Raw genomic sequence first — 45,150 nt, forward strand, 5'->3', positions numbered from 1 at the left:
GGGTCGAACCGGTAGAGATCCTGCCAGTCGATGTAGAGCGAGCGCTGTTCGTTCGGGTACCGCTGGGCAAGCTGTTTAACGTCGTTGTCGTAGTAGTTCCGGAAGAACTGCTCGAATGCGTCGACGAGTTCGGAGTTTCCCGCTTGCGCCATTGCACTGGCCTAGGGTCGCCATTGGGTATAAATTGTCGTATAGCGCGGTGAAACTGGTCGGCGCCCTCGACAGCATATTCTTATGGAGCTATTAGATCGTTTGTACCACAGTTCAGTCGAATTTTCGCTTTTTCGAACCCCCAAACGGTCCTACAGTATAACTTCGAGTTGCCGTGTAGTCGGGCGCTGTCAGGCGTCCTCAACGCCAGATACACCATGAGTGCACTCACCGAATTCACCATCCCGGCGGACGCGGTCGCACTCGAACAGACGTTTCACAGAGCCCCAGCGCTCCGCATCGAACTCGCACGCACCGTCGCGTGCGACGACGACCTGTCGTTTCTCTGGAGCTCGGGCGTCCCCGCGTCGGTGGCGACGGAAGCGCTCGAGGCCGACACCGCCGTTGACTCCGTGACCCAGGAGGACGAGTCCGGGACGACCGGGCGTGCGCTCTACACGGTCGAGTGGGGCGACGGTCCCGAGCCCGTCCTCGAGTCGCTGGCGACGAACGGTGGGGTTCTCGAGGCTGTCGCCAGACAGGGGCGCTGGCACATCACGACGGTTCACCCCGACCACGAGTCGCTGACGGCCGCCTACCGGTCGTGCGAAGTCCCGATCGAGGTCCGGTCGGTTCGGACGGTGTCCGACGGCCTGGCACGAGGAAACGGGACGCTCACCGACAGCCAGTACGAGGCGCTGTCGTCGGCACTCGCGCACAACTTTTACGACATCCCCCGCGACGTGACGCTCGCGGATCTGGCAAGCGACCTCGGTGTGTCACACCAGGCGGTGTCCGAGCGACTCCGACGCAGTCATCGGAAACTGGCGCAGGACGCGATCGAAGAGACGAACAGTAACGAGCGAACGGGATAGGGCGATTCAGGCCCCGAACAGGCCCTCGTCGTACGTTATTCCTTCAGCGAGAGAACGGACGACCACTGACCCTTGAAGTACCCCTTGATTGCGCAGGCTCAGTGCGTTCGTGTGGCAGTAGTGTATCCCTGTTTCCACGGGACACAACGGCCCCGAGCCGTGCTGGCGCGGGTCGGTGTCGGGACATCCATACATGAAAACCAGCCTCGAGGTGGAGTACTGGGTCGTCGACGAAGACGGCGCCCTCACTCCACCCACAACGCTGCTCGACGTCTCCGAGCAGGTCGAACCGGAGTTCGTCGAGCCGATGATCGAGATCAAGACGACGCCGTGTGAGTCGGCGACCGAACTCCGCGAGGAGTTTGTCGGCCGGATTCGTCGGGTCGTCGACGCGGCACGCGAGCAGGGAAAGCGGCTCGTCCCGCTCGGAACGCCGCTGCACGCGGCCCCCGGGGAGATCCCGTATCGGGAAAAGGAGAGCACCGGGCTACAGCGTCGGATTCTCGGACCCTCGTTCGACGACGCCCGGTTCTGTGCGGGAACCCACGTCCACCTCGAGCAGTCAAGCGTCGTCGACCAGCTCAACACACTTACCGCGCTGGACCCCGCGTTCGCGCTGCTCAACAGCGCCTCACACCACCGCGGGGAGCCGCTCACGGCCTGTGCGCGCCCCTATCTCTACCGCAAATGCTGTTACGACGCGTTCCCCGACCAGGGACAGCTCTGGCCGTACGTCGACAGCGTCGACGAGTGGGAGCAGCGTCTCGAGCGATCGTACGATGCGTTCCGGGAGGTTGCCCGCGAGCGCGGGATCGCAGCGGCCGCGTTCGACGAGCAGTTCGACCCCTACGATGCGGTCTGGACGCCGATTCGCCTCCGGGAGTCGTTCCCGACGGTCGAGTGGCGCTCGCCCGACGCCGCACTCCCCAGCCAGGTGCTGTCGCTGGCGACGGAGATCCGTGCGATCGTCTCGCGCGCCGACGCCCGCGGCACCGTCGTCTCGCCGAACGAACGGGCCGGCGGCCGCGTCCGTCTCCCCGACTTCGGAACCGTCGAGGAGACGGTGACGACCGCGATGAAAAGCGGTCTCGAAGCGTCGAGCGTGACGAACTACCTTCGGGGCCTCGGACTCAACCCCGAACGATACGATCCGCTGGCCGGCAGATTTCCGAAGCGTCGGGTTTCCCGTAACGAAGCGAAGCAACTGCGACTCAGAGCGGCCGACTGGCTCGAGGCGGATCTCGAACACGCCGTCGTTCGGCCCTGAATCGGTTAGCCGTCGCGCGTTCCTGCGCGGAGTTACTCGCCTCTCGAGACGAGATTCCCGGAGACGCCGCTGCGCTCGAGCCACCGCCGTCCGGAGCGAAGCGGCTCGGAAATCTCTTCGCCGAATACACAGTAGACCGGTTCCGTCTCACAGGGCGTGTTGAGCGCGAGCTCGAGCGCCGGCGTTCCGCCCTCGAACAGCGCGGCACTCGCCGTGGTGAGCTGTTCGAACGCGTACGGCCCCTCGGTGTCGTCGGCGATGTGCCGACAGATCGAGTCGTCGCCGGGACCGTTCTCGTGGTCGCGAGCGAGCGCCCACAGCCGGTCGCGACCGATCCGTTCGTCGCCCTCGAGCAACTCGAGCGCCCGCTCTCGTCGCCGAAGCGAGCTTTCCTCCTCGGGCGAGCGTGACTGGACGAAGTGGTTCGTCCGGACGACGACCCGATCGGCGTCGGCCGTAATCTCCTCGCGAACGGGGTCGATTTCGAGTAAGACGGCGTCGGTTTCGTCTGCGAGAAACAGCGTCTGGGCGGCGAGTCGCCGCAGCGGGTAGGACTCGAGGAGCGTCCGGGCCTCGGCGACGGTCGCACACTCCTCGAGCAGGATTCGGATGACAGTGCCGTTGCGGACCTGTGCTCGCGGATCGATGTCATCGCGTTCGACGTCGATATTGGTGTTTGCGGCGACCAGTCCCCGATCGTTGACGCCCTTGAACAGCATCACCGTCCCGCAGGTGTCGACGGTGAGAAAACCGTGGTAGTCGCCGATCGCCGGCTGCTGGTAGACCGCCTTGGGTCGGACCCCTCGGCCCGCGATGTCACGGTTTTTCAGCACCAGCGGCCCGTCGGCGTCCGCCTGCGGCGGGGTGACGAGAACGTTGGTGCAGCCGTTTGCCGCCGTCTCGCCGAGTTCGTCACAGAGTTCACTGAAGGCAAAGACGTACACCTCGTACAGGTCAGCGTCGACGTCGAGGGCGTCCTTCATTCCCTCGTAAGCGGCCAGATGGCGGTCGGGCAGACTCTGATGGCTCTGGCGGGAGTACTCGAGCAACGGCTTGAGGTCGACGTCTCGCTTCGCACACAGCTCCCCGAGCGTCGAAATCGCCCACTCGAGGACTTCGCGTTCGTCCCGGCCGCGTCGTCGCCCCTGCTCGTAGAACTCTTCGTTCATGGGTGGGATACAGTAGCGACGGGTTTGTACGCACGGGGCGCTACTGCCGGGTCGGCCCGCGCAGGGCCGAGGTTCGAGCCGAGAATACGCAGGTTCGTCTGTGCTCAGTCGTCGGCCGACGCACCTCGTCCGCGCCCGTTCTCGTTACCCTGATCGTTCCCGCGACCCCGACCCTGACCGCGACCCGGTCCGTCGGTACCCAGTTCGGCGTCGGCATCGTAGGCGTCGAACAGCGGGAACGACTCAGTGAACGCGTCCGTCTCGAGCACCGTCTCCTCTTCGAGATGGCGCGCCTCGTCGACGAGGCTGTCGTCGTTCAGCCGGAGGTCGGTGTTCAACCGCCAGGCGAGGTGGTTCAGGTTCGCGGTGTGTTCGTCCGAAGCGTCGGCGCTGCCGAGCAGGATCACCGCGCCGCCGTCGTTGCGGAACTGTCGGAGGGCGATGATCTCCTCCAGTTCGAGTTCGCGAGCGGGCGCGGAGACGAGCACCGCCCGCGGCGTCTCCTCCTCGGCGGCCAGCGTCGTGGTGAGGTCGTTGACCTGCCGGAGTCGCGTACCGACCCCCTCAAGGTAGCGCATGAAGAACTGACAGCGCTCGAGCGAGAGCGAGCCGGCGGCGTTGAACTGCCCCTGACCGCCGGCGATGAAGACGTCGCCGTCGGCCGCCGAGAGATAGTTGATCAGGTTCGCCAGGAACGGGAAGTTGCCGTGATCGCTCGTGTCGGCGAACCCGTCGCTCTCCTCGTACTGTTCGTGAATCGTGAGGCCGCCGACGGCCGCGACCCGGCGCTGTTCGTCGACGCCCACGAGCGGGATGTCGTCGTAGGCGACGCTCTCCGCGCCGAGTTGCTGTTCGGCCGATTCGGCGGCGTAGACGGGCACGCGAGTATCGCTGAGGCGGCCGCCGTTTCGGCCGCGGGCGCTGTAGACGCTGCGGGCGTTCGGGACGAAGAGTTCCTCGACGGGCTCGTTTCTGATCTCCTCGAGGGCGTCGAAGTCCGCGGCCGACCAGACGCCGGTGCCGTCGGCGAGGGCGGCTTCCTCGTCTCTGGCCCACTCGTCGTGTTTCGAGAAGCCTGAGGAGTAGATCCGGGCGTACCCCTCCTCGACGGCCTGGCGGTTGTAGTTCACCGAGTAGTCGCCGTCGGAACCGGCGTCGAAGTCGTCGGGGTCGTAGTGCATGTACATCAACAGCCGGCCGTAGTTCCCGCGTTTGGGTTCGACGGGGTCGAACGTCATCTTGACCCGCCGGCCCTCGACGGTCGACTCGCCGGCATCGGCGTCGGGGGCCATCACGTCGAGCGAGAACTCGGTCGCCTTGCCGCCCCAGGTGTCGAGGTGATCCAGGTCCTCGATGCCGAACCACTCTTCGGAGTCGTTGGTCGCGGTGCCGGTTTCGGCGGTGTCGATCCCGATGTGGCGGATCACGTCGCGGTAGCCGTACTCGCTGTCGAACTCGACTTCGAAGGTGTCGCCGTCGAACACCCGCACCACGCGACCGTAGTACTCCTCGCCGGCCTCGAAATCGATACCGATGCCGGGCCGGTCCGCGTCGTAGTCGAACTCCGTCGAAACGGGGACGTGTGCCGGCCCGTCGTTCTGGACCTCGTCTTCGACCTGGCCGCCGTTGAACCGAAAGGCCAGGTCGAGGCGTTCGGCCAGCGTGTTCAGGTTTTCCGTGCGATCGTGGCCGCCGAAGTCGGACTGGTCGAACAGGAACAACGCGCCCCCGTCGGCGACGAACGCCTCGAGTGCCTCGAGTTCGGACTCCCAGAAATCGTACTGCGGCGTCGTGATGACGAGGGCGTCGGCGTCCTCGAGGCCGACGGCTCCGGCCCCGTCACCGATGTACGCCTCGTCGACGGCGGTCGTCGTGAACACGAAGTCGGCCCAGCCGGTGGCGTCGTCTTCGACCTGATCGGCGTTGAAGCGGAACGCGAGATCGAGTTCCGCGGCGATTTCGTTCAGGTTGTCGGTCTCGTCGTGTCCGTTGTGTTCGGACTGATCGTGGAGGAAGACGGCGCCGCCGTCGTCGACGAACGCCTCGAGGGCCGCGAGTTCCGCCTCGGAGAACGCCGCCGCCGGCGACGTGATGACCACCGCGTCGGTCTCCCCGTCGGTGAGGCTCTCGAGGAGGTCGTCGGTTCCGGAGACGTCGTAGCCCGCCGCCTCGGCCTCGTCGGTGAACGCCTCGAAGCGAGAGGAGTCGTAGTACTGGCCGTGACTCTCGTCCCAGGCGACCGTATTGCCGTCGATCAGGTCGTCCCAGAGCGCGAGGACGAACGCGTCGTTTTCGTCGTGGTCGTTACCGTCGTTGACGAACGGCGCTCCCAGTCCGACGACGGTTCCGTCGCGCGAGACCAGCGGAATCCGTTCGTCCTCGTCGTACAGGTACGCGCCGTCGTCGTTTCCGTCGACGTTGGTCGCCGTCTCCTCGGCCCAGACCAGGACGTGCTCGTCGTCGGTGAGCGCCCCGCCGTCGGCGGCGGTCTGGGAGGCCGTCGAGTAGAACTCGAGGCCGTCGTAGCTGTCGTCAAACGATTCGAGGGCGGCGAGTTCGTAGCCGTTGGCCTCCGCATACTGCTGGAAGGTGCCGTGTCGCGAGAGATCCCAGTGCTGGTTCTGCGCCTCGCTCCAGAGAACGGTGTCGCCCTCGATCACGTCGTCCCAGACGTTGAGCAGGAACTGCTCGTTGCCCCGGGAGAAGCCGCCGTTACCGTCGCTGACGAACTCCGCGGCGCCGATGCCGAACACGTTTCCGTCCCGACTGATGAGCGGAATCCGGGCGCCGTCGTCGTACTCCGTGACGGTCTCGGGATCGGTGCTCCAGTCGGCAGCGATCATCACGGAGGCGTCCTCGGACGACCACGCGACGACGTGGTCGTCGTCGGTCAGCGGCTCGTGGTTCTCGTCGACCTGCCCCGCCGTCGAGTAAAACGAGAGTGACTCGAGTTCGTCGTCTCCCGCGGTTTCTCCCGCCGAAACCCCCGGAATGCCGGTTGCCAGTCCTCCCGCAGCGACGCCGAGTGCCGACAGCACCGATCGCCGTCGGATCGGGAAATGGCCTGTGGTACTATCGTCGACCATGCCCACCAGTTCGAGGTATTAAATAAAAGTCTTGGTAATAGTGCTTGGCCGAACTATATATTACACCGTTAGTTTGATACATGATTGTGTACACGGGCGGTTCGTAGTCGAGCTAGCTGGACGATTGACTCGAGAGGTGACACCACCGCTCGGGTTGCATCGAGTCAGTCACCCTGCATTCGTCGGGCCAAGAGCTAATCGTGTGGCTAGCTAACACTGATCTAGCCCACTTCGGCTGAGAGTACGACCGACGAGGTGGGCTCGAGCGGAGGGGCCGACGTCGAGCGACTGGAGACTGACGGTCACCGACGGCGGCCCTATTACTCGTTTCTTGGGGCTCTGGTGTCTGGTGTTTTTGAGGGCGGGCTCGAGAGTCACGTCCGCTCCCTGAGATAGCTCTTCTGTCGACACCTCGCAGTAGCGGACCTTACGACCCAGTGAGAAGTACGGAACTGGCGGTAGGGTACGATGACGGTCGCCCAAAGATGCGAGCGACACGCAGTATGGGCACGATGGGATTCGAACTACGCCGTCGGCTCGCGACGCTCGCCGCCGTCTAATTCGAATCCAACGTGGTCCCCGATTCGTTGCTCGCGTCCGCTCGCAACAGAATCAGCGGGCACGATGGGATTCGAACCCACGACCGTCGGATTAGAAGTCCGACGCTCTATCCGGACTGAGCTACGTGCCCTCGAGTACTCACTCAACGACCAACTGGCATAAGCGATTGGGATTCCCCCGCCGCGAGACACAGCCCTTATGGCCGACTCGCGTGTACCCGATGACAATGCACGTCATCGGAACCGTGGGGCTGCCCGGCAGCGGGAAGGGCGAGGCCGCGACGGTCGCACGCGAGGAAGGGATTCCGGTGGTGACGATGGGTGACGTCGTCCGCCAGGAAACCGCCGACCGCGGCCTCGATCCGTCGAAGGACCATGGCACCGTCGCCCAGGCGCTGCGCGCGGAGAACGGCCCGGCGGCGATCGCCGAACGCTCGCTACCGATGATCGAAGACCGCCTCGAGGACCACGACACCGTCCTCGTCGACGGCATCCGATCTGACACCGAGGTCGACGTCTTCGAGGAGCGCTTCGGCGAGGCGTTCACCCTCGTGAGCATCGAAGCGCCGTTCGAGTTGCGCGCCGAGCGGATCGACGACCGCGGCCGGGACGCGGGCAGCGACGACGGGGGCGAAGGACTCGAGGCCCGCGACGAGCGCGAGCGCGGCTTCGGAATGGACGACGCGATGGCCCGCGCCGACGCCGTCGTCGAGAACGTCCACAGCCTCGAGGCGTTCCACGACCGAATGCGACCGCTACTCAGGAGCCACAGCCAGCCACACAACCAATGACAGCAATCTATCGCATCACGGCCGAGATTACGGCCCCCGTCTACGACACCGAGGTCACCACCCGCGTCGCCGACGCCGTCGAAAACATCTTTCCGGCCGCCGACGTCGAGGAGAGCCACGGCGAGATCAGGGGAACAGCTCACTCCCTCGAGCACTTCTCCGAACTGCTCCACCGCCAGGAGATCCTCGACACCGCCCGCGGCGAGTTCTTCGGGGGCCGCGAGGGCGACACGTTCACGTTCGCGCTGAAGAAACAGGCCGCCTTCGAGGGGCGGGTGAACTTCGCGGTGGGCGAAACCGACGAACTCGGCGAAATCGCGGTGCGAGTGCGCGTCGACGACCCCGACGTACCGACGTACATCGACGCCCTCGCCCCCGAAACCGAGGACGGCAGACCGATCGGTTCCTGACGTTACGAACAGGCCTCGGCGTCCGCGAGTGCCTCCTGACCGTCCTCCTCGCGCTGTCGAGCGGTCGCCGGATCCACCTCGTCGGCCGCACGCGCCGAGTCAGCGAACGCCTCGGCAGCCGTCTCGAGGTGCGTCGCCTGGCAGTGCGCCGTTTCGGCGTGTCCCCGAACCACCGCCGGGGCGTCCATCGCAGTCGCCGACCGCGCCGCCGCCGTCTCGTAGCTCTCCGCCGCGTCGTCGAACGCCGCGATGGCGTCGTCGTACCGCTCGTCCTCGGCGTACCTCTCCCCGCGCTCGAGGTGCTGGTGGCCGGTCACGATCCGCTCCAGCGCCGCGCCGAGGTCCGAGAGTCCGGCGACGACCGAATCGAGAAGCTCCGCACCCGCCTCGATCGGCTCGAGGTCGACGACCGCGAGGTCGGCGATACGTTCGTGGTCGATCGACTCGAGGGCCGCGAGCGCCGGATCGAGCGTCTCCCGTGCGAACGCGAAGCGGTCGCGAACCCCCTCGACGGTCGTTTCTGCCTCTGCGAGTCGGCGAGCGTCGATCTCCTCGTAGAGGGCGTCTATCTCGTCCGGAAGCCTGTCGTCGGTTACGGTGTCGGTCGTCTCGACGATGCCGGCGAGAACGTCGGCGAACGACTGCAGCGCCGCGACGTCGTCGGTCGTTTTCTCGTCGGTCGCCACTGCGGACTGGAGGAAGCCGCGAGCCTCGTCGATCCGCTCGAGCAGCGTCTCGGCGTCGAGGGAGACGTCTTCGGCGTCCTCGAGGTCCGCCGCGACGGGCTCCAGCGAGATGGCAACCCTGTTCAACGCCCCGACGGCGCGTCTGCGGTCGCGGTCGGCCTCGCGGTAGCTCCGGGTCATCTCGACGGTCGGTTCGCGCTGTGAGCCGGTTCCGGAGCTGTCTCGAAGTCCGGAAACCTCGTCGAGACAGCCCGCGAGCGCGCCCGTCCCGAGGGCGCAAAGAGAGGCGAGATACTGCCGGCGGTTCATAGCGTGTGATACGTCTAGACTCCCATTATTGTATTGGAAAATATACTATCTGATAACCAGCGGTGGCCGACGAGAGGGGGGAGGCGACGGGAAAATCAGCCGAACGGGCCGCCCATCCCGCCTCCGCCGCCACCGCCCTGTTGCATCTGCTGCATCATGCGCTGCATCTCCTTCTCCGAGCCCATGCCCTGGAACTGTTTGATGGTGCGTTCCATCATCTTGAACTGCTGGAGGAGTTCCCGGACCGACTCCTCCTCGGTACCCGAACCGCGGGCGATGCGCTCGATCTGGCTGGCGCCGATGGCACGGGGGTACTCCTTTTCGGCGTCGGTCATCGAGTCCATGATGACCTCGAAGGTGCGCATCCGGTCCTGGGTGACGTCCATCGCGTCGTCGGGGAGCTGATCCTTGATCCCGCCGCCGAAGCCGGGGATCATGTCGAGCACCTGGTCCAGCGGCCCCATGTTGTTCATCGCCTCCATCTGCTTTTGCATGTCGTTCAGGGTGAAGTTGCCCTGGAGCATGTCCTCGGGGTCCCAGTCCTCCTCTTCGATCTGGGTCTGCTCCATCGCGCGCTCGACGCGCTCGGCCAACTGACCCAGGTCGCCCATCCCCAGCAGCCTTGAGATGAAGCCGTTCGGCTCGAAGCGCTCGACGTCCTCGACCTCCTCGCCGGTCCCCAGAAACGCGATCGAGGAGTCGGTCTGGTCGACCGCGGTCAGCGCGCCGCCACCCTTCGCCGTCCCGTCGAGTTTGGTGATGACGACGCCGTCGATCCCGACGGACTCGTCGAACTGCTGGGCCTGTTCCTTCGCGCCCTGGCCGATCGCCGCGTCGAGCACCAAAAGCGAGGTGTCGGGATCGACGACGCGCTCGATCTCCTCGATCTCGTCGATTAGATCGTCCTCCAGGGCGTGGCGACCCGCGGTGTCGACGATGTGAACTTCGGCCTCGCTCGTCGCCTCGAGACCCTCGCGGGCGATCTGCACCGGGTCCTCCCCGTCGGGGTCGCCGTAGAAGTCGACCTCCGCGCGCTCGCACATCTGCTTGGCCTGGTCGTAGGCGCCGGGCCGGAAAGTGTCCGTCTGGATCACCGCCGGACGCAGCCCCTTCGTCGAGAACCACCACGCCATCTTCGCCGCGGAGGTGGTCTTCCCCGACCCCTGGAGGCCGGCGAGCATGATCGTCTGGCCCTCGAGCGGGAGTTCGGTCGACTCGCCGATGAGATCGACCAGTTCCTCGTAGACGATGCGGAGGACGAAGTCCCGGGCCGGCGTGCCGGCTGGGGGCTCCTCCTCGAGGGCTCTCGTCTTGATGTTGTCCGAGAGCTCCATGACGAGGGAGACGTCGACGTCGGCGGAGAGCAGCGAGCGCTGGATCTCCTTGACGACCTCCTCGACGTCTTCCTCAGAGATTCGTGACTTCCCTCGAAGCTTGTCGAGGGTTCCGCGTAGAGAACTGCCGAGATCGTCGAGTACCATTTGCACGATGTAGGGGCCGGCGGTGTTAAAGGCTTTTTCTCGGGCGGTCGCCGACTCCCGGTGGACGAACTCCGAGGGAGTCGATTCCGCGAGCCCCGGGCAAAGAGCACCTCGAACCGAAGGGAAAAGGCGGCGAGACCACTGGAGCGGATATGGAGGTACTGCTCCGGCTCCTGGCGCTGCTCTGTCTCCTGCTCGTCGGGACCGGACTCCGACGGCTGGGCGTCCTCGATGCGAGGCGGACGACTCGGCTGAACGCCGCCGCTTATTACGGGGCGCTACCCGCGCTGGTGTTCGTCGGCGTCTACGACCAGCCAATCGGCCGCCTGCTCTCAGCCGGGCTGTTCGCCGGCCTCTTTGCCGTGCTCTTCGTAACCGTCGGCCTCGCCTGGATCGTTCACCGCAACCGGTCTACGGACGCCCGCCGAAGCGTCGCCGTCGTCCAGTCGTACCACTCGAACCTGGGCTATCTCGGGTTGCCGTTCGTCGCCGCGACGTTCGACGCCGAGGTGACCGCCATCGCGGCCGTCATCCTGGGCGTTTTCACGCTGCTACAGCTTCCGCTCACGGTGCTGATCCTCACAACCGTCAACAGCGCCGACGCCAGCCTGACTCGAGAGTTCGCCCGTCTCGGAACCAACCCCGTGCTGCTCGCGCTCCTCGCGGGGATCGCCGTCGGCTCGAGCGGTTTCGTCCCACCCGCGGCGGCCGTCGGCGGCCTCGACGTTCTCGCCGCGCTGGCGCTGCCGCTCGCCTTGCTCTGTGTGGGTGCCTCCCTCCAGGTCGACCTGCCGTCGATCGACCTCGGCGCGACCGCCTCCGTGGTCGCGCTCAAAGTCTGTCTGATGCCGGCGCTCACCTGGACTACCTTCTCCGCGCTCGCCGTCGACGCCGCGACGTTCACCGCCGGCGTCGTTATGCTCGGAACGCCGACGGCCGTCTCGACGTACGTCTTCGCGAGCGAACTCGGCGGAGACCGGCGCTTCGCCTCGCTCAACGTCTTCGTGACGACCGTCGCCTCGATCGGAACGCTGTTCGTCCTCGTGGCGATTCTGGGCTGAGGCGGTTCCGGCGGCGGTCGGGTCGCTCGAGCCGGAGAAAACGCTCAACGGCTATCAGGGACGAGCCGTAATCAGCACGCGATGAACAACGAACCCGCGGGCGAGACCGCGTTCGCGATCCAGATGGTGTGTCTGGTGCTGGTTCCGCCGCTCCTCATGGGACTCGCGATCGCGGTGCTCAGCGGCACGGAAGACGGAATCTGGGGGATGGTCATCGGTCTCGTCGTCGGCGTCAGTGCGGCGAAGCTCCGCAACGAGGTGCGGGCGATGCGTCTCGCCGACTGAGACGGTCTGCTGTAACTGTGTACCGCTGTAACCGCAGGACGGGCCGGGGTTGCACCGGTGGACTCGCGTCACTCCTCCACCGAGACTCGTCTCACCCGGTTCGACTCACCACCGGAAATGACTTACAGCAGACCGTATGAGAGCGCGCCACCGAACACGTCGGTCGTGGACGGACTCGAGGTGACAGTACTTATGGCCGTCATCCTCCCAGTGGCGAGTATGGCAGACAAACTCGAGACCTACGAGCGGATCGTCGACGCCGGCGTCGTCGCCGTCATGCGCGGGATCGACCCCGACGACGCGGTTCCCGTCGCGGAGGCGCTGTACGAGGGCGGGGTGGAGGCCCTCGAGATCACCGCGGACGCGACCCGTGCCACCGAGATGATCGCGGACGTCGACCGCGCGCTCGCCGACACCGACGCGGTCGTCGGCGCTGGAACCGTGCTCGACGAGGCGATGGCGGTGAACGTCATCGAGGCCGGCGCGGACTACCTGCTCGCGCCCCACTTCGACCGAGGGATGGTCGAGGCCTGCAACCGCTACGGGAAGGTCGCCATACCGGGCGTCGCGACGCCCACCGAGGCCGTCCGGGCCGCGGAGGCGGGCGCGGACATGCTGAAGGTGTTTCCCGCCTCGGATCTCGGGCCGGGCTACATCAGCGCGATCCAGGGGCCCCTGGGTCAGCTCCCCATCGTCGCCACCGGCGGCGTCAGCCCCGACAACGTCGCCGACTTCTTCGAGGCCGGCGCAACCGCCGTCGGCGCGGGCTCCGCGATGATCGACTACGACGCCATCGACCGCGGCGATATGGACGGCGTCCGCGAGCACGCCGCGACGTTCGCCGAGGCCGTCGACGAAGCGCGGTCCTGACTCGAGTCGCCGTCGCACTCCGCCGGCGCTCGGATCCGGACCGCGTCACGTCGTCTCGCGACCTCCTGTAGGTTCGGGTGTCGCTCGGTTCCGGACCTCGTCGCGGCGAGCGTTCCGATCCACCCGATTTATGCCGCCGCTCGTGGTTCGTTCCCCGTTCTATGACAGACTTCGACATCGTCGTCCTCGGCGGCGGTTCGGGCTCGCAGGTCGCCACCGCGGCCGCCGAACGGGGCCTCGAGGCCGCCGTCGTCGAACCCGGCCCGCTCGGCGGTGCCTGCGTCACCAGGGGCTGTGTCCCCTCGAAGGCGCTGATCCACCGCGCCGACGTGCTCGAGGAGATCCGCGGGGCCGACCGGTTCGGGATCGACGCCGCCGTCGAGGGGCTCGAGTACGACGCGATCACCGAGTCGATCCACGACACCGTCTACGAGAAGGCCGACGCGCAAGCCGAGAGCCTGCGTGAGAGCGACCACGTCACGCTCTACCGGGGAACGGGACGGTTTCTCGACGACGAGACGATCCTCGTCGAGCGCGAGGACGACGAAGACCTCGAGATCCGGGGCGAGACGGTCGTCATCGCCGTCGGCTCCCGCCCCGTCGAACCGCCGATCGACGGCCTCGAGGACGTGGATTATCACACGAGCGACGACGTCCTCTACCTCGAGGAGCCCCCCGAGAGCCTGCTGATCGTCGGCGGCGGCTACATCGGCGCGGAGCTAGGGTACTTCTTCGACGCGGTCGGCACCGCGGTGTCGATGGTCGGCCGCAGCGACCGCGTGCTCCCGCGCGAGGACGAGGCCGCGAGCGAGGCCGTGACCGACGCGCTCTCGGCGCGGTTCGACGTCTACACCGGCCACGAGGTCACGGAAGTTTCGCAGCGAGGCGACGGGATCACCGCCGTCGTGGAGTCCGACGACGAGACGAGCGAGCTAACAGCCGCGGCGCTGCTGCTCGCGACCGGGCGGCGGCCGAACGCGGACACGCTCGACCTCGAGAACGCCGGGATCGACACCGACGACGACGGCTCCGTCGACGTCGACGAGTTCTGTAAGACCAGCGCCGACGGCGTCTGGGCGCTCGGCGACGTCATCGGTGCCCAGCCGTACAAACACGCCGCCGACTACGAGGCCCGCTGCGTGACGGTGAACGTTCTCGAGGACACCCAGCAGGCCGTCGACTACGACGCGATGCCCCACGCGGTGTTCACGAAGCCCCGCGTCGCGAGCGTCGGCCGCACCGAGGCCGAACTGGACGAGGAGGGCCTCGAGTACGAGGCCGCGACGGTGGGCTACGACGCGGCGCCGCTGGGGCTGCTCCTCGAGACCGACGGTTTCGTGAAGCTGCTCGTGGAACCTGACGGCGGCGAGATTCTGGGCTGTCACGTCGTCGGGCCGGACGCGCCGACGCTGATCCAGGAGGCCGTGATCGCGATGGATCGAGGGGGCGGCCGAGTCGACGACGTCGCCGCGGCGGTCCACGTCCACCCGGCGCTCTCCGAGGTGATGCTGGCGGCGTTCGACGAGCTCTCCACGCGGCCGTACTCGACGGCGCCGGACTGGCGGGGCGTCGGCGAGTGACCGACGGCCGAGAATCGCTTGCGAGCGATGGGCGGACGTTTTTCGCGTTAATTGTGGACGATGGGCAGGACGGACTTCGATCCGAGCTACGAAACAATGCCCGAAGACGAGCCTTCCACCGACGACGGAGCACAGCCAGAGAACCGGCCGGAAACCGACGGGGGGTCGGAACCCGGAACGAACGGCGACGAGGTCGACGAGAACAGCAAACGGGACCAGCTCGAGGAGGTCACGGAGAACCCCGAGGGCGAGGAGCTGACGACCGACCACGGGGTCAAGGTCACCGACACCGACAACTCCCTGAAGGCCGGCGAGCGGGGGCCGACCATCATGGAGGACTTCCACTTCCGGGAGAAGATGACCCAGTTCGACCACGAGTCGATTCCCGAACGGGTCGTCCACGCCCGCGGCACCGGTGCCCACGGCTACTTCCAGCCCTACGAGGACCCTGATCTCGGCGAGTACGACGACATCTCCGAGCTGACGAAGGCCTCTCTCTTCCAGGACCCCGATCAGAAGACGCCACTGTTCACCCGGTTCTCGACGGTCGTCGGCTCGCGCGGCTCCGCGGACACCGTGCGGGACGTGCGCGGCTTCGCCACCAAGTTCTACACCGAGGAGGGGAACTGGGACCTCGTCGGGAACAACATCCCCGTCTTTTTCATCCAGGACGCGATGGAGTTCCCGGACCTGGTTCACGCGATCAAACCCGAACCCGACGACGGGACGCCCCAGGCGTCGGCGGCCCACGACACGTTCTGGGACTTCGCCTCGCTCAAACCCGAGATTACGCACATGATCATGTGGGTGCTGTCGGGGCGGGCGCTCCCGCGAGCCTACCGGATGATGCAGGGCTTCGGCGTTCACACCTTCCGACTGGTCAACGACGAGGGCGAGTCCCGGTTCGTCAAGTTCCACTGGACCCCGAAGTACGGCACCAACCAGCTGGTGTGGGACGAGACCCAGAAAATCGCGGGGAAGAACCCCGACTTCAACCGACAGGGGCTGTACGACGTCATCGAGGAAGGGCACGAGCCCGAGTGGGAACTCGGCGTCCAGATCGTCGAGGAAGAGGAGACCGATCAGTTCGACTTCGACCTGCTCGACCCGACGAAGATCATCCCCGAGACCGAGGTGCCGGTGCGACCGATCGGAAAGATGGTGCTCAACGAGACGCCCGATAACTTCTTCGCGGAGGTCGAACAGGTCGCGTTCCACCCCGGCAACGTCGTCCCCGGCATCGACTTCTCGAACGACCCGCTGCTCCAGGGGCGGCTGTTCTCCTACCAGGACACCCAGCTCAACCGCTTCGGCAGCGCCAACTGGGACGAGATCCCGATCAATCGGCCGATCGCGGAGCGCCACAACAACCAGCGCGCCGGCTTCATGCGCCAGGAGATCAACTCGGGAGAGGTCTCCTACAAGCCGAACTCGATCGGCGACGACGACCCCCAGGAGGTCCCCGAAGAAGAGGGCGGCTACGAACACCACGCCGAGAGGGTAGACGGGAAGAAGATCCGCAACCGGTCGGAGAGCTTCAAGACTCACTTCGACCAGGCGCGGCTGTTCTGGAACAGCATGGACGAACACGAGAAACAGAACATCGTCGACGCCGCCCACTTCGAACTCGGCAAGGTCGACCGCGTCGAGATCCGCGAGCGCATGGTGTACGACATGTTCAACAACGTCGACCACGAGTTCGCGAAACGCGTCGCCGAGGGGATCGGGATCGAACCGCCCGAAGAACCGGGCGACGAGATGCCCGACCACGACGCCGAAGATCCCTCGCTCAGCATGTCGAACCGGACCCCCGACACGATCGAGACGCGCAAGATCGCCGTCCTGGTCGACGACGGCTTCGACGGCGAGGCCCTCGAGGCGCTCCAGTCGAGACTCGACGACGAGGGCGCCCGCGTCAAGATCGTCTCGAAGGTTCTCGGCGAGAAGGAGGCCGAAAGTGGGGACAGCGCTGAGGCCGACAAGAGCCACGCCACGACCGGCTCCATCCTCTTCGACGCGCTCGTCGTCCCCGGCGGCGAAGAGAGCGTCGACGCCCTGCTCGAGCAGGGCGACGCGAAACACTTCGTCGCCGAGATGTTCAAGCACAAGAAGCCGATCGGCGCGCTCGACGACGGCGTCGACCTGTTCGAGGCGGTCGAGCTACCGGGCATCGACGTCTCGCGAAACGACCTCGCAGTCGAGCACGGCGTCGTGACGAGCGGCGGCGACGACCTCGAGTCGTTCCTCGACGCGTTCGTCGACGCGGTGGCCGCCCACCGCCACTGGGAACGAGAACCGAAGGAAGTGCCCGCTTGACGGGACCACAGCTCCCCCGTACCTCCGCCCGGAACGCTCCGGACCGGACCTTTTCGAGCGACCCGAACCGCCTCAGCGAGCGGTGAGGCCGACGCCTTCGGCCAGCAGTTCGTGCGAACGCAGCGCGGTCTCGTGGTCCGGAGTGACGTGCTGAATCATCACCTCGTCGACGCCGACGCGGTCGGCCAGTTGCTCGAGCAACCCGGCGAGGGTCTCCGGACTACCGGAGATCGCCCGCGGCCACTCGTCGTCGTCGAGCCTCGCGGGCGTCGGCTCGGGGACCCCGCCGAGTTCGTCGATCGCCTCCTCGACGGAGGGCGTGGTGCCGACCTCCCCCCGCTGGAGCCGTTGGAACGACGCCTCGGCGACCGCGCGCAGCCGCGCCGCCTCTTCGTCGGTCTCGGCGCAGACGGCGTTCACCGCGACGATTCCGCGGGGGTCGGCAGCACCACCCGTAGACTCCGAGGGGGAAAACGCCTCGCGGTAGGTCTCGACGGAGTGGGCCGCGAACTGCGGCCGAATGAACGCCGCGAAGCAGTACGGGAGCCCGAGATCGGCCGCGATCTCCGCGCTCGAGGGACTCGAGCCGAGCAGCCAGGGAACCGGCGGGGAGTTGCTCGAGCGCGGGATCTCGAGATCGGCGTAGGCGTGGTCTGCGGGAAACTCGTCGTAGAGGTGGCTGACGACGGCCTCGATTTTCTCGGCGTGATCCTCGTCGGGGTTCTCGACGTACCGGTCGGTGCCGAGAGCGCTGTCGGAGGCGGGCGAGCCGTTCGCCCGTCCGAGCCCCGCGTCGATCCGGCCGGGGGCGAGCCCGTCGAGCGCGCCGAAAATCTCGGCGACCTTGAACGGGCTGTAGTGATTGAGCAGGACGGCACCCGAGCCGAGGCGGATCGAGTCAGTTTCGGCGGCGAGGTGGCCGAGCAGCACCTCGGGGGTCGTTCCGGCGAGTCGGCTCGCCATCCCGTGGTGTTCGGCCACCCAGAAGCGGGTGTAGCCGAGTCGCTCGGCCTGCCGTGCGGCCTCGACGGTGTTGGCGTACGCCTCTGTCGCGCTGTTGCCGTCGGGAACCGGCGAGAGGTCGACGACTGAGAGCTCCATGCCTCGAGTTCGGCGGCTGCGAGGGATAACGGTTAGGCCCCCGGCGATTCGTCCGGGAGCGGGGTCGTACCCGATACGCGATGGGTTACCACTCCCGCGCCAGGTACTCCTCGAGTCGGCTGAACACCACGTGGTGATCGGCCTGCAGGTCGTCGATCGGCGACTGGTAGCCGTGCTCGTTGAACCACGCGAACATATCGGCGTACTCCTCGCCCTGGCTCTCTGCGACCTCGTCGAGCGAGAGGTGCTGGGCTCGCACCTCGCCCCCGAGAACGTCGGCGAAGCGCACCGCCATCGACCGCAGCGTGAGTTCGTCGCTCGCGAGTTCGTACGCCTCGCCCAGGTACCGATCGGGGTCGGCGAAGGCCTCCGCGACGAACGCGCCCAGATTCCCGATGTCGAGCACCTGCAGCGGCTCGCGGGGCTCGAGGCCCATCGCGAGCGTCCCGTCCTCGATCGACTCCCGGAAGCCCTCGAAGTTCTGCATGAAGAACACGGGGCGGACGACCGTTGCGGGGAGCCCCAGGTCGTCGATTCGCTCCTCGAGTTCCCGCTTGGAGTCGAAGTGTGAGATGCCGGTGTCGCGCTCGGCTCCCCCCACAGAGGAGAAGACGAGGTGATCGATTCCGACCTCGTCGGCGAGTTCGATGACGTTCGTCCCCTGGGAAACTTCGCCGTCGTAGCCGTGCTCCCAGAAGTTGGTGACCAGGAAGACGCCGTCGGCCTGCTCGAGCAGCGGTTCGAGACTGTTCTTCTCGGTGAGGTCCGCCTCGACGATCTCCGCGCCTTTCTCGGCGAGTTCGTGGGCTTCGCCTTTGTTGTGATCGCGGGTGAGCGCGAGCACGTCGACGTCGCGCTCGAGGAGCGCGTGAGCGACTGCACCCCCCTGGGTTCCGGTCGAGCCGATAACGAATACGGTGTCTGCTGCCATAGCGAGACACCTACCAGAAGGAGCCACAAGAAGGTGACACGGGAGAATTCGTGGCGATGCCGAAATCGGGTTCTCGTCTCGACATCGTTCCGTCGTATCGGCGGGAGAGGAATAGTTACTGTGTGGTAATTTACATAATTAATATGTAGGCTGATCGGAAATTCTGTGTCAATGTGGCGACCAGTCGTGGCGAAAAACCTCCGGGGGTTCGCCCACTCGAGAGCGGCGTGGGCGTCCTGGCTCGTCGTTACTGCGCTTCTCGTCGTGACTGTGTTCACCGCATCTCCATCGCAGAGCATCCATCCCGTGGGTGTTCACGATCTGTTGTACGTGCTGTTCGAGAACGTCCCGTTCGTGTATGAAGCCGTTATTCAGACGTACTTCAACGTACTATTGCTGGTGCCACTGGTCGCGTTCGCCCACAGCTACGGCGCGATCGTGGAGGATCGAGAAACAGGCCGGCTTCGCGTGACCCTCTCGATGCCGTGCTCGAGACGGGGACTGTACACGTCGGCTCTCGCTAGCTCCTTGGTGACGTTTCTCGTCCCGTTGCTGGCTGCACTGCTCGTCGCCGGTCTCGCGCTCGCGTCCATCGTCGGCGCGAGTACGGCCCGTGGATACGGCTACGTCGTTCTCGCGGCATGCTTGCTCGGACTCGCGTGTGTGAGCATCGGCGTTTCGATGTCGGCGGCGCTGTCGACCAGCAACCGGGTCGTCGGCGCGTTGTTTGCCGTCTACATCGTGATGCTGATCCTCTATCCGATCGGCGTACTCCGGTCGGCCCTGCCGTACGGGTTCCTCTTTCTCGACCCGCTGTTCGCCGCAACCGCACTGATGACGAGCAGTAGCCCACACATCGGCATGCCGGGTGCGGTCAGGGGCTCGGAGATGGGGATGGTCGAGCAAGAGACGATTCCGTTCTATCTCACGGAGCCGTTCCTCGTCCTCGTCTTGCTCGGCTGGATCCTCCTTCCGGCGCTGCTCGGCCGATGGTGGATCACTCGACTCGACCTCCAGTAACATGTCACTCATAACACTCGCCAGAACGGAAGCCAGAATCGCTCGCCGCTCGAGATCGTTCCTCGCGGTGCTCGGTGCCCTCGTCGCCGGGCAACTCGTGATCGTCTCGTTGATGTCCATGGAAGTGTCCTCGAACGCTTACATCCACCACTACCGCGAAATGAACGAAACGACGATCGTCGTGTCGAACCTCGCCAGTCCCTCCTGGTTCGTCACCTCACTGACGTGGCTCGTCCCACTGCTCGGCCTCCTCGTCGGCTCGGGCGCAATCGTCGACGACCGGCGAACCGGGCGGGTTCGAACGACCCTATCGATGCCCTGCTCTCGCAGGGAGTTACTGGCCGGAAAGCTTCTCGGACGACTGCTGGCGTTTTCGTTGGCAATCGCCGTCGCACTCTGTATCAGCGCCATCGCAGTGTACGCCCGTTTCGGACTGATCCTGGACGCGTCGTACCTTCGGTTCGTCCTCGTAACGATGCTCTACGGCTGGCTATTCACCGCACTCGGCGTCTGTCTCTCGACGCTGTTCGCCACGAAGCGCCGAACCGTCGTGGCCACCATCGCGACGTACATCGTGTTGAACCCACTCGGATGGGGGCTGTTCCTCTCGAACGTCCCGTACCTCCCCCGGGCGCTCGAGCCGACGACGGCCTACGCGGTTCTCGTCGCCAACGTCTTTCCGGACCTCGAGGCGACAGCCCGCGTTGTTATTGCCCGCGGTGCCAGTGCGTCGTCAGCGTCGTTCAGATCCTGGTCGTCCATCTCCGAAGACGTGCCGTTCGTCCTGACCGCGTGGGGCTCGAGCCTGGTCGTTGTGGGCTGGATGCTCGTCGCCGTAACGCTCGCGAACTACGTGTTCAACAGAACCGACCTGAACGCATGACTACACTCACCACCACCGACCTGACGAAACGATACGGCTCGACCACCGCCGTCGACGCGCTGTCACTCACCGTCGACACCGGCAGCGTCTTCGGGCTCCTGGGGCCAAACGGCTCCGGGAAATCGACGCTGATCAGCCTGCTCCTCGACTACGTCCGACCCGATTCGGGATCTGCGGCCGTCCTCGGCTACGGCTCACAGACCGACCCGGTCGAAATCCGACGACGCACCGGCGTCCTCCCCGAAGGGTTCGAAGTGTATCCCCACCTCACCGGCGCAGAACACCTCGAGTTCTCGGTCGCCATGCACGAGGCAGACGACGATCCGACCGCACTCTTAGAACGCGTCGGACTCGCCGACGCCGCCGACAAACGCGCCGATCGGTACTCGACCGGCATGACCCAGCGACTCGGGCTAGCGATGGCGCTGGTCGGTGACCCCGACCTCCTGATTCTCGACGAGCCGTCCTCCGGGCTCGATCCCAACGGGGTGCGCCTCCTCCGGGAAATCGTCCGCGCGGAGAACGACCGCGGCGCGACGGTCTTTTTCTCGAGTCACATCCTCTCGCAGGTCGAGGCGGTCTGTGACGAGGTCGCGATAATAAACGAGGGACGGCTCGTCGCCAACGGCCCGATCGAGGAGCTGCGAAACGAACAGGACGGCGGCGTCAGATTAACCGTCGAAACCGAATCAGAGCCCGACGCGGATGCGATCGCAGCCGTCAGCGAACTCGAGGCCGTCGAATCGGTGTCGAGTTCGGGAACGGAACTGCACGCCCGACTCACCGACTCGAGTGGCCGAACCGCGGTGTTGACGACCCTGGATGGCGCAGGCGTCGCCGTCGTCGACTTCGAGAGCGAGTCGCCGACGCTCGAGGACGTGTTTACCGAGTACGCAAAGCCAGCCGACACCCGATAGCGAGAGCGCATCGATCTCGAGAGACGGGGCAGAACGCGGGGTCAGCGTGAACTGGCTGGTCGAAGGGGGGACAGACCGACGACAGACGCCGCGAGTTCCGGGCTTACTCGTCTGCGAGCAGCCGGTCGATCATCTCGTCGGGGTCGAAGCGCTCGATGTCGTCGTAGCCCTGGCCGACGCCGAGGAACAGAATGGGTTTGCCGGTGACGTGGGCCACGGAGATGGCGGCCCCGCCGTTCGAGTCCGCGTCGGCTTTCGTCAAGATTGCGCCGTCGATCGCCGCCGCCTCGTTGAACTCGCGGGCGCGGTTGACGGCGTCCTGGCCGGCCACCGCCTCGTCGACGAACAGCGTCATGTCGGGACCGACGACGCGGTCGATCTTCTCGAGTTGGTCCATCAGCCCCTCGTTGGTGTGCAGGCGGCCGGCGGTGTCGCCGAGGACGACGTCGACGTCGTTCGCCTCGGCGTACTCGACGGCGTCGTACAGCACCGCGGCGGGGTCGCCGCCCTGCTGGTGGGTGATGAGCTTCGTGTCGAGCGCCTCGGCGTGCTCGGCGATCTGTTCGTTTGCACCCGCGCGGTAGGTGTCGCCGTTGGCCATCACGGTCGAGTAGCCGCGCTCCTCGAAGTAGCGGCTCAGTTTGGCGATGCTCGTCGTCTTCCCGACGCCGTTGACGCCGGTGAAGATGATCGTCACCGGCTTGTCCTCGATCGCGATGCGTTCGTCGAAGTCGAACTGGCCAACGCTGATCACGTCGTAGATCGCATCGCGCAGCGCCTCCTCGACGACCGCGCCCGTCGAGGTGGTGAACGTCCGCGTCTCGCCGACGAGTTCGTCGCGGATGTTGTCGAGGATCTCCTCTGCGACGCCCATCTCGACGTCGCTCGTGAGCAGGGCCATCTCGAGTTCGTGCAGCGGCCCCTCGAGGTCTTCCTCCTCGATGACGAACTTCCCGCGAACCATCGACTTGGCCTTGCGACCGAAGCCGATTCCGTTGCCGCCGTCATCGGCGTCTTCGGTGGACTCCTCGTCGAGATCGGCCTCGGGTTCGTCCTCGTCGAGGTCCGCACCGGGTTCCGTGTCGGCAGGCTCGAGGTCGGATTCGGTGTCGACGACGGCCTCCGCGTCGGCCGTTGCACCCGATTCCTCGGGCGTCGTCGCGACCTCGTCGGGCTCGGTCGTCGAGGGTCGTTCGGCGGGGGTGGGTCGCTTCGGGTCGGCGTGCTCCTCGCTCGCCGGCTCGGAATCGAGTGCCGAGTCGGACGAATCGCGATCGTCCTCGAGCGTCTCCTCGGTCTCGAGGTCGTCGAGCTCTTCCTCGTCGACCTCCTCGACGTTCTCTTCGGCCGCTTCCTCGGCGTCCTCGCGGAAGCTGCCGAGTTTCTCCTTCAGGTTGTCGAACATCGTCGCCCCTTACTCGTCGGGATTCTGCTGACCCTGCATCTGCTGCATCTGCTGTTGCATCGCCTGCTGCTGGAGCTGCTGGGCCTTGCCCTCGAGCTCCGCGCTCTCGGCTTCGAGTTCGGCGATCTCGTCGGTGAGTTCCTCGACATCGTCGTCGAGTCGGTCTTTCTTGTTCTCGAGGGCGGAAACGGCGTCGTCCTGCTCGAACTCCGCGGCGTAGTCGGCGCCGAGTTCGACGATCGCCTCGTCGATGTCCTCGACCGACGCCCGGAGGTAGGCGCCGCCGCCGAGGGGGACCTGGACGACCGAGCCGGTTTCGAGTTGCTCGAGGGCGGTGATCGCCTCGTCGACCTCACCCTGCTCGGTACGGACGGCCTCGACGTTGGTTTCGAGGGCTTCGATCTGCTCCTGAATTTCCTGCAGCTGCTGTGAGAGTTCCTGGAGTTCCTGCTGGCTTGCACTCATGACTAGGCCTGGGTCAGGCAGTCGGAAGAATGTTCCCTTCCCGACGAGCGTGGACGAGGGCGGGCGGTCTCGATGAACCCCGTCGAGACGGACCGATCTCCGCTCTGGTCCCCAGCGTTTCGCGCCGGGGCGGCGACAGTCACGGAAACAGCCCGCCGTTGTACTCGCGCAGGTTCCGCCTCGCACACTCCGAGAAGGCGAACGAGACGTACCGGTCGCCGTCGCGGTTCGTCGGGTAAATGCTCCCACAGGCGCACTGGTCGGCATCGAACTGTTCGCGGCTCGACGGATCGGTCGACCAGGCGTACGCGCTCACCATCGGGCTCGCCGTGATCGCGCCGTCCGTCGTGACGATCGAACCGTGTTCGTGTTTGAGGCCGAGGGCGTGTCCCACCTCGTGGAGGAGTATCTGCATCACGCGCGTCGGCGTCGTGTCCGACGCGACGTCGTCAACCCCGTCTCGAGGCGGGGCCGCCGCCAGGTGACGCGCCCCGCCCACGGAGGCGACGTTCGGAATCCCCGCGCCGGTCGGAGCCTGACTCATGTCGCCGTCGGTAACGAGCAGGTTGACGTCGGAGACCGGGGCGAGGCTGCCGCCGGCGAGCGCGCCTTCGGCGATTCGACGGGGCCACTCGCCCGAGCGCGTCACCCAGTAACCGTGCTCCGTCTCGACGGGGATGGCGCCGCCGTGGGAGATCACGACCTCCTCGTAGGCCGGTTCGAGGGCGCGCTCGAGGTACGTCCCGACTCGAGGGACGGCCTCGTCGTATCGGGAAGCGTGATCGCTGAACCAGAAGCGAACGTCGATCGACCGCCGGGGAGGACGGGTCGCGTACCAGAGGCTCGGGAGGACGCAGGACGCACCAACCGCGGTTAGCATCCGTCTCCGGTTCATCGGAGAACGTCGTACGCTCCGCAGGAGTATGAATCGGGGGGAGAGCACAACGGCGGACGTTCCGCCGGAGCGGCGGGGTCCGACGCACGAGCGTTCCGGAGCGCTCGGAGCGGCTTCGTCGAGGGGCGGTCCGCAAGGGCCAAACTGTTTTGCTCGCGCGAGCGTAGCCGACGCCATGCGCGAACGAGACCCCACGGAACTACTGCCCAGCGATCGAATGCAGCGCCAGGTTCTCGAGGGCGAGGTGAGCCAGATCCACCGCGGCCACCAGTACGCCGCCCCGGGCGATACGTTCACCATCGAGGGAACCACCTTCGAAGTGACCGACGTCACCGAGCGCACGCTCGGCGACCTGACCGACGAAGACGCACAGGCAGAGGGGATGGAGGATCTGGAGGCGTACGAACGGCTGCTCGAGCACGCTCACGAGAGCTTCGAGTGGGACGACGACAGCGAGGTCGTTCGCCACCGATTCGAGCCGGTCGAATGAGCGACACCACCGTACGCGTGCGGCTGTCGGCCCACATCCAATGATTAACCCGCTCGAGGCGCTCGAAGAGAAAGACCCATCGCCGTTCGAGGGAGACTCGAGCGACGACGGGAGCGAGGAGCTTCAGGAGGCGTTCGACGAGATGTCCCGAGAGACGCTGCTCGCGTTCGTCGGCGTGCTCTTTTTCGCCCACGTCGGGCTGCTGGCGACCAGCGTCGGGCTGTTGCTCGTGGCCTTCAGCGGTCAGTGGGTGTTCGGCGGTGCCATCGCGGTCAGCGGTATCGTGGCGCTCGCGCTGACCGGTTGGATATATCGGTGGTACGACGAAACGAAATAGCGGTCGTCAGTCGAGATAGCCAAGCGCGTCCTCGATACGACCGAGTTCGGGTCCGGTCGTCTCCTCACCGACGATGTAGCCGGCATCGTTGGCGACCAGCCCCGAGCCGACCAGCGGCGCGCCGTAGTTGATCGTGCCGACGTCGGCTCGCACGTCGAGGGCCGCCTCGAGCGTGTCGAGTTCGCCGTCGGTCGCCTTTGGATGACAGAGCACCCCCCGGTTGGTGGCGACCGCGGCGGTACCGACGGTGCGGACGCCGCCGAGTTCGCCGCGTTCGACGGGAACCTCGAGCGCCTCTGTGACGATCTGGACCGCCTCCCGGGGCAGGTCGGCGTGGACGTACGCCCCGTAGTCGTTCGCGAGGACGACGTTGCCGGCGGCGTTGATGCTACCCGGCAGCTCCGTGACGGGAACGTCGACGGCCTCCTCGAGGCGTTCGCGTTCGTACTCGAGGACGCGGCTGCTGACGAGCAGGCCGTTCTCGTTGCCCGTCGCGAGCGCGCCGACCGTCGAGGAGCCCCCGACGGTCGTTCGGACGGCGGACACCTCGAGTTCATCGGCGAACGCCTCGACGACGTCGTCGTCGGCGTCGGGCCGAACCAGCACGCACGAATCCGTCGCTCGGGCGAAAACGCCGACGTACGCTGAGCCGGCGAAGGCGGCGCGAAGCACCGTTAGTCGGCGACCTCGGCCTCGACGACCGACTCGCCCTCCTCGTCGAAGCGGGCCGCCCGCACGCGGAGCTTCCGCGGCGGGTTTGCCCGACCTTCGGACCAGACGGTCTCGTTGATCGAGGGGTCGAGTCGGATGGCGTCCTCGTCGACGGCGAACTGTTTCGCGAGGTGCTGGCGGATGATCTTCATCGCCGCGTTGGCTGCCTCGTGGTTTGCGCCCTTCTTGACGTCACGGAGGGGAACGGTAACGACGCGCTCCTCGAAGTCACTGGCACTCATGATTACTCGTCAGTGTCGTTGCGCCGCCAGTTGCGTCGCTTGGGGTTTCGCTGGACGTTCATGTCGGTCTTCAGCATGACCCACGCGGGAACGCGACTGTTCTGGTTCTCGAGATGGGCCAACCGCTTCTTCTTGGCCTTCGATTTCTTACCCATAGTGGCCGGTGGTAGCCCGCGCTGGCTTAAAATCTTGTCCATCTACGGGGCAGACCCGGAATCGGCCGCCGACGCGTGATCGACCGCCGCTCTCGGGGATCGGCTGCGATCCGCTCGAGTCGGCTACGCGTACCAGCGGATCAGCGTCGCCCGGTGGTAGCCGTCGTAGGCGTCGAGCCCCTCGCCGAGGGCATCGAGACGGAGGTCGCCCGCGAGCGTCGAGTACTTGTAGTCCAGAAAGGCGACCGGAACGACCAGTTCGCCGTCCTCCCGGAGCGCACTCGCGAGAACCGTGTAGACGTGTTTGTGACGGTCATCCCTGACGAAGCCGCCGAGGACAGGCGTCGACTGGGCGTCCGCGGGAACCGCCTGCAGGGCCTCGACCGACCGCCGCGTGAGTTCGTTACAGAATAGTCCCGTGTCCCGGCCCTCGAGCATCGCCTCGAACGACGTGTCGGACTCGAAGCGCGCCCGGAGGTCCCGCGCCCCCAGAAGCACGTTGTCCTCGACGGAGCCCGCGAGATACCGCGGGGCGTCGTAGTGAGTGTGCTCGCGGAAGGCATCGACGAGCCCCGAGACGACCGCCCGCGGCATCCGCGGGTCGGCCCCGGCGAACCGCTCGACGGTTGCCGGCTCGACGGACCGGGAGCCCCGCAGGGCCGCGACGGTGTACGGCCGCGACTCGCCCGTCGCGATCCGCTCGAAAAAGGCCGAGTGGTGGTCGTAGACGAAGCGCACGTCCCCCGACTCGAGGTCCCCCAGATCCGCGACCAGTTGCTCGAGCGGGCCGCCGGGAATCTCGAACTCGGCGTCGACGGCGGCGGCCTCCGCGGGCGACGTTTCGGGACGCTCGAGGCTCGCGACCGTGTCGCCGCCGTCGCGCTCGACGACCGAGAGCCGGTCGTTCGACTGCTCGAGGCGGTGGTCCTCGAGTTCCGTTTCGATCTCACCGGAGGCGGCCACCCGCTCGGCGACGAGCGGGTCGAGGTCCTGGCGCCGCAGGTTCGTCCCGGTGAACCGGTCGTAGCCGAGGAGGGCGTTGTAGACCGCTCCGCCCCCGGTCAGGGCGGTCCCGCCGCCGACGACGCCGGCCAGCAACTGCCGGCGCGTCAGGTCGTGATCCATTCACGGTCAGCGACGTGTCTCGTAATCAAAGGAGTTTCGTCCGAAATCCGCCGCTGAGAGCCGACGGCTCACTCGAGGCCGAACCGCTCGACCGTCGAGTACGCCGGCCCGTCGTCGGTGAGGGTGCTCTCGGTCAGGCGAACCTCCGCGACGCGACACTCGCCCAGCGTCGGTTCGCGCTCGCGGACCCGCCCCTGGATCAGTTTCTTCCCGCCGGCGTGTTCCATCCGCGCGAGGGTGACGTGGGGCGTAAAGTCGTGGGCCTCGGGCTCGAACCCCATCTCGACCGTGCGCTCCTCGAGGGCCTCGTGGAGCCGCGTGAGTTCCTCGCTGCCCGCCTCGAAGCCGACCCAGAGCACGCTGATGTACTCGAGGTTGGGGAAGACGCCGAGACCCCCGACGCGGGCGGTGAAGGGGCCGACGTCCGCCTCGGCGACCCCCGCGGCGAGTTCGCGTTTCAGTTCGGGAAGCCGGCTTTCGGAGACGTCACCCAGGAATTTGAGGGTGACATGAGCCTGGTCGGGATCGGTGAAGTTCAGCCCCTCGGCGTCGGCGAACTCGCTTTGCAGTTCCGCGATACCCTCCGTGAGGTCTTCGGGAAGGTCGACGCTGACGAACAGTCGCATGGCCGGGCGTTCGACGGCCCCTCGCTTGAAGCTACGGCCAGCGACTGACCTCGCATCCGCCGCGGGCGAAGAACGACCGTCCAACCGCCGCGGGTGGGACTGAAAGGGGCGAGGCGGACGAGGTGCGAGGCGACGCAAGGACCGCAGGACGGAGTCCGAGGACCACAGCGAGCCGCAGCCCTCGACCGTCTCGGGGCTTTCCGTATAATCGCGGTTCTCGCTACAATAAAAGGGATCGCCGTCAGTACGGTATCTCCTCAGTCTCCGTCGAGAAGATACGGAAGCGGGGTCACCGGACAGCACATCGGCGCTTCCTCGAGCAGGTGTCGGAGCACCCGGACGTGGCCGCTGCCGACGATCAGCAGGATTCGTTCGTCGGTGGGATCCGCGGTCCGCCAGAGATGGTGGACCATCCGAATATTGCGATCGTACCAGTGTGCGAGCGCGAGCGGGCTGCCGAACACGTCACCGGTTGCGCGAATCGCGGCGTCGAACATCCCCTCGTGGTTCGGTCGCAGTTGCGTCGGCTGGTTGAGCCACGCGAGGTGTTCGGGGATCGTCGCGGTTTCGCGGTGGGCGTTCACCTCCTCGACGTACGCCTCGAGGTCAGGACGCGGTGTCTCCGTCTTGGGCCTCGAGTCGACCGCTCGCTCCGCGAAGGGGTCGTCCTCGGGGTCGGGCCGCGCCGGGTGCTCGTCGATTGCGGCGACCCGGTCGTGATCGAGTCGATCCGCCAGTCGGAAGCCGATCTGGACGACCTCGCTGCGACACTCCGTCGTCGGTTCGTTTCGGTCCGGGTGCGGCGCCGGAAACGGCTCCTCGGCGTCGTAGGCTCGCTCGCCCGACCGGTACTCCCGGTAGCGGTCGTTGACCGCCTCGGACCGGTCGAACGGCCGCTCGAGGGCGATCCGATTCGGGTTCCAGCTCTCGAGCCGATCCGCGAGATTCCGGAGTTCGGCCTGCCGGACGGGAGTTAGAACGTCGTCGGCCTCGACGTTCACCGCGTCCAGCCCCGGATTGTCCATGTGGTAGCAGCCGAGGAGCATGACCCGGATCTGGCCGGGTTCCGGCGTGGGCCACCCTCGAGAGTCGCTCGAGAGTGGTTTGGTATCTGATACGAAATGTGGTTTCGCCGAACGGAGGATAAACGTTCCGGCTCTCGAGTCCCAGACGCAGCCCTTAACAGTCGTCGCTGCCAAGAACGGGCAATGACCGATCGCGAGGACGCAGACCGCGAACACCGATTCTCCGAGGGTGGCGGCTTCGAGGGATCCTACGAGGAGTTCGACCTCGACCCGCCGGAACTCGGCGTCGATCCCACGCGAGTCGATCCCGTCGACTCGCGGGTGCTCACGGACCTGCTCGACGAGCACAACGTCGGCAGCGACGAGGTCAACGCCGAGGAACTGCTCGACGTGGGGCTGAACTACATGGGAATCAACCGCTTCGAGCAGGCCACCGAGGCGTTCGAGCGCGCCGCCCAATTCGCCGACGACGACGGCCCCGCCCAGGAGGCCTGGGTGAACAAGGGCGCGGCCCACGCCGAACTCGAGGAGTGGGACGAGGCGATCGGCGCCCACCGGGAGGCGCTGCGGATCGACGACGAGAGCGAGCACGCCGCCACCGCCGAGACGAACCTGGCGTACGCGCTCTGGGAGTTCGGCGAGACCGCCCAGGCCCTGGAACACGCCGAACGGGCCGTCGAACTCGACGAGCGATTCCCCCAGGCGTGGTACAACCGGGCCTTCTTCCTCTCCGAGCGCGGCCTCGCCGAGGAGGCGCTCGACTGCATCGACAACGCCATCCGGCTGGGCCAGCGCGATGCGACGGTTTTGGAAGAAAAGGCGCGAATCTTGGAGGAACTGGGCGAGTACGACGAGGCCGACGAGATCGCCGAGGAGGCGAACGAACTGCGCGAGCGTGCCGAGGAGCGCATGGTCGAAGAGCGCGAACGAAAACAGCACCAGCGGGAGTAACAGGGAGACGACGACAGAATGAGTTCGAACGATTCGCGGCTGCTGGTCACCGAACGCGAGACCCCCGAGGGGCTACTGGTCGCCCTCTGTGACGACGACGTCCTCGGGGAGACCTTCGAGAGCGGCGAGTTCTCGCTGACGGTCACCGAGGAGTTCTACGGCGGCGAGAGCGTCGACGAATCGGCCGCCGTCGACAGCCTCCAGCGGGCGGCCGTCGCCAACATCGTCGGGGCGCGGGCGGTGGATCTCGCCATCGAGGCCGACATCGTCGAGGAGGCGAACGTCCTCGAGATCGGCTCGACGGTCCACGCACAGTTTCTGCGAATGGGCTGAGTCGAGCGAACGGGAGAAGTGCCCTTTTCCGCGGCTGCGGGTCGCGAGGAGAAACGCGGGGGCCGTTCGAGTGCCGGGCACAGGACTTTGGCGCTCGTTACCGTGGTACTCCGAAACGCGCGGCGCGTTGGTGATCCGAACGATGGAGAGCGTCAACCCGGCGACCGGCAAGGTATTCGAAACGTACGACGACCACACCGGCGGCGACCTCGAGACGATCCTCGACGACGCGGTTTCGGCCACGGAGTCGTGGGCCGAGACGGAGATCACGGAGCGCCAGCAGCTGCTCGAGCGGGCGGGCGAGATCCTCCGCGACCGGGAGGATGAGTACGCCGAACTGATCAGCCGCGAGATGGGCAAGCCGGTCGACGAGTCCCACGCAGAGCTCGAGAAGTGCGCGTGGGTCTGCGATTACTACGCCGAGCGAGCGGGGGAGTTCCTCGTGGACCGGGCGATCGGCAGCGAGCCGAACGCGCGGACGTTCGTCTCCTACGAGCCGCTGGGGGTCGTCCTCGCGGTGATGCCCTGGAACTTCCCGTTCTGGCAGGTGTTTCGCTTCGCCGCGCCCCACCTCACCGCCGGCAACGTCGGCCTGCTCAAGCACGCCTCGAACGTCCCGGGCTGCGCGCTCGCGATCGAGGAGGTGTTCCGCGACGCCGGCTACTCCGACGGCGTCTTCTCGACGCTGCTGGTCGGTTCCGACGCGATGGAAGACGTGGTTCGGGACGACCGCCTCGACGCGGTGACCCTGACGGGAAGCGAAGGGGCCGGGCGAGCCATCGCCGAACAGGCCGGCAACGAACTGAAAAAACACGTCCTCGAGTTGGGCGGGAGCGACCCGTTCGTCGTCCTCGAGGACGCGGACCTCGAGGCGGCGGCCCGTACCGGCGTCGCCGCCCGAACGATCAACTCGGGGCAGTCCTGCATCGCGGCCAAGCGGTTCGTCGTGGTCGACGACGTCTTCGAGGAGTTCCTCGAGCGGTTCGTCTCGGAGATGGAGTCCCTCGAGGTGGGCGACCCGCTGGAATCCGGGGTCGAGATCGGCCCGCAGGCTCGCGAGGATCTCATGGAGGACGTCCACGAGCAGGTCGAGGCGAGCGTCGAGGCGGGGGCGACCCTCGAGTGCGGCGGCGAACCGCTGGACCGCGACGGCTGGTACTATCCGCCGACGGTGCTCGCCGAGCCGCCCCTCGACAGCCCCGCGGCCGAGGAGGAGGTGTTCGGCCCGGCCGCGGCGGTCTTCCGCGCCGCGAACGAGGCGGAGGCGATCGAGATAGCGAACGACACCCGCTACGGACTGGGCGGATCGATCTGGACCGAAGATCTCGAGCGCGGGGAGCGACTCGCCCGCGAGATCGAGGCCGGCTGCGTGTTCGTCAACGAGCTCGTGAAGTCCGACCCCCGGCTGCCGTTCGGCGGCGTGAAGGCGTCGGGCTACGGCCGCGAACTCGCTCGGGAGGGGATTCGCGAGTTCGTCAACCGGAAGACCGTCTGGGTGCAGTCGGCGGGCGAGGGCGACGACGTCGTCGCGACGGAGTGAGGGGGAGATCACCGATGCCAACAGCCGCCGATCTGCTCGTCGACTGCCTCGACGCCGAGGGGGTCGAGTACGTCTTCGGCCTGCCGGGCGAAGAGATCGAGGAGCTGCTGTTCTCGCTCCGGGATTCGCCGATCGAGTTCGTTCCAACCCGCCACGAGCAGGGGGCGGCGTTCATGGCCGACGTGCACGGTCGGCTGACCGGCGACGCGGGCGTCTGCCTCGCGACGCTGGGCCCCGGCGCGACGAACCTCATCACGGGCGTCGCCGACGCCCAGCTCGACAAGAGCCCGCTCGTCGCGATCACCGGACAGGGCGGTCGCGAGCGCCTGCACAAGGAGAGCCATCAGGCGCTCGACGTCGTCCGCGTCTTCGAACCCGTGGTCGAGTGGAACGCCCAGATCACGGGCCCGGAGATCGTTCCCGAGTCGGTGCGAAAGGCGTTCAAGCTCGCGGAGTACGAGAAGCCGGGCGCGACCCACCTCGAGTTCCCCGAGGACGTCGCCCGCGAGGGAACCGACGCCGAGCCGATCGCCGTCCGCGATCAGGTGCGCCGCCCGGATCCGGACGACGAGTCGGTCGAGCGGGCCGCGGCGCTGATCGCGGACGCCGAGCGTCCGATCGTCCTCGCGGGCAACGGCGCGGTTCGGACCCGCGCGGCCGACAGCATCCGGGCCCTCGTCGATCGACTCGAGATCCCCGTCGTCGCGACGTACATGGGCAAGGGCGCGATCTCCGACCGCGACCCGGCCTCCCTGATGACGCTCGATTCGGGCCCGAGCGACGAGGCCGCCCGGGCGATCGAGCGGGCCGATTGCGTCGTCGCGGTCGGCTACGACATCGCCGAGCACGACCCCGAGGGGTGGAACCCGGACCTCGAGAAGGTGATCGTCCACGTCGACGCCGAACCCGCGGAGGTGTACCGCCACTACAACCCCGACGTGGAGATCGTGGCGGACGTCGGCGCGGCGCTGGGAGCGATCGACGACCGACTGCCGTCGGACGCCTGCTCGCTGTGGTGTCGCGAGCTGCACGACCGCCTGCTCGAGTCGGCGACGGAACCGCCGGACGAAGACGGCCCGATCACGGTTCGAAACGCACTTCCCCTGCTGCGCGACGCGATGGCCGACGAGGACGTGCTCGTCTCCGACGTCGGCAGCCACAAGATGGCGATCGCGCAGTCGTTTCCGGCCTACGAGCCGAACACCTGCGTGATCTCGAACGGACTGGCGAGCATGGGGATCGCCGTTCCGGGCGCGCTCGCGGCCGACCTCGCAGTCGACGCGAACGTCGTCGCGGGGACCGGCGACGGCGGCTTCCTGATGAACGCCGCAGAGATCGAGACCGCGACGCGGCTCGGCTGCGGGTTCACGATCGTCGTGTTCAACGACGACGACTACGGCCTCATCTCCGAGCAACAGGTCGCACACCGCGGCGAGCACGCCGGAACGACGCTCTCGAACCCCGATCTCGTTGGTTTCGCCGAGAGCTTCGGCATCGAGGCTCGCCGGCCCCGCACCTGGGAGGAGGTCGAGCGAGCGTTTTCGGAGGCGATCCCGTCGGACGAACTGACGCTGATCGAGCTCCGGCTCGAGGACTAGGTGAGAACCGCCTCGAGTGCGAAAGCGAGATGCTGCGGCTGCTTCGGGCCTTGCCGTGGATCGGCGGATCGCGCCTCAGAGATCCGCCTTCGTGAACCGATAGTAGCCGATCGCGACGGGCACGACCAGCCAGAACAGCAGGACGACGACGCCGAACCAGTCCTGGAGGTAGAACGGCGCCTCGCCCGGATAGCGCTCGGCGGGAGTCATCATGGCCGCCTCGAAGTCCTCGAGGCCGTACTGGAAGGCGAAGGGGAAGACCTCGCCCTCGATGACGCTGTTCGCCATGGTCGTGTAGGCGGACATCGGATTGAACTGCTCGGCGACGAGGTACCACGTCGCGGGTTCGACCGGCGGCCCCTCGTCGTAGATGAGGTAGTAGGGGCCGGCGGTGACGAGTTCCCAGAGCGCGACGAACAGCATGTAGACGCCGACGACGAGCGCCATGGACTTCCCGCGGGTCGAGACGCCGGCGGAGACGCCGACCGCCAGGCCGGCGAAGGTGGCCCCGAACAGTAGCGTGAGGGCGGCAAAGCCGAGCCAGTCGACGAGCGGAACTGAGCCGAAAAAGACGGCTCCCAACACGAGCGCGAGCGCGAACGCGAGCAGGATCGCCGTGGCCACGACCGCCACCCGGCCGAGCAGTTTGCCGACGACGATATCGGTCCGGTTCGGCGGCAAGCCGAGCAGGAGTTTGATGCTACCCGAGCGGCGCTCGCCGACGACGGCCATGTAGCCCGCGATGAGCGCGGCGATCGGAACGATCGTCTGGAGCGGGAAGCCGAGAAAGCCGAGCACCTCGGCGGCGCCGGCCTCGGGGTCGACGTACCAGATCGCCGTGTAGCCGATTGCGACGATGCCGACGAGCAGCGTTACCAGCCCCCAGAGGAGCTTCGAGCGGCCGGCGTCCTCGAAGTCCTTGCGGGCGACGGTGACGATCTGCGAACTCATCTCGACACCTCCGCCTCGGCGACCGCGGTATCAGCTTCGTTCGTCGACTCGTCGGCGTCCCCGTCACCGTTCGTCAGCGCCGTGAACAGCGACTCGAGGGAGACGTCCTCGATCCGCACGTCGAGAACGCTCGAGCCGGCGTCGTCGAGCGCGATCACCAGCCGCGCTTTCGTGGCCGGATCGGCGACCGCACACTCGAGGGTGTGGTCCCTCGCGGTGACGTCGGTGACGCCCGAAACCCCGGCCGCGGTTTCGCGGTAGTCGCCGGCGGACTCGGAGAGCGTCAGTTCCACCGTCGCGCCGCCGCCGACCGACTCGCGCAGCCCCTCGATGGTGTCGACGGCGACGAGTTCGCCGTCGGCCAGGACGCCGACGCGGTCACAGACCGCCTCGACGTGCTCTAAGATGTGACTCGAGAAGAACACCGTCGTCCCCCGCTCGGCCTCGGTGCGGACGAGGTCCTGCATCTCGCGGATGCCGAGCGGGTCGAGCCCGGAGGAGGGCTCGTCCATAACGAGCAGGTCCGGATCGCCGACCAGCGCCATCCCCGTTGCGAGTCGCTGGCGCATCCCCTTCGAGTAGTCGCCCGCGGGTCGGGCGGCGTCCTCGGGCTCCAGACCCACCCGCTCGCAGATCGCGTCCGGGTCGTCGTCGGCGTCTTTGGTTTCGATCGCGAACTCGAGGTGGCGACGCCCCGAGAGCCGCGGGTAGACGTCGAACCCCTCCGGCAAGACGCCGACTCGGCGGCTGATCTCGTCGGATTCGGCCTGCGCGTCGTGGCCGAGGACCGTCGCCGACCCCGCCGTCGGCCTGACGAAATCGAGCAGCATGTTGATCGTCGTCGACTTTCCCGCCCCGTTGGGTCCGAGAAAGCCGAACACCTCTCCCCGCTCGATCTCGAGGTCGAGCCCCGAAACCGCCGTTACGTCGCCGTAGCGCTTGGTCAGTCCGGTTGTTCGTATTGCCGTCATCGGTGAATCAGTGACCGTCGGGTCACGGTCGCTGTCAGAACACTCTAGGTAGCTGTACAATAAGAATTGGTTTTTCAATGAAATTTCGGGTGGTGATGTCGTCCGACGATCCGGCGAAGTCGAGAGTGTCGGTTCCGTAGACAATCACCTATGGATTTTTGGGATGGGGGAGGTTTGCAGTAGTCATGAACCCATCACCCACTGACGCGCTGGATCAACTCCGCCAGCCGGAGTACACGGGGGAGAATCGCTGTATCCCGTGTACCGCCGTCAACGCCGTCATCGCCGTCGTCGTCGCCGGTTTCGTGGCGATCTTTTCGCCACCGCTCGGCGTTTTCGCCCTCCTCCTCTCCGGAGCAGCGATCTACCTCCGGGGCTATCTCGTCCCCGGAACCCCCTCGCTGACCAAGCAGTACTTCCCGGACTGGCTACTTGCGAAGTTCGACAAGGGCCCCGCCGTCGCCGGGATGCCGGAGATGGACGACTCCCACGGCCCCGACCCGCTCCACGAACGGGAGGCCGCACTCGACCCCGAGCGAACGCTGCTCGAGAGCGGCGTGGTCGAACCCTGTGCGACTGACGACGACCTCTGTCTGGCCGAAGGCGTCCGCGAGGAGTGGCGCGCGCTGATCGCCGGCAAGCGCGGCGGTGACCGCGACCAGCAGGTGGCCGCGTTCCTCGAGGCCGACCCCGAACAGGTCGAGGTTCGAACCACCGGCGGCCACGTCGTCGTTCGACACAACGGCCGCCTCGCCGCCCGCTGGGAGTCTGACGCCGCCCTGCTTGCGGATCTCGGCGGAATGGAACTGCTCACCGAGCACGTCCCGAACTGGACTCAGTTCGACCTCGAGGACCGCAGCCAGGTCGTCAGCGGCCTCCGGGCGTTCGTCGAGGAGTGTCCGACCTGCGACGGCCCGGTTTCGATCGACGAGGAGACCGTCGAATCCTGCTGTCGCTCCCACGAGGTGTACGCCGTCACCTGCGAGGAGTGTGGGGCACGGGTGCTCGAGGTCGCCCAGTAGCGGGCCAGTCCGCGAGCGGCCGGCTTCTTCGATAGCCCGACGATCGGCCGCTCGTCACCCGCGGTTCGGGCAGTGCCGACCGAAGGAGTGTTTTGTGTCGAACCCTTCCTAGACGCCAATGAGCCAGCAGGACATCGCACCCCTCGACGTCGAGGCGATTCGCGCCGAGTACCCGATCCTCGAGCGGGAGTTCGACGGATCCCAACTCGTCTACCTCGACAACGCGGCGACGACCCAGACGCCCGATCCCGTGGTCGACGCGATGAGCGACTACTACCGCGAGTCCAACTCGAACGTCCACCGGGGGATCCACCACCTGAGCCAGGAGGCGTCGATCGCCTACGAGGAGGCCCACGACCGCGTCTCGGAGTTCGTCGGGGCCGACGGCCGCGAGGAGATCGTCTTCACCAAGAACACGACCGAGGCCGAGAACCTGCTCGCGTACTCGTGGGGCCTGAACGAACTCGGCCCCGGCGACGAGGTCGTGCTCACGGAGATGGAACACCACGCCTCGCTCGTCACCTGGCAGCAGATCGCCAAACGGACGGGTGCCGACTGCAAGTACATCGAGGTCGACGACACCGGTCGGCTCGACATGGATCACGCCCGCGAGTGCATCACCGACGACACCGCCATCCTCTCCGCGGTTCACGTCTCGAACACCCTCGGGACGGTCAACCCCGTCGCCGACCTCGTGGATCTCGCCCACGACCACGACGCGCTGGCGTTCATCGACGGCGCACAGGCCGTTCCAACCCGGCCCGTCGACGTCGGCGCCATCGACGCCGACTTCTACGCCTTCTCGGGGCACAAGATGGCCGGCCCCACGGGGATCGGCGTGCTGTACGGCAAGGAACACCTGTTCGAGAAACTCCAGCCCTACCTCTACGGCGGCGGGATGATCCGGAAGGTCACCTTCGAGGACTCCACCTGGGCCGACCTCCCCTGGAAGTTCGAACCCGGCACGCCGCCGATCGCCGAAGCGGTCGGCCTGCACGCAGCAGTCGACTACCTCGAGGAGATCGGCATGGAACGAATTCGGGAACACGAGGAACGGCTCGCGACGTACGCCTACGAGCAGCTGGCGGCAGAAGGCGACGTCGAACTGTACGGCCCCGAACCCGGTCCCGACCGGGGCGGCCTCGTCGGCTTCAACCTCGAGTCCGTCCACGCCCACGACCTGGCCTCGATCATGAACGACCACGCGGTCGCCATCCGCGCCGGCGACCACTGCACCCAGCCGCTGCACGACAAACTGGGGGTCGCGGCGTCGGCTCGAGCCTCCTTCTACGTCTACAACACCCGCGAGGAGGTCGACAAACTGATCGCAGCCATCGACGATGCGCGTCAGCTGTTCGCGTGAGCGAATGACGAAGTGACTCCGCGAAAGCCAACGAGTATGGGCTACGATCATGGTGACCCGGAACGCGCCGGACACCTCCATCACGTCGAGTTGTGTACCGCGGACCTCGAGGCGTCCGTCCCGTTCTGGAGGTGGCTACTGACCGAACTCGGCTACGAGCGGAAAGACGAGTGGGACGAGGGGCGTTCCTAGGGACGCGGAGCGACCTACATCGTGATGAAACGGGCCGACACCGACGGGCGCTTCGACCGGCGGTCGCCGGGGTTGAACCACCTCGCGTTTCACGCCGCATCCCGTCAACAGGTCGATGACCTGACCGCGGGCGTCCGTGAACGCGACGATGCCGCGGTTCTGTACGAGGAGCAGCATCCGTACGCCGGCGGCTACTACGCACTCTACTGTGAGACGCCGGAGGGAATCAAAGTCGAGGTCGTCGGCCCCGAATAACGGGAAACCGCCGCCCCACGGCTTTACCCTCCTCGTTGTGGAAGGGAGTGAGATATGGCCGACGTCCAGGTGTTTCTCACCGTCGGGGTCGCCCTGCTGGTGGCGCTCGCGCTCGGAGAAGGCGTCGAACGGGCCGGAGAACCGGCGATTCTTGGCGAGATTCTCGCGGGCGTGCTTCTCGGGACGGCCGTGCTGGGCGTCGTCGTCCTCGACGCCTCGTTCTCGTTGCTGGCCGCGATCGGGTCGATGCTGCTCCTGTTCGACGCCGGTTACGAAGAACTCGATACAGAAACGCTTCGTCGCGGCGGATTCGCTGTCGTTTCGATCGTGGCGTTCGGCGTCCTCCTCCCGTTCGCCACCGGCGTCGCGGTCGGCCTCGGATTCGGCTACGACGTCGCGGCCAGCGTCGTCCTCGGTATCACGATCGGCGTCACCTCGATTGGCGTCTCCGCCCGGACGTTCATCGACCTCGGGGCGCTCGAGCGCCCCGACGGCGCCCACGTCGTCGGCGCCGCCGTCGCCGCCGAGGTGCTCGGCCTGCTCGCGTTCTCGCTGTTGCTCGCGGGACTCGAGACGGGTGGCGATCCCGCCGCACTTGCCCGCGTCGTCGGCGCCGTCGTTCTCTTCTTTCTGGGCGCTTGGGCGTTTCGAACGGCGGCGATCGGCCCGATCGCCGACCTTCTCGCGCGGTCGCGCCAGCGCGGAGCCGACCTGATCGGGCTCATGGGGATCCTGTTCCTGTTCGGCTACGCGGCCGACGCCGTCGGACTCGACGTGGTCGTCGGCGGCTTGCTCGCGGGGTTGATCGTCAGCACCCAACCGCACTTCGAGAAGGGGAAGATTCGGGCGGGCGTCGGCGGTATCGCCTACGGGGTGTTCATCCCGCTGTTTTTCGTCAGCGTCGGCGCGCAGATGGATCCCGCCGCATTGTTCACGTTCGATCCGTTCGTCCTCGCCGTCGTCGCCACCGGCGTACTCCTCAAGATCGGCGGCAGCTATCTCGGCGCCCGGGTCGGCGGTCACTCGAGCCCCGAAGCCCTCGTCGTCGGTACCGGCATGCTCCCTCGAGCGGGGGTCGAACTCGTCGTGATCACGGGCGCGCTTGCCGCCGGCATCATCGACGAGCGGCTGTTTTCGGCCGTGCTCGCGCTCGTGCTCGTCTCCGTGTTCGCAACGCCGGTGGCGCTTCGGCGGGCACTCGAGGCCGCGACGAACGGCAGGACGGGGGTAAAAACGCCGCGATAGCCACCGTAGCCGGAGATCAGGTGCGGTTGCGAACGCAATCAGGCACCTGCGCCCCGGGAACTTATCAGTTCGACGGTGGTAGGTAAACACGCCGAGGTGAGAACGATGACTGAGTCACTGTTCGGATACTCGGACGACGATCCGGATCCGCTGGAGACGGTAGTCGAGGTTCTCACTGCGGCGACCCGGTATGACTTCGCGCTCGCGGTCATACCGATGGCGTTCGTGGTTGCGGTGGTCGCCGCGACCGCGTTGAACCTGACGGTGATCCAGGCGCTCGTGCCGGCCGCCGTCATCGGGATCATCGTGATCGTTGACGCGTGTTACCTGAATCCGCCGATCGAATCGGATTCGGAGTAGACACGCCGACCACCACACCGTTCGACGACCCGAAGGATGGACAGCGTACCCGCCGCGACGGTCGGAACCCTTTTCGGACGAGCGACCCTACGAGAGGCGTAATGGGACTCGGCTCCGATATGTACCGACAGCAGATCCTCGACCACTACAAGAATCCCCGCAACTACGGGGAACTCGAGGATCCAACGTTCAGCCACGTCGGCGAGAACCCGATGTGCGGCGACGAGATCCGCATGGACGTCCGCCTGGCCGAGGACGAGGAGACGATCGAGCAGGTGGCGTTTTCGGGCGACGGCTGTGCGATCAGCCAGGCCTCCGCCAGCCTGCTGTCGCTCGAACTCGAGGGCAAAACCGTCGACGAACTGCTCGAGATGGACCGCGACGATATTGTCGACATGCTCGGGGTGGACATCTCGCCGATGCGGATCAAGTGCGCGGTCCTCGGCGAGAAGGTCGCCCAGGACGGGGCAAAGATCTACCAGGGCGAACTCGAGAAGGACAAGACGACGACCGAGGACTGAGATCGGCAGAACGAGAGCGGTTCTTTCACGTCGCTTTCGATGGTTAGCGCGGTCAGTACAGGCGAAGCACGTATCGTGTAGTATAAGACCGTCGTTAGTATTGAAATATTTGTCATGAGCGAACCAGGAGGGGGCCTCGGCTCGGATTTGATTCTCGTCGTTGGGGTCGTACTCTTTGCTGCCATCCTGTTCTACGGGTTGATGAGCGGGGAAATACTACCCTCCCTTATCGTGGTCGGATTGTTGGTGATAATCAGAGCGCTGTATAAGATATTGGCCGCTCTCTCACGTATCGAGGCAGCACTCTCCAGCGGGCAGTGAGCAGCCATACAGAGCACAGTTGCTTTTCTGATCGCCCGAAGCGGTCTGTACAGCAGAACAGATCCGTGAGAGGGGTCTCGAGTCCCTACAGCGCCTCCTTGTACGCCTCGAGCGTTTCCTCGACGTCTTCTTCGGTGTGGCCGTAGCTGACGAACTGGGACTCGAACTGGTTCTGGCTGAGGAAGATTCCCTGCTCTTTCATCTGGCCCCAGAAGACGCGCCGCCAGCGCTCGGTTTCGGCGCGCTTGACGTCGGCCGCGTTCTTCGAGCAGTAGTCGTAGCGCGGGCAGTCCGGGTTCTGTACACAGCCGGCTTCACACTGGCCCTCGAGCCCGCCCCGTCCGGGACCTTCTCGCGTGAATATGACCTTGAACATGCTGTCCGTGCCGGCGACGGTGTAGCTGGGCGCCTGATCGGCGAGGATGTCCGTCAGCCCGGCCCGAAGCTGCTCGCCCAGCCCGTTGACGTGGTCGTAGACGTCGTTCTCGGCGGCGAATTTTAGGGTCTCGAGGCCCGCCGCCATCGTCACGGGGTGGCCGGAGAAGGTGCCGGCCTGGAAGACGTCGCCAGCGGGCGCGAGTCCGTCCATGATCTCCGCCCGGCCGCCGATGGCGCCGACGGGGAAGCCGCCGCCGACGATCTTGCCGAACGTGGTGAGGTCGGGAGTGACGCCGAACTCGCTTTGAGCGCAGCCGAGGCCGCCGACGCGGAAGCCGGTGATCACCTCGTCGAAGATCAACAGCGAGCCGTGCTCTGCGGTGATCTCCCGGAGGAACTCGTGGTAGCCGTCGACCGGGTGGACGATGCCGTAGTTCGCGAGGATCGGCTCGACGAGGACCCCCGCGATGTCGTTGCCGTGCTCGGCGAACGCCTCGCGCATCGCGGCCTCGTCGTTGAACGGAACCGGGATGGTGTGCTCGGCGAAGGACTGCGGGATGCCCGCCGAGGAAGGTGATCGGTTCTCGAGGTCGCCCTCGACGAGCGTCGACTCCTGGGCGCCGTGATACCCCCCCTGCATGACGACGATCTTGTTCCGACCGGTGTGGCCGCGAGCCAGCCGAACCGCCGAGACGGTGGCCTCGGTCCCCGAATTCACGAAGCGGATCTTCTCGACGCTGTCGACGTGGCGGGCGACGAACTCCGCGAGGTCGACTTCGACTTCGGTGGGCGTGCCGTACATCGGCCCCTCGCTCGCGGCCCGCTGGATCGCCGCAGTCACCCCCTCGGGCAGGTCGTGGCCCAGCAGCAGCGGCCCGAGTCCCATCACCCAGTCGACGTAGCGGTTGCCGTCGGCGTCGATGACGTGGCCGCCCTCTCCCTTCCGGACGAAGAACGGGTAGGGTTCGATCGCGGCCCGAACCGCGGAGTTGACCCCGCCCGGCATCACCGAGAGCGCCCGATCGTACAGCGCGCGTGATTGCTCGTCGTTCATGCCCGGAAGGTTGGAGATGGGGTGACAAAGGAGTACCGAGGTTCGGCGGCGAAGGGGTCGAGCGACGACCGTCAGGTCGACGCGATCCGCGGCGCCACCAGGTACTCGACGGCGCCCGCCCCCTCGGCGAACTCGCACTCGAGGGCCAGCGGCTGTTCGGTGCCGAGGCGAATGTCGAGTTCGCTGTCTCCGGAGAGCGCCCGGTCGATCGCGACGAGGTACTCGAGAGAGAACAACGAGTGCGCCGCCTCGGCCGTGAAATCGGGTAGCTCGGCCGCCGGTCGGGCGATCGAAACGCTGTCGGTGTCCCCCTCGGCTTCGGCGTAGAACGTCTCCGCCTCCTCGTCGATGCCGAGTGCGATGTGCGTCGAGACCATGTCCGCCGCGCCGACGGCTCGGCCGAACGAGTCGGCGTCGGTCACGACTGCCCCGGGGAGCTGCGGCTGATTCGAGCGGTCTAGCGGGGTACGAATCGAGTCGGGATCGAGCAGCGCCAGGGTGTACTCGAGGTCGTCGACGGAGATCTCGAGGAGCCGCCGTTCCTCGTCGAGGCGAAGCCGAATCAACTGATCGCGGTCGGCCATCCGGACCACGTCGCGAAAGCGCCCGAGATCGAGTCCGAGGTGACTCGAGGTCGCCTCGAACGCTTCGAACGCGGCGGTGTCGACGGTCAGTTCGACGCAGGCGACCGTCGCTGGATCGATCGCCGACAGTCTGATCCCCGTTTCGTCGACGTACAGATGACACTCCTCGACCAGGGCGTGGACGAACGTCACTGACGACCGCAGCGTTTCGGCTTCGAGTATCGCCTCGAACGCCGCTCCCGATTCTCCCGTCGCGTCGACAGTCGCTGACTCAGTCATATCCGTCCGGACCCTCAGTGACAGCGAGTATAACTGTTATCACTGTCACTAGATAGATAACCCGAATTGAGGTATCCATATATCTGTTTGTAGAGTAGATAACCCATATCAGAGTATGGATGAGAGATCACGCGGAATGCTGAGTCAGGCGGACCGTGACTACCTCCGCGGCGAGACGGAACTCGCCAGCGTCCAGTCGGAGCGAAACGCTCGCGCGCGGATCAGAGACCGGATCTACGAGGCGACGTTCGACTTCGAGGTGCTGGTCGAACACCTCGAGGAAACCGACCGAGAACTCGTCTTCGAGAAGCGATTCGGCGAGATCGACGGTACCGAGGCGTTCGACGCGCTCGTCTCCGCCATCGCCTTTCTCTACCTGGCGGCGGGGGACACCGACCTCGAGTTCGAGACCGTCCTGCGGGAGGGGATCAACCTCGCGGAGGCGACGAACGATCGGGCGGCGACGGTGGATCTCGAGGTGACCTACCAGTCGCTGAGCGGGGACCAGCTCCTGAAAAAACTCCGGCGCGGGGAGAACCTCTCGCTAACTGAGCTCGCGTACCTCCACGAGAGCGACGACGTTCGGGACGACGAACTGGCCCGGTACTTCACCGACAACGATGAAGTCGACGACGGCCGGATTCAGTCGAAGGTGACGAGTTTCTAATCGAGGCGTCGCCCGATCATCTCGTGGGGAACCGAAGCAGTGCACCGACCCCACCGAAGGCGTCAGTAAAGCGTGCGCCGCGTTCGGTCTCGGCCGAAACGACGACCACATCACCGCCCCACTGGGAGACCGCGGCTTCGAGTTCCCGTCGCCGCTCCGGTAACACGCTCGAGGCGACCAGCGCCGTCTCGACCGCGCCGAGTTCGATCGCCCGCTCTACGTCCTCGGAACCGTAGGCGACGGGGTCGTCCCCGCGGAGGCGCCCGAAGAACTCCTCGAGTCGCTCGCGCTGGACCCGCTGCTCGACGTCCAGGAGTGACTCGCTCGCGGCGTCGACGAGCTGGTCGAGCCCCCGTTCGGTGGCGTACTCGACGGGGTAGGTTCCGAGGAGGCGGTCCTCGAGGCGGTGGTCCAGATGGCCGCCGTCGGCAAATGCTTTCGCGGTGACGAGCGTGCCACCGACGGCGAGCCCCGCGACCGGGTCCGTGCCGACGAACGCCTCGTTCGCGACGGCGCCGACCTCGTCGAAGAACTCTCGTTGCTGGCGCTCGCGCTCGCGGGCGAACCGGGCGGCCGACTGGCCGCCGGCTCTCGATTTTCCCATCACCTGGCTCTCGAGGGTTCGGGTCGGAACGACCCGGTCGCCGACCAGTCTCCCGATCGCGGCCCGCCCTCGCTCGACGACGACGAGGCCGAACGTCTCGTCGGGGGCGACCGCCTCGTGGAGCGGCGTCAGATCGAACCGGTCGTCGCAGCGGTACGTCGATTCGGCCACTGGGGCGGGCAGGTCGTCGAAGACGGCGGAGACGAGTTCACCGTCGACGACGCCCGCGTAGACGACGAGTCCCGAGTCCGGGGTCGCCTCGTACCGGCGGAGCAGTCGCTGGCTGCGCTCGAGCGCCCGCTGGACGTGCTCTCGCGTCCGGTCGGTTTTGATGTTCCCCGCGCTCGCGTGTTCGCCGGCGATCCGCTCGCGGACGGCGCGGATCGATTTGCCGGGCGGGACGGTGAGCGTGACGAGTTCGGTCCCGTCGCCCTCGAGGGCGTCTAACTGGTCGATTCGGTCCTGGAGATCGTACGGATGTGACATGGCGTGCTGGTGGCTTGCAGGTAGTCGAGAGGCGGTACCCGTGAGGCCGCAGTCGGCCCCGGCACCAGCTATGAAAAGACGACGCGGCCGCTCGCGGACCCGATCGATCGACCGGCGTGCGGTTTCGAGCGGCGCATACCCCGAAGGAGATCCGCCTCGAGTAAAAGGGTTCCGCCGGGCAGGTCGGACGGGTTGTGGGCAGCCCGTCCGACGACGAAACGCCGCCGTTCCGTGGTGAGGCGCCGCAAAAC

At 66.5% G+C, this 45,150-nt stretch carries 47 protein-coding genes, 1 tRNA gene and 1 pseudogene (1 of these 49 only partly in view); 26 read left to right on the forward strand and 23 right to left on the reverse strand.

Features of this window, described 5'->3' with window-relative positions; genetic code table 11:
- A protein-coding gene (locus tag AC6I6S_RS07715) for a minichromosome maintenance protein MCM (protein WP_497949193.1) crosses the window boundary here: on the reverse strand, positions 1-152 show its beginning. The gene continues 1,951 nt to the left of window position 1, outside the view; 152 of the gene's 2,103 nt are visible here — the first part of the coding sequence; it begins with the start codon at positions 150-152; the stop codon falls past the left edge of the window.
- A gap of 216 nt (positions 153-368) precedes the next feature.
- On the opposite strand from AC6I6S_RS07715, the gene AC6I6S_RS07720 reads away from it, so the two are divergent.
- Positions 369-1,025 carry a helix-turn-helix domain-containing protein gene (locus tag AC6I6S_RS07720; protein ID WP_497949195.1) on the forward strand — a complete coding sequence of 219 codons (657 nt, stop codon included), beginning with the start codon at positions 369-371 and terminating at the stop codon, positions 1,023-1,025.
- Between the two features lie 193 nt (positions 1,026-1,218).
- Positions 1,219-2,292 carry a glutamate-cysteine ligase family protein gene (locus AC6I6S_RS07725; protein WP_497949197.1) on the forward strand — a complete coding sequence of 358 codons (1,074 nt, stop codon included), beginning with the start codon at positions 1,219-1,221 and terminating at the stop codon, positions 2,290-2,292.
- Between the two features lie 32 nt (positions 2,293-2,324).
- Here the strand turns inward: AC6I6S_RS07725 and AC6I6S_RS07730 are convergent, their stop codons facing one another.
- The 3 genes from AC6I6S_RS07730 to AC6I6S_RS07740 all read right to left on the reverse strand — a co-directional run bounded on the left by AC6I6S_RS07730 (position 2,325) and on the right by AC6I6S_RS07740 (position 7,238).
- Positions 2,325-3,461: a C45 family autoproteolytic acyltransferase/hydrolase gene (locus tag AC6I6S_RS07730; RefSeq protein WP_497949199.1), complete on the reverse strand. Its 1,137-nt coding sequence runs from the start codon at positions 3,459-3,461 to the stop codon at positions 2,325-2,327.
- Between the two features lie 104 nt (positions 3,462-3,565).
- Positions 3,566-6,547: a DUF4350 domain-containing protein gene (locus AC6I6S_RS07735; protein WP_497949201.1), complete on the reverse strand. Its 2,982-nt coding sequence runs from the start codon at positions 6,545-6,547 to the stop codon at positions 3,566-3,568.
- A gap of 616 nt (positions 6,548-7,163) precedes the next feature.
- Positions 7,164-7,238, reverse strand: a tRNA-Arg gene (locus tag AC6I6S_RS07740).
- Positions 7,239-7,334: 96 nt separating this feature from the next.
- On the opposite strand from AC6I6S_RS07740, the gene AC6I6S_RS07745 reads away from it, so the two are divergent.
- Both AC6I6S_RS07745 and AC6I6S_RS07750 read left to right on the forward strand, forming a co-directional pair.
- The gene (locus tag AC6I6S_RS07745; RefSeq protein WP_497949203.1) at positions 7,335-7,898 is read left to right on the forward strand and encodes an AAA family ATPase; all 564 of its coding nucleotides are present in this window, start codon (positions 7,335-7,337) and stop codon (positions 7,896-7,898) included.
- Positions 7,895-8,308 (forward strand): RNA-binding domain-containing protein, encoded by a 414-nt coding sequence (locus AC6I6S_RS07750; RefSeq protein ID WP_497949205.1) that lies wholly within the window; start codon positions 7,895-7,897, stop codon positions 8,306-8,308. The genes AC6I6S_RS07745 and AC6I6S_RS07750 overlap by 4 nt, the downstream gene beginning before the upstream one ends.
- 2 nt (positions 8,309-8,310) lie before the next feature.
- Here AC6I6S_RS07750 and AC6I6S_RS07755 read toward each other — a convergent pair whose 3' ends face one another.
- Together AC6I6S_RS07755 and AC6I6S_RS07760 are read right to left on the reverse strand one after the other, a co-directional pair.
- Entirely contained in the window at positions 8,311-9,303 is a 993-nt protein-coding gene (locus tag AC6I6S_RS07755) for a hypothetical protein (RefSeq protein ID WP_497949207.1), read from the reverse strand.
- 95 nt (positions 9,304-9,398) lie between these two features.
- Complete coding sequence (locus AC6I6S_RS07760; protein ID WP_497949208.1) at positions 9,399-10,784, reverse strand: signal recognition particle protein Srp54; 1,386 nt, start codon at positions 10,782-10,784, stop codon at positions 9,399-9,401.
- A 152-nt stretch (positions 10,785-10,936) separates the two neighbouring features.
- On the opposite strand from AC6I6S_RS07760, the gene AC6I6S_RS07765 reads away from it, so the two are divergent.
- From AC6I6S_RS07765 to AC6I6S_RS07785, 5 genes are all read left to right on the forward strand, one after another.
- Positions 10,937-11,845 (forward strand): AEC family transporter, encoded by a 909-nt coding sequence (locus AC6I6S_RS07765; RefSeq protein ID WP_497949209.1) that lies wholly within the window; start codon positions 10,937-10,939, stop codon positions 11,843-11,845.
- An 81-nt stretch (positions 11,846-11,926) separates the two neighbouring features.
- Positions 11,927-12,130, forward strand: a complete 204-nt coding sequence (locus AC6I6S_RS07770) for a hypothetical protein (protein ID WP_497949211.1) — start codon at positions 11,927-11,929, stop codon at positions 12,128-12,130.
- 219 nt (positions 12,131-12,349) lie between these two features.
- On the forward strand, positions 12,350-13,000 hold the full coding sequence (locus tag AC6I6S_RS07775; protein ID WP_497949212.1) for a bifunctional 4-hydroxy-2-oxoglutarate aldolase/2-dehydro-3-deoxy-phosphogluconate aldolase: 651 nt from the start codon (positions 12,350-12,352) through the stop codon (positions 12,998-13,000).
- Positions 13,001-13,161: 161 nt separating this feature from the next.
- Entirely contained in the window at positions 13,162-14,580 is a 1,419-nt protein-coding gene (locus AC6I6S_RS07780; protein WP_497949214.1) for a dihydrolipoyl dehydrogenase family protein, read from the forward strand.
- 96 nt (positions 14,581-14,676) lie between these two features.
- Entirely contained in the window at positions 14,677-16,896 is a 2,220-nt protein-coding gene (locus tag AC6I6S_RS07785; RefSeq protein ID WP_497949313.1) for a catalase, read from the forward strand.
- A gap of 72 nt (positions 16,897-16,968) precedes the next feature.
- Here AC6I6S_RS07785 and AC6I6S_RS07790 read toward each other — a convergent pair whose 3' ends face one another.
- Together AC6I6S_RS07790 and AC6I6S_RS07795 are read right to left on the reverse strand one after the other, a co-directional pair.
- Positions 16,969-17,997 carry an LLM class flavin-dependent oxidoreductase gene (locus AC6I6S_RS07790; RefSeq protein ID WP_497949215.1) on the reverse strand — a complete coding sequence of 343 codons (1,029 nt, stop codon included), beginning with the start codon at positions 17,995-17,997 and terminating at the stop codon, positions 16,969-16,971.
- Positions 17,998-18,082: 85 nt separating this feature from the next.
- Entirely contained in the window at positions 18,083-18,928 is an 846-nt protein-coding gene (locus tag AC6I6S_RS07795; protein ID WP_497949217.1) for an NmrA/HSCARG family protein, read from the reverse strand.
- 171 nt (positions 18,929-19,099) lie between these two features.
- On the opposite strand from AC6I6S_RS07795, the gene AC6I6S_RS07800 reads away from it, so the two are divergent.
- Genes AC6I6S_RS07800 through AC6I6S_RS07810 form a run of 3 tightly spaced genes read left to right on the forward strand, consistent with a single transcriptional unit; the run spans position 19,100 to position 21,748 of the window.
- Complete coding sequence (locus AC6I6S_RS07800; RefSeq protein ID WP_497949219.1) at positions 19,100-19,948, forward strand: ABC transporter permease; 849 nt, start codon at positions 19,100-19,102, stop codon at positions 19,946-19,948.
- A gap of 1 nt (position 19,949) precedes the next feature.
- Positions 19,950-20,831 carry an ABC transporter permease gene (locus tag AC6I6S_RS07805; protein WP_497949221.1) on the forward strand — a complete coding sequence of 294 codons (882 nt, stop codon included), beginning with the start codon at positions 19,950-19,952 and terminating at the stop codon, positions 20,829-20,831.
- On the forward strand, positions 20,828-21,748 hold the full coding sequence (locus AC6I6S_RS07810; RefSeq protein WP_497949223.1) for an ABC transporter ATP-binding protein: 921 nt from the start codon (positions 20,828-20,830) through the stop codon (positions 21,746-21,748). Before AC6I6S_RS07805 ends, AC6I6S_RS07810 begins: the two co-directional genes overlap by 4 nt.
- A gap of 103 nt (positions 21,749-21,851) precedes the next feature.
- Here the strand turns inward: AC6I6S_RS07810 and ftsY are convergent, their stop codons facing one another.
- The 3 genes from ftsY to AC6I6S_RS07825 form a co-directional block, all read right to left on the reverse strand.
- Positions 21,852-23,153, reverse strand: coding sequence for a signal recognition particle-docking protein FtsY (gene ftsY / locus AC6I6S_RS07815; protein ID WP_497949225.1), 1,302 nt, complete (start codon positions 23,151-23,153; stop codon positions 21,852-21,854).
- A 9-nt stretch (positions 23,154-23,162) separates the two neighbouring features.
- Positions 23,163-23,618: a prefoldin subunit alpha gene (gene pfdA, locus AC6I6S_RS07820; RefSeq protein WP_497949227.1), complete on the reverse strand. Its 456-nt coding sequence runs from the start codon at positions 23,616-23,618 to the stop codon at positions 23,163-23,165.
- A 139-nt stretch (positions 23,619-23,757) separates the two neighbouring features.
- The gene (locus AC6I6S_RS07825) at positions 23,758-24,513 is read right to left on the reverse strand and encodes a peptidase M10A and M12B matrixin and adamalysin (protein ID WP_497949229.1); all 756 of its coding nucleotides are present in this window, start codon (positions 24,511-24,513) and stop codon (positions 23,758-23,760) included.
- Between the two features lie 175 nt (positions 24,514-24,688).
- Here AC6I6S_RS07825 and AC6I6S_RS07830 point away from each other — a divergent pair, with 175 nt between their 5' ends.
- Positions 24,689-25,003, forward strand: coding sequence for an ASCH domain-containing protein (locus AC6I6S_RS07830; protein WP_497949231.1), 315 nt, complete (start codon positions 24,689-24,691; stop codon positions 25,001-25,003).
- A 40-nt stretch (positions 25,004-25,043) separates the two neighbouring features.
- Entirely contained in the window at positions 25,044-25,340 is a 297-nt protein-coding gene (locus tag AC6I6S_RS07835; protein ID WP_497949233.1) for a DUF7322 domain-containing protein, read from the forward strand.
- A 6-nt stretch (positions 25,341-25,346) separates the two neighbouring features.
- Here the strand turns inward: AC6I6S_RS07835 and AC6I6S_RS07840 are convergent, their stop codons facing one another.
- From AC6I6S_RS07840 to AC6I6S_RS07865, 6 genes are all read right to left on the reverse strand, one after another.
- On the reverse strand, positions 25,347-26,012 hold the full coding sequence (locus tag AC6I6S_RS07840; protein WP_497949235.1) for a translation initiation factor IF-6: 666 nt from the start codon (positions 26,010-26,012) through the stop codon (positions 25,347-25,349).
- Positions 26,013-26,014: 2 nt separating this feature from the next.
- The gene (locus AC6I6S_RS07845) at positions 26,015-26,293 is read right to left on the reverse strand and encodes a 50S ribosomal protein L31e (protein ID WP_497949237.1); all 279 of its coding nucleotides are present in this window, start codon (positions 26,291-26,293) and stop codon (positions 26,015-26,017) included.
- A 2-nt stretch (positions 26,294-26,295) separates the two neighbouring features.
- Complete coding sequence (locus tag AC6I6S_RS07850; protein WP_255169227.1) at positions 26,296-26,448, reverse strand: 50S ribosomal protein L39e; 153 nt, start codon at positions 26,446-26,448, stop codon at positions 26,296-26,298.
- Positions 26,449-26,571: 123 nt separating this feature from the next.
- The gene (locus AC6I6S_RS07855) at positions 26,572-27,573 is read right to left on the reverse strand and encodes a hypothetical protein (protein ID WP_497949239.1); all 1,002 of its coding nucleotides are present in this window, start codon (positions 27,571-27,573) and stop codon (positions 26,572-26,574) included.
- 68 nt (positions 27,574-27,641) lie between these two features.
- Positions 27,642-28,199 (reverse strand): RNA 2',3'-cyclic phosphodiesterase, encoded by a 558-nt coding sequence (gene thpR, locus AC6I6S_RS07860; protein WP_497949241.1) that lies wholly within the window; start codon positions 28,197-28,199, stop codon positions 27,642-27,644.
- Between the two features lie 257 nt (positions 28,200-28,456).
- Positions 28,457-29,224: a DUF5694 domain-containing protein gene (locus AC6I6S_RS07865; RefSeq protein ID WP_497949243.1), complete on the reverse strand. Its 768-nt coding sequence runs from the start codon at positions 29,222-29,224 to the stop codon at positions 28,457-28,459.
- A gap of 183 nt (positions 29,225-29,407) precedes the next feature.
- On the opposite strand from AC6I6S_RS07865, the gene AC6I6S_RS07870 reads away from it, so the two are divergent.
- The 4 genes from AC6I6S_RS07870 (at position 29,408) to AC6I6S_RS07885 (ending at position 33,646) form a co-directional block, all read left to right on the forward strand.
- Positions 29,408-30,175, forward strand: coding sequence for a tetratricopeptide repeat protein (locus tag AC6I6S_RS07870; protein WP_497949245.1), 768 nt, complete (start codon positions 29,408-29,410; stop codon positions 30,173-30,175).
- A gap of 39 nt (positions 30,176-30,214) precedes the next feature.
- Entirely contained in the window at positions 30,215-30,508 is a 294-nt protein-coding gene (locus AC6I6S_RS07875; protein ID WP_497949314.1) for a DUF424 domain-containing protein, read from the forward strand.
- A gap of 142 nt (positions 30,509-30,650) precedes the next feature.
- A complete protein-coding gene (locus tag AC6I6S_RS07880) occupies positions 30,651-32,048 on the forward strand; it encodes an NAD-dependent succinate-semialdehyde dehydrogenase (RefSeq protein ID WP_497949315.1) in 1,398 nt (465 codons plus the stop codon).
- A 14-nt stretch (positions 32,049-32,062) separates the two neighbouring features.
- A complete protein-coding gene (locus tag AC6I6S_RS07885) occupies positions 32,063-33,646 on the forward strand; it encodes an acetolactate synthase large subunit (protein WP_497949247.1) in 1,584 nt (527 codons plus the stop codon).
- A 75-nt stretch (positions 33,647-33,721) separates the two neighbouring features.
- Here the strand turns inward: AC6I6S_RS07885 and AC6I6S_RS07890 are convergent, their stop codons facing one another.
- Positions 33,722-34,597: an ABC transporter permease subunit gene (locus AC6I6S_RS07890; protein WP_497949249.1), complete on the reverse strand. Its 876-nt coding sequence runs from the start codon at positions 34,595-34,597 to the stop codon at positions 33,722-33,724.
- The gene (locus AC6I6S_RS07895; protein ID WP_497949251.1) at positions 34,594-35,568 is read right to left on the reverse strand and encodes an ABC transporter ATP-binding protein; all 975 of its coding nucleotides are present in this window, start codon (positions 35,566-35,568) and stop codon (positions 34,594-34,596) included. The genes AC6I6S_RS07890 and AC6I6S_RS07895 overlap by 4 nt, the downstream gene beginning before the upstream one ends.
- Before the next feature lie 185 nt (positions 35,569-35,753).
- Between AC6I6S_RS07895 and AC6I6S_RS07900 the strand changes: the two genes are divergently transcribed.
- The 7 genes and pseudogenes from AC6I6S_RS07900 to AC6I6S_RS07930 all read left to right on the forward strand — a co-directional run bounded on the left by AC6I6S_RS07900 (position 35,754) and on the right by AC6I6S_RS07930 (position 40,847).
- Complete coding sequence (locus AC6I6S_RS07900; RefSeq protein ID WP_497949252.1) at positions 35,754-36,590, forward strand: DUF8054 domain-containing protein; 837 nt, start codon at positions 35,754-35,756, stop codon at positions 36,588-36,590.
- A 118-nt stretch (positions 36,591-36,708) separates the two neighbouring features.
- Positions 36,709-37,953 (forward strand): aminotransferase class V-fold PLP-dependent enzyme, encoded by a 1,245-nt coding sequence (locus AC6I6S_RS07905; RefSeq protein WP_497949254.1) that lies wholly within the window; start codon positions 36,709-36,711, stop codon positions 37,951-37,953.
- Between the two features lie 36 nt (positions 37,954-37,989).
- Positions 37,990-38,400: pseudogene (locus AC6I6S_RS07910) on the forward strand (VOC family protein).
- Between the two features lie 54 nt (positions 38,401-38,454).
- Positions 38,455-39,645 carry a cation:proton antiporter gene (locus AC6I6S_RS07915; protein WP_497949256.1) on the forward strand — a complete coding sequence of 397 codons (1,191 nt, stop codon included), beginning with the start codon at positions 38,455-38,457 and terminating at the stop codon, positions 39,643-39,645.
- Between the two features lie 105 nt (positions 39,646-39,750).
- Positions 39,751-40,005 (forward strand): DUF8015 family protein, encoded by a 255-nt coding sequence (locus tag AC6I6S_RS07920; RefSeq protein WP_497949258.1) that lies wholly within the window; start codon positions 39,751-39,753, stop codon positions 40,003-40,005.
- Between the two features lie 101 nt (positions 40,006-40,106).
- Positions 40,107-40,526, forward strand: coding sequence for an iron-sulfur cluster assembly scaffold protein (locus AC6I6S_RS07925; protein WP_497949259.1), 420 nt, complete (start codon positions 40,107-40,109; stop codon positions 40,524-40,526).
- A gap of 114 nt (positions 40,527-40,640) precedes the next feature.
- Positions 40,641-40,847, forward strand: a complete 207-nt coding sequence (locus AC6I6S_RS07930; protein ID WP_497949260.1) for a hypothetical protein — start codon at positions 40,641-40,643, stop codon at positions 40,845-40,847.
- 85 nt (positions 40,848-40,932) lie between these two features.
- On the opposite strand, the gene hemL is transcribed toward AC6I6S_RS07930, so the two are convergent.
- Together hemL and AC6I6S_RS07940 are read right to left on the reverse strand one after the other, a co-directional pair.
- On the reverse strand, positions 40,933-42,279 hold the full coding sequence (gene hemL / locus AC6I6S_RS07935; RefSeq protein WP_497949262.1) for a glutamate-1-semialdehyde 2,1-aminomutase: 1,347 nt from the start codon (positions 42,277-42,279) through the stop codon (positions 40,933-40,935).
- Positions 42,280-42,350: 71 nt separating this feature from the next.
- Positions 42,351-43,142: a DNA polymerase sliding clamp gene (locus AC6I6S_RS07940; protein ID WP_497949263.1), complete on the reverse strand. Its 792-nt coding sequence runs from the start codon at positions 43,140-43,142 to the stop codon at positions 42,351-42,353.
- Positions 43,143-43,257: 115 nt separating this feature from the next.
- Between AC6I6S_RS07940 and AC6I6S_RS07945 the strand changes: the two genes are divergently transcribed.
- A complete protein-coding gene (locus tag AC6I6S_RS07945) occupies positions 43,258-43,809 on the forward strand; it encodes a DUF8102 family protein (protein WP_497949265.1) in 552 nt (183 codons plus the stop codon).
- Positions 43,810-43,825: 16 nt separating this feature from the next.
- Here AC6I6S_RS07945 and prf1 read toward each other — a convergent pair whose 3' ends face one another.
- The gene (prf1, locus tag AC6I6S_RS07950; RefSeq protein ID WP_497949266.1) at positions 43,826-44,899 is read right to left on the reverse strand and encodes a peptide chain release factor aRF-1; all 1,074 of its coding nucleotides are present in this window, start codon (positions 44,897-44,899) and stop codon (positions 43,826-43,828) included.
- Positions 44,900-44,967: 68 nt separating this feature from the next.
- Positions 44,968-45,150: hypothetical protein (locus tag AC6I6S_RS07955; RefSeq protein ID WP_497949267.1), on the reverse strand; the 183-nt coding region annotated here is incomplete at its 5' end.

The sequence above is a fragment of the Natrononativus sp. DTA114 genome (assembly GCF_059736515.1).

Excerpts from the sequence above, each read along its gene's own strand:
- AC6I6S_RS07830 (WP_497949231.1), top strand. The coding sequence starts at position 24,689 with ATGCGCGAACGAGACCCCACGGAACTACTGCCCAGCGATCGAATGCAG.
- AC6I6S_RS07760 (WP_497949208.1), bottom strand. The coding sequence starts at position 10,784 with ATGGTACTCGACGATCTCGGCAGTTCTCTACGCGGAACCCTCGACAAG.
- AC6I6S_RS07940 (WP_497949263.1), bottom strand. The coding sequence starts at position 43,142 with ATGACTGAGTCAGCGACTGTCGACGCGACGGGAGAATCGGGAGCGGCG.
- AC6I6S_RS07775 (WP_497949212.1), top strand. The coding sequence starts at position 12,350 with ATGGCAGACAAACTCGAGACCTACGAGCGGATCGTCGACGCCGGCGTC.
- AC6I6S_RS07850 (WP_255169227.1), bottom strand. The coding sequence starts at position 26,448 with ATGGGTAAGAAATCGAAGGCCAAGAAGAAGCGGTTGGCCCATCTCGAG.
- AC6I6S_RS07845 (WP_497949237.1), bottom strand. The coding sequence starts at position 26,293 with ATGAGTGCCAGTGACTTCGAGGAGCGCGTCGTTACCGTTCCCCTCCGT.
- AC6I6S_RS07930 (WP_497949260.1), top strand. The coding sequence starts at position 40,641 with ATGAGCGAACCAGGAGGGGGCCTCGGCTCGGATTTGATTCTCGTCGTT.
- AC6I6S_RS07750 (WP_497949205.1), top strand. The coding sequence starts at position 7,895 with ATGACAGCAATCTATCGCATCACGGCCGAGATTACGGCCCCCGTCTAC.
- AC6I6S_RS07945 (WP_497949265.1), top strand. The coding sequence starts at position 43,258 with ATGGATGAGAGATCACGCGGAATGCTGAGTCAGGCGGACCGTGACTAC.
- AC6I6S_RS07880 (WP_497949315.1), top strand. The coding sequence starts at position 30,651 with ATGGAGAGCGTCAACCCGGCGACCGGCAAGGTATTCGAAACGTACGAC.
- AC6I6S_RS07825 (WP_497949229.1), bottom strand. The coding sequence starts at position 24,513 with ATGAACCGGAGACGGATGCTAACCGCGGTTGGTGCGTCCTGCGTCCTC.
- AC6I6S_RS07890 (WP_497949249.1), bottom strand. The coding sequence starts at position 34,597 with ATGAGTTCGCAGATCGTCACCGTCGCCCGCAAGGACTTCGAGGACGCC.
- AC6I6S_RS07745 (WP_497949203.1), top strand. The coding sequence starts at position 7,335 with ATGCACGTCATCGGAACCGTGGGGCTGCCCGGCAGCGGGAAGGGCGAG.
- AC6I6S_RS07835 (WP_497949233.1), top strand. The coding sequence starts at position 25,044 with ATGATTAACCCGCTCGAGGCGCTCGAAGAGAAAGACCCATCGCCGTTC.
- AC6I6S_RS07905 (WP_497949254.1), top strand. The coding sequence starts at position 36,709 with ATGAGCCAGCAGGACATCGCACCCCTCGACGTCGAGGCGATTCGCGCC.
- AC6I6S_RS07895 (WP_497949251.1), bottom strand. The coding sequence starts at position 35,568 with ATGACGGCAATACGAACAACCGGACTGACCAAGCGCTACGGCGACGTA.
- AC6I6S_RS07915 (WP_497949256.1), top strand. The coding sequence starts at position 38,455 with ATGGCCGACGTCCAGGTGTTTCTCACCGTCGGGGTCGCCCTGCTGGTG.
- AC6I6S_RS07885 (WP_497949247.1), top strand. The coding sequence starts at position 32,063 with ATGCCAACAGCCGCCGATCTGCTCGTCGACTGCCTCGACGCCGAGGGG.
- AC6I6S_RS07725 (WP_497949197.1), top strand. The coding sequence starts at position 1,219 with ATGAAAACCAGCCTCGAGGTGGAGTACTGGGTCGTCGACGAAGACGGC.
- AC6I6S_RS07795 (WP_497949217.1), bottom strand. The coding sequence starts at position 18,928 with ATGGCAGCAGACACCGTATTCGTTATCGGCTCGACCGGAACCCAGGGG.
- thpR (WP_497949241.1), bottom strand. The coding sequence starts at position 28,199 with ATGCGACTGTTCGTCAGCGTCGACCTTCCCGAAGACCTCACGGAGGGT.
- AC6I6S_RS07765 (WP_497949209.1), top strand. The coding sequence starts at position 10,937 with ATGGAGGTACTGCTCCGGCTCCTGGCGCTGCTCTGTCTCCTGCTCGTC.
- AC6I6S_RS07780 (WP_497949214.1), top strand. The coding sequence starts at position 13,162 with ATGACAGACTTCGACATCGTCGTCCTCGGCGGCGGTTCGGGCTCGCAG.
- AC6I6S_RS07900 (WP_497949252.1), top strand. The coding sequence starts at position 35,754 with ATGAACCCATCACCCACTGACGCGCTGGATCAACTCCGCCAGCCGGAG.
- AC6I6S_RS07735 (WP_497949201.1), bottom strand. The coding sequence starts at position 6,547 with ATGGTCGACGATAGTACCACAGGCCATTTCCCGATCCGACGGCGATCG.
- AC6I6S_RS07810 (WP_497949223.1), top strand. The coding sequence starts at position 20,828 with ATGACTACACTCACCACCACCGACCTGACGAAACGATACGGCTCGACC.
- ftsY (WP_497949225.1), bottom strand. The coding sequence starts at position 23,153 with ATGTTCGACAACCTGAAGGAGAAACTCGGCAGCTTCCGCGAGGACGCC.
- AC6I6S_RS07755 (WP_497949207.1), bottom strand. The coding sequence starts at position 9,303 with ATGAACCGCCGGCAGTATCTCGCCTCTCTTTGCGCCCTCGGGACGGGC.
- AC6I6S_RS07925 (WP_497949259.1), top strand. The coding sequence starts at position 40,107 with ATGGGACTCGGCTCCGATATGTACCGACAGCAGATCCTCGACCACTAC.
- AC6I6S_RS07805 (WP_497949221.1), top strand. The coding sequence starts at position 19,950 with ATGTCACTCATAACACTCGCCAGAACGGAAGCCAGAATCGCTCGCCGC.
- AC6I6S_RS07870 (WP_497949245.1), top strand. The coding sequence starts at position 29,408 with ATGACCGATCGCGAGGACGCAGACCGCGAACACCGATTCTCCGAGGGT.
- AC6I6S_RS07730 (WP_497949199.1), bottom strand. The coding sequence starts at position 3,461 with ATGAACGAAGAGTTCTACGAGCAGGGGCGACGACGCGGCCGGGACGAA.
- AC6I6S_RS07770 (WP_497949211.1), top strand. The coding sequence starts at position 11,927 with ATGAACAACGAACCCGCGGGCGAGACCGCGTTCGCGATCCAGATGGTG.
- prf1 (WP_497949266.1), bottom strand. The coding sequence starts at position 44,899 with ATGTCACATCCGTACGATCTCCAGGACCGAATCGACCAGTTAGACGCC.
- AC6I6S_RS07800 (WP_497949219.1), top strand. The coding sequence starts at position 19,100 with ATGTGGCGACCAGTCGTGGCGAAAAACCTCCGGGGGTTCGCCCACTCG.
- pfdA (WP_497949227.1), bottom strand. The coding sequence starts at position 23,618 with ATGAGTGCAAGCCAGCAGGAACTCCAGGAACTCTCACAGCAGCTGCAG.
- AC6I6S_RS07720 (WP_497949195.1), top strand. The coding sequence starts at position 369 with ATGAGTGCACTCACCGAATTCACCATCCCGGCGGACGCGGTCGCACTC.
- AC6I6S_RS07855 (WP_497949239.1), bottom strand. The coding sequence starts at position 27,573 with ATGGATCACGACCTGACGCGCCGGCAGTTGCTGGCCGGCGTCGTCGGC.
- AC6I6S_RS07920 (WP_497949258.1), top strand. The coding sequence starts at position 39,751 with ATGACTGAGTCACTGTTCGGATACTCGGACGACGATCCGGATCCGCTG.
- AC6I6S_RS07865 (WP_497949243.1), bottom strand. The coding sequence starts at position 29,224 with ATGGACAATCCGGGGCTGGACGCGGTGAACGTCGAGGCCGACGACGTT.
- hemL (WP_497949262.1), bottom strand. The coding sequence starts at position 42,279 with ATGAACGACGAGCAATCACGCGCGCTGTACGATCGGGCGCTCTCGGTG.
- AC6I6S_RS07790 (WP_497949215.1), bottom strand. The coding sequence starts at position 17,997 with ATGGAGCTCTCAGTCGTCGACCTCTCGCCGGTTCCCGACGGCAACAGC.
- AC6I6S_RS07785 (WP_497949313.1), top strand. The coding sequence starts at position 14,677 with ATGCCCGAAGACGAGCCTTCCACCGACGACGGAGCACAGCCAGAGAAC.